The following is a 57671-nucleotide window of genomic DNA, read 5'->3' on the forward strand; positions in this document are numbered from 1 at the left end:
GCACGAAACACCTCTGTGTTCCGCTCGAGGAGGGCCAGACGGGTCTCACCCGGCTTCTGGCTGACCCCGGCCGCGAGGATGACGATGTCAGCACCTTCCAGCGCATCATAGCTACCGGCTGTGACCTTGGTCGCCGAATGGAACGGGGTCGCGTGCGCGATATCCTCTGCCTGCGCCAACGCAAGTACACGGTTCTGATCGACGAAGACGATTTCGCTGGCGGTCCCGGCAAGAGCAAGAGCAAAACCCGCAGCACTGCCCACCATTCCCGCACCCACTATACCAACCTTCATGCCCCACCTCTCAACGCTGACACGGAGGATAGGTACACGAACGGTGGCGGATGACAACCAGAGGATGGATGGTGCTTTCGTCCTCTTCATCCGGCGCGGAACTCAACGGATAATCAAACGTAGCTCTAACGGCGACTCTCAATAAAGCGAATTCGTCAAAATGGAAAAGGCGGCCCAACGGACCGCCTTGACAACAATCAAATCTATTCCGCACTTCAACCAGGAATGATCGAATGGTTAAGATGCGTGAGTTCGGCCAGCATGTGCTCGAGCTTCGTGCGATGCTCATCCGTAGGCGCATCCGAGATATCGGCGCGCAGAGCTTCGATCCGCTGCTGGAAGAGATCGCGATTTGCGTCCTCTTGGGCAACAGCTGACTCCGCCAGCACGGTGCAGCCCGAAGGCAGAATATCCGCGAAACCGCCGAACACGACGTACTTCTTGACCTGGCCAGAAACCAGCTTGACGGTCAGCACGCCTGGCTTGATCGTCGTCATCGTCGGCGCATGCTTCGCCAACACGGTCATCTCACCGAGAGTTGCCGGAACGATGACTTCCGTCACCTTTTCCGAAACCAGCAGGCGCTCGGGAGACACCAATTCAAAATCAAAAGAGTCGGCCATGACGGTCCACTTCTCCGGGCGTTATGCAGGATGGAGAGGCGCACCCAATCAGAGCGCGCCTTCCGTCGATGACATTAGGCAGCAGCTGCCAGCTTCTTCGCCTTCTCGATGGCTTCCTCAATGGAACCAACCATGTAGAAAGCAGCTTCCGGCAGGTGGTCGTACTCGCCGTTGACGAGACCCTTGAAGCCCTTAATCGTATCTTCCAGAGCAACGAGCTTGCCCGGAGAGCCGGTAAAGACTTCAGCAACAAAGAACGGCTGCGACAGGAAGCGCTCGATCTTGCGGGCGCGGGCAACCGTCATCTTGTCCTCTTCGGACAGTTCGTCCATGCCGAGGATGGCGATGATGTCCTGAAGCGACTTATAGCGCTGCAGTGTCGTCTGAACCTTACGGGCGACTTCGTAGTGCTCTTCACCGACAACCATCGGGTCAAGCATACGCGACGTGGAGTCCAGCGGATCCACGGCCGGGTAGATGCCCTTTTCAGCGATCGAACGCGACAGAACGGTCGTTGCGTCCAAGTGGGCGAAGGACGTGGCCGGAGCCGGGTCGGTCAAGTCGTCGGCAGGAACGTAGATGGCCTGAACCGAGGTGATCGAGCCCTTCGTCGTGGTCGTGATGCGCTCCTGCATCTGACCCATGTCGGTCGCCAGCGTCGGCTGATAACCAACGGCCGAAGGAATACGGCCCAGAAGAGCCGACACTTCGGAACCAGCCTGCGTGAAGCGGAAGATGTTGTCGACGAAGAACAGAACGTCCTGGCCCTTGTCACGGAAGTCTTCAGCGATCGTCAGACCCGTCAGAGCAACACGCGCACGGGCACCCGGCGGTTCATTCATCTGACCGTAAACGAGAGCAGCCTTGGAACCTTCGCCGCCACCGTGCTTGTTAACGCCAGACTCGATCATTTCGTGGTAAAGGTCGTTGCCTTCGCGGGTACGCTCACCCACGCCGGCGAATACCGAGTAACCACCGTGCGCCTTGGCGACGTTGTTGATCAGTTCCATGATGAGAACCGTCTTGCCAACGCCGGCACCACCGAAGAGACCGATCTTACCGCCCTTTGCGTACGGAGCAAGAAGGTCAACAACCTTGATGCCCGTGACAAGGATCTGGCCTTCCGTCGACTGCTCGACGTAGGAAGGAGCTTCCTGGTGGATGGCGCGGAGCGTCGTACGGTCCAGCGGACCTGCCTCGTCCACCGGCTCGCCGATGACGTTCATGATACGGCCGAGCGTCTGGTCACCAACCGGAACCGAGATCGGAGCGCCCGTGTCCGTGACCGGCTGACCGCGAACCAGACCTTCGGTCGAGTCCATAGCGATGGTGCGGACAGAGTTTTCGCCGAGGTGCTGCGCGACTTCGAGAACAAGGCGGTTGCCGTTGTTATCTGTTTCAAGCGCATTCAGGATCGGCGGCAGGTCGCCATCAAATGCGACGTCAACGACGGCGCCGATAACCTGCGTCACCTTGCCGAGGGACGAGCCCGTTGCGATAGCCATGATTCTTACCCTCTTTGTTCCTTAGAGCGCTTCCGCGCCCGAAATGATTTCGATGAGTTCCTTCGTAATCTGCGCCTGACGCTGACGGTTGTAAGACAAGGTCAGCTTGTTGATCATGTCGCCAGCATTACGTGTCGCGTTGTCCATGGCGGACATCTGCGCACCGTAGAAGGAAGCGTTGTTTTCCAGCAGGGCACGGAAAATCTGCACCGCGATGTTGCGCGGCAGCAGTTCTTCCAGGATCTCCTGTTCGCCCGGCTCGTACTCATAAAGTGCAGCAGTCGCTGGCACTTCCGCCTGATCGAACTTGGCCGGAATGATTTGCTGCGCCGTCGCCACCTGTGAAATGACGGAAGCGAAGCGGGCATAGAACAGCGTTGCGACGTCGAACTCGCCGGCGTTGAAGAGGGCCAAAACCTTCTGGGCCACTTCATTCGCCTGTACAAAGCCAAGCTGCTTGACTTCGCGGAACGTAACGTAGTCGACAATGTTCTCACGGAAGCTGCGGCGCAGGATATCATTACCCTTGCGGCCGACAGTCAGGATCTTGACGGTCTTGCCTTCCGAAAGAAGCTTCAGCGCATGGTCACGAGCCAGACGGATGATGGAGGAGTTGAAGCCTCCAGCCAGTCCGCGCTCACCCGTGGCAACGATCAGCAGGTGGGTCTGGTTCTTGCCGGTACCGGTCAGCAGCAGCGGTGCCTCTGCGCTATTGGCAGAGGCGGCGCTGAGGCCGGCAAGAACGCGGTTCATCCGTTCCGCATAGGGGCGGGCCGCTTCGGCCGCCTCTTGCGCACGGCGCAGCTTCGCCGCGGCGACCATTTTCATCGCCTTGGTGATTTTCTGCGTCGCCTTGACGGAGGCGATCCGGTTTTTCAGATCCTTAAGTGAAGGCATCCGTTATCGGTCCTTGAGCTTGTCCGTTCAGGCGAAAGTCTTGGCGAAGGTATCCAGCGCCGACTTCAGCTTTGCACGGGTGTCGTCAGACAGCTGCTTTTCCGTACGGATGGAGTCGAGGATCGACTTGCCATCGTTGCGGAGGTAAGCGAGCAGGCCCTGTTCGAACTTGCCAACCTGGTTGACAGGCAGCTTGTCGAGGTAGCCGTTGACGCCAGCGAAGATCACTGCAACCTGCTCTTCCGTCTTCAACGGCGAGAACTGCGGCTGCTTGAGAAGTTCCGTCAGGCGCGCACCGCGGTTTAGCAATCGCTGCGTGGATGCGTCGAGGTCGGAACCGAACTGAGCAAAGGCCGCCATTTCGCGGTACTGAGCCAGTTCACCCTTGATGGAGCCGGCAACCTGCTTCATCGCCTTGATCTGCGCGGCAGAACCAACGCGGGAAACCGACAGACCGACGTTAACGGCCGGACGAATGCCCTGGTAGAACAGGTCGGTTTCAAGGAAGATCTGACCGTCTGTGATCGAGATCACGTTCGTCGGAATGAACGCCGAAACGTCGTTACCCTGCGTTTCGATGACCGGCAGGGCCGTCAGCGAACCAGCGCCACGCTCGTCGGAGAGCTTGGCGGCGCGCTCGAGAAGACGCGAGTGCAGATAGAAAACGTCGCCCGGATAAGCTTCGCGGCCCGGAGGACGGCGCAGCAGAAGCGACATCTGACGGTAGGCGACAGCCTGCTTGGACAAGTCGTCGTAAGCGATGAGAGCGTGCTGGCCGTTGTCACGGAAGTACTCGCCCATTGCGCAACCTGCGAACGGCGCAAGATACTGCATCGGAGCCGGGTCAGAGGCAGTCGCTGCAACAACGATCGAGTACTGCAGAGCGCCACGCTCTTCCAGAACCTTCACGAACTGTGCAACGGTCGAACGCTTCTGGCCGATAGCCACGTAAACGCAGAACAGCTTGTCGTTCTCAGGACCATTGTCGTGGATTGCCTTCTGGTTGAGGAAGGCGTCGAGAATGATCGCGGTCTTGCCGGTCTGACGGTCGCCGATGACCAGCTCGCGCTGACCACGTCCAACCGGGATCAGGGCGTCGATAGCCTTGAGGCCCGTCGACATCGGCTCATGAACCGACTTGCGCGGAATGATGCCCGGAGCCTTCACGTCAACGCGCGAGCGGCGCGAAGCATTGATCGGGCCCTTGCCGTCGATCGGGTTACCAAGAGCGTCAACGACGCGACCCAGCAGCTCAGGACCAACAGGAACGTCCACGATGGCGCCCGTACGCTTGACGGTGTCGCCTTCCTTGATGTCACGGTCGGAACCGAAGATAACCACACCGACGTTATCGGCTTCAAGGTTGAGCGCCATGCCGCGGATGCCGCCGGGGAACTCGACCATTTCACCGGCCTGAACATTGTCCAGACCATAAACACGGGCAATACCGTCACCTACGGAAAGAACCTGGCCGACTTCGGAAACCTCAGCCTCCTGGCCGAAGTTCTTGATTTGATCTTTGAGAATTGCGGAAATTTCCGCGGCGCGGATATCCATCAGCCAACCTCTTTCAGTGCAAGCTTAAGCGTGGAAAGTTTGGTGCGGAGAGACGTATCGATCTGACGCGAACCGACCTTGACGATCAGCCCGCCCAGGATCGACGGATCAACGGATACGTCGAGAGTGACATCCTTGCCCGTTACGCCCTTCAGCGTCGATTTCAGTTCATCTTCCTGCGCCGAAGAAAGCGCATGGGCCGAGACAACCTCGGCAGTCACTTCGCCCTTATGCTGGGCGACGAAGTCGCGATAAGCGCGGATCATGCCCGGCAGGGCAAACAGGCGGCGGTTGCCCGCGACTACCTTGACGAAGTTTGCAACAAGACCGGAAATTCCAGCCTTTTCGCAGAGGGCCGCGATTGCGCGCGCCTGATCTTCCGAAGAGAAGACCGGGCTGGCAATCAAACGCTTGAGATCATCGCTCTCGTCGATCATTGCCTGAAAACGGTCAAGATCGGCGCGCACTGAATCGATGGAACTCGACTGCAGCGCAAGCTCGAAGAGCGAAGAAGCGTAGCGTTCCGCTACGCCGGAAGTCCGATGGGATGTGTCAGCCACGGGCACGAATTCCCTGATTTCTATTCAAATAACAAGCCAGTTTTCGGAATGCAGGCAAGCATCTGAATTTGCTTCTTTTTCTCAACACGGCCAGAGGCCCCCCTCCGCCGTTCTCCGAAATTCGCGGTTCGTCTAGCATAGGAGTTCAACAGGCGCAACACGCCGAAGGGCGCAAATCGCCTGAGAGGCAAGGCGTTAAAACGATTTTCTCGCTTTTCACAGCGTACGGTTCCTCTACAGGTCGATACCTCTCAGATGCCTTACTTAGAAATAACCGAAGACATAGCCCAGCGGCAGGGCGGCCGTTACAATCTGGAAGAGAACATAAGCAATATTTCGCGCAGTCACGCCACGATCAAAGATCAGTGAAACAAGACGGCCAAGCACCGAAACAGCCGCGGCGACACCCAGCGCCAGGTAGGTCCAGTCCTGAGCCAGGAAAAGCGCTGTCAGACCCAGGCCCAGTTGCAGGCCGCCATTTGATCGAATGGTCGCGAAACCCTCCGGTGTCACTTCTCCGACGCTAAATCCGAAAAGTTTGAGTGCCGTCGAAGGCAGGGCGAACTGAAGGAGGCCGTGCAGTGCGAGAAGGCAGGCGCCGAGATAGGCGAGCCGTTCCGGGAGTTCTGTTGGAAAATAAAGCTCCATGTCGTGCTGTCACTTTCTGCGAATCGCTCTCCTGCGGAATATCAGGCAGAGCTTGGATTTTCAAAGGAAGCTTTGCGGATCCACATCAAGCTGCACCTGAATGGTGCCGCGCGCCTTTGGTCCGTTCGCCAGCATGGTGCGCAAGAAACCCTGCATATCGCTGTTGCGGCGACCATGCACCAGGAGACGGAAACGGTGGCGCCCCCGTACAATGGCAAGGGGCGCTTCGGCCGGACCCAGAACAGTGACACCTGAAACCTTGGGCGCTGCATTGCGCAAGCCCCTGGCGTGCGTTTCGGCATCGACCCGCGTATCTGCGGAAACGATGATGGACGCGAGCCTACCAAAAGGCGGCAGAAGCGCCCTCTCCCGCTCACCGATTTCCCGCTCGTAGAAGGCGGAGGCATCACCGGACGCTATAGCCTGCATGACGGGGTGCTGTGGCTGATAGGTCTGCAGAAGCCCATAGCTCTTCAAACCGGTTCTCCCGGCGCGACCGGTCACCTGGCTCAAGAGTTGAAAAGTGCGTTCCGCCGCGCGTGGATCACCGTTAGCCAGCCCGAGATCCGCATCCACGATGCCAACAAGCGTCATCAGCGGAAAATTATGGCCCTTGGCAACAAGCTGTGTGCCGATCACGATGTCCACTTCACCCTTGGCAATCGCCTCCAGTTCCAGCCGCATGCGCTTCACTCCACCCAGGAGATCGGACGACATGACAATGGTTCGGGAATCTGGGAAATGACGCTCCACCTCCTCGGCAATCCGCTCGACGCCCGGACCGCAGGCAACAAGATGATCGAAGGTGCCGCATTCTGGACACGCCTCGGGCGTCTTTTCCGCATAGCCGCATTGGTGGCACTGGATCTGATTGCGGAATCGATGCTCAACCAGCCAGCTCGAACATTGCGGGCATTGAAAGCGATGCCCGCACACACGACAGAGCGTCAGCGGTGCGTAACCACGGCGATTGAGAAAGAGAAGCGCCTGCTCCCTCTTCTCGATAGTCTTTCCAATTGCCCGCAACATGACAGGCGAGAGAAAGCCGCCCTTGGCAGGTGGATGCCGCCGCATATCGACGAGATGCAGGTCCGGCATGGCCGCATCGCCAAATCGGGTTGGCAGATGGACCACATGATACCGGCCGCTCTGACCGTTGACCTGGCTTTCAACGGACGGCGTAGCCGACACAAGGACGATGGGGAATTGGCCAATGCGTGCCCGCACCACTGCCATGTCGCGCGCATTATAAAAGATACGGTCTTCCTGTTTGTAGGCGGGATCGTGCTCTTCATCGACAACGATAAGACCAAGCTCCTCGAAGGGAAGAAAGAGAGCGGATCGCGCTCCGGCCACGACACGCACCTCGCCGGTCACGACACCGCGCCACACTTTCTCACGCATGCGAGGCGCGAGATCTGAATGCCACTCGGCAGGCTTTGCCCCGAAGCGATCCTGAAAGCGTTCGAGAAAGCTGGAAGTCAGCGCAATTTCCGGCAACAGGATCAGCACCTGCTTCCCCAGACGCAACGCTTCGGCAATCGCTTCGAAATAGACTTCCGTTTTGCCGGAACCGGTCACGCCATCGATCAGAGAGGCCGAGAAGCCAGCCGTCTGAACCGCTTCCACCAGTTCGGAGGCGGCCTGCTTCTGTGGTCCATCGATGCGCGGCGCGACATAGTTTGGATCAGGAACGGCAACGACCGGCGGCGGCGGGAGAAAGACGGTCTCGAACAATCCCTGTTTCACCAGACCATCCACCACGCTGAGCGAAACACCGGCGGCATGCGCAAGACCACTGCGCGTCCAGGGAATGTCTTCCTCAAGCGTTTGCAAAACACGCTGACGTGCCGGGGTCATGCGATCAGGTTCACCGCCTGCGAAACGCAGTGCTTCGATCATCGGCTCCGGCTCCAATGCCGCAGGGGCACGAATTGCCATGCGCGCCACAAGACCGGGCGGTGACAGAGTATAGGCAGAAACCCATTCAATGAATTCCCGCATTTCTTTCGTCAGGGGTGGGCAGTCGAACACCTGTTCGATCGGCCTCAGTTTCTTCGGATCAACTGGGCTGATTTCCTCCGGATTCCCCGTTTCATCCCAGACGACGCCGATGTGCTGACGCGGACCAACCGGCACCTGAACGACCGAACCTGCCTCGATGGCCACGCCTTCCGGCACAGCATAGCTATAGGCTTCCGGCACCGGCAGCGGCACCAGAACCGGCACAACGCGTTTCGGCACCGGTTTGTCGAACAGCGCACCGAAAAGGCTTTGCGAATCTTGCGTCATTGCGCCGGACCATGCCTTGAAGCAGAACAAAAGGGAACCGCCATCAAAGCGGTTTTGCTCCAGAATATGGGGATTGATGGGCTAACCGCGCTGTCAGGGCTCCATGCTTAATGGAATCGTAATGCTCAAGCTAGACTCTGTTGCGCGATATTCGAACGCCCAACGGAGCGACGATGAACGAGATCCTCATTCTGGCGACGCCCGAACTTTTGGACTATCGACGTCAGTGGCTGGAGAGCCTCGCCAACGAAAAGCGTTTCGCGGACAATACCTTGACGGCTTACGAGCGCGACACCCGCCAGTTCCTGCAATTCCTGACCATGCATCTTGGCAACCCACCGGGCCTTACTGACGTTCATACCCTGCGCACAGCAGACCTGCGTGCCTTCCTGGCGCAGCGCCGTCGCGATGGATCCGGCTCCCGCTCGCTCGGACGTCATCTGGCAGGCCTGCGCTCCTTTCTGCGCTATCTGGAGCGCAAGGGCCTGATCAATGCAGCCGCGGCAGGCGCAATCCGTGCCCCTCGCCAACCAAAATCCCTGCCCAAACCACTGACAGACCGTCAGGCTCTGGAGGTGGTGAGCACCCAGGCGCAATTGCAGGAGGAGGGTTGGATCGCCGCTCGCGATTCAGCGATCCTGACGCTTCTCTATGGCTGCGGTCTGCGCATCTCCGAGGCGCTTTCGCTGACGCCTGCCGACCTGCCTGCAGCAGCGACATCCATCCGGATTACCGGCAAGGGCGGGAAGACCAGGCTCGTCCCGCTTCTCGCAATCGTTCTGGATGCTGTTGCTCGCTACAAGGCGCTGTGCCCGTTCGAGTTGGTCACCGACAAACCGCTTTTTCGCGGTGCGCGCGGCGGCCCGCTTCAACCGGCGATCATCCAGCGCGAAATGCAAAAGCTGCGTGGCGCTCTGGGCCTGCCGGATAGCGCCACGCCCCACGCGTTACGCCACTCGTTTGCGACGCATCTTCTGGCGGGTGGGGGTGATTTGCGCACAATTCAGGAACTTCTGGGTCACGCCAGCCTTTCCACCACGCAAGTTTATACCGGTGTGGACGCCAATCGTTTGCTGGAAGTCTATGATCGGGCACACCCGCGCGCATGATGGACCCTTTGCCTGCCAGATATGTGGACGGACAGCAGCCATTAACCATGTTTCTTAAGACTACGGCTAGAACCGAAATCTAGGGTGAACATCATGAACACGCGCGCACCCCATTTCGTCTCTCTCCGTAGCCTATTGTCCCGCAGTCTCGTTTCCCGAACCGGCAGCGAGCTTGCTTTGGGCATGATAGCCCTGCTGCATCTTTTGGCGCTCCTGTCTTTCTTCTTTGTGCTGGGTCTCGCAAGCGAGGCGAAATCGGCAGAGGAAGCATGCCGGGGCAGCAATCTGCTGGTCGAAATGGAAAAGAGCGACCCTGCCCGCTATCGCACCATACAGGCAGAAAGCGAGAAGGTTGCCAACGGCAAGGGCACGTTCTGGAAGATTGAAAAGCCGGGCGTAGCGCCCTCATGGTTGCTGGGCACCATGCATGTTACGGATCCGGGCGTGCTGAAGATGCCGACAGGCGCCCCTTATGCGCTCTCCAAGTCCAAAGTCGTCATCATCGAGTCCGATGAAATCCTGGATGAAAAGAAGGCCGCAGCCGCAATGCTGGCAAGGCCGGAACTCACCATGATGATGAATGGCAAGTCCATTCAGGACTATCTGAGCCCTGAGGACAAGGCAAAACTGGAGGCAGGACTGAAGGAGCGCGGCATCCCGCTGGCAGCTGTTTCACGCATGCAGCCCTGGATGCTTTCCAGCTTTCTGGCAATGCCCGCCTGCGAACTGAACCGCAAGGCAAAAGGGGCCGCCTTCCTCGACAAAAAAATCGCCGACGACGCGATGAAGGCCGGTATTCCTGTAAAGGGACTCGAGACCATGCAGGAGCAGCTCTCGGCCATGGCTTCCATCTCGACGGAGTTCCACATCAAATCACTGATTGAAATGATCAGCCTTGGCGCGAAGATGGATGACGTGACCGCGACAATGCGGGACCTCTACATTTCGGGAGAGATTGGCCTGACCATGCCGATGCTGAAGTCACTTTCCCCGGACGGCAGTGACGGCGAAGGTTATGCCGAATTTGAAGAGCGCATCGTTCGCCAGCGCAACCATACCATGGCAGAGCGGGCCCTGCCGATGTTGAACGGTGGCGGCGCCTTCATGGCCGTTGGCGCTCTGCATCTCGTGGGAGACGAAGGCCTCGTCTCCCTGCTGCGTACTCAAGGATTTACGGTTACCCGCGCCGAGTGATGTTATACGCCCCGGGTCATACGGGCCATAACGTCGGTCTTCCAGTAGAACTGATGAAGAAGCGCCCCCCCCAAATGTGCGGCCAGAAGAAGCCAGAGAACGGCCTTCAGGACATCGGCATGCAGATCCCCGGCTGAGCCGATATTGAAATAGTAGGCAGCAGCACCACTGACCGGCATTGCGAAGAGCAGAACATACAGCAATCCGTGAGTGAGCTTCGCAGCCATTCGCAACAGTGCCGGCTCAGCCGACGGCGGCTGCGGAGCGCCCTGAACCAAGCGAAGCCCGATACGAACGACCGCGAGAAGCAGGATGGCAAAACCGACATAGGCATGAATGTTGGCACTCGCCAGATCATCCGGTGTGACTGGCTGACCTCGCTTTACCAGATGATGCCAATGTTCCATTCCGTCGGCGAAGATCAAATTGAAAAAAATCAACAAAGCCATTCCCCAATGAAGAATGCGCTGCGGAATTGAATAGGAAACCGGTTGCATGAATCACCTTTGATGAACTGGGGTTGGATGCCTTATTGCCGAAGACCCTGCAACTAAACTGAACGCACAATAAAACACCCCGCCTGCCGGGCAAGCGGGGTGCTAGAAATGTTAGACGCCGATAAGGATCGATTACATATGCAGCGGCTTGAGGAAAGTGGCCAAGGCCGCTTCCTTCACGGCTTCGGACATGGTCGGGTGCGCGTGGCAGGTGCGACCCAGATCTTCGGACGAACCGCCGAACTCCATCAGCACGGCTGCTTCGTGGATCATTTCACCAGCACCGAAGCCGATGATGTGAACGCCGAGAACGCGGTCCGTTTCCTTGTCGGCCAGAACCTTGACGAAACCATCGGTCGCCTGCATGGCGCGCGCACGGCCATTGGCCGTGAACGGGAACTTGCCGACCTTGTAAGAGGCGCCTGCCGCCTTCAGCTCTTCTTCCGTTTTGCCGACAGAAGCCACTTCCGGCTGGGTGTAGACGACGCCCGGAATGACATCATAATTCACATGGCCATGCTGACCGGCGAGGATTTCGGCAAGAGCAACGCCCTCGTCTTCGGCCTTGTGCGCCAGCATCGGACCCTTCACGACATCACCGATGGCATAGATGCCGGCAACATTGGTGCGATAATGCGCATCGATCTCGACGCGGCCGCGATTATCGAGTGCAACGCCCGCCTCTTCAAGGCCAAGACCAGCCGTGTAGGGCTTGCGACCGGTGGCAACGAGAACGACATCCGCCTCGATCGTCTGAGCGTCACCGCCCTTGACCGGCTCGAACGTCACCTTGGCACCGGCTTCAGTCTTCTCAACGCCGGTGACCTTGGCACCGAGGTTGAAGGTCACACCCTGCTTGCCGAGAATCTTCTGGAACTGCTTGGACACTTCGCCATCCATGCCACCGAGGATCGTGTCGAGATATTCGACCACCGTAACCTTGGCGCCAAGACGCGACCAGACAGAACCGAGTTCCAGACCGATGACACCGCCGCCAACGACGACCATATGGCCTGGCACCTTTTCCAGCGCGATGCCGCCGGTGGAGGAAACAATCACCTTCTCATCGATCTCGACGGGCACGCCCGGAATACCAGCAACATCCGAACCCGTCGCAATGACGATGTTCTTAGTCTCGATCTCCTGAACCTGACCGTCAGCGCCGGTGACAGACACCTTGCCAGCAGAAACGATCTTGCCGGTGCCGATGAAGCTATCGATCTTGTTCTTCTTGAACAGGAAGGCCACGCCATCGACGTTCGCCTTTACGGTCGCGTCCTTGTGGCCCATCATCTTTTCGAGATTGAGGGTCGTGCCGGAGACCTCTACGCCAAGATCCGCCATGCCATGCGATGCATGTGCGAAGACTTCCGACGCATGCAACAGTGCCTTGGAGGGGATGCAGCCGACATTGAGGCAGGTTCCGCCAAAAGTGGTGCGCTTCTCGATAACGGCGACTTTCATACCAAGCTGCGCCGCCTTGATGGCGCAGACATAACCGCCGGGGCCCGTACCAATAACGACCAGATCATATGCCATTGATCAAATTCCTTTGCTTCCGGCGGTTTACCTGCCGCCACTCACGTTCATGATTGTGCCAGTGACATAGGACGCCTGCGGCGAGAGGAGATAGAGAACCGCCTCAGCCACTTCATCCGCCGTTCCGGCGCGTTGCATCGGCACGCTCGGTGCCAAATCTTTCGCACGATCCGGCAGGCCGCCGGATGCATGAATATCGGTATCAATGATGCCCGGGCGCACCGCGTTTACCCGCACGCCTTCGGCCGCCACTTCGCGTGCAAGACCGATGGTGAACGTGTCGACCGCGCCCTTGGCTGCGGCATAATCCACATACTGTCCGGCGCTACCGAGAACTGCGGCCATGGACGAGATGTTGACGATTGAACCGCCCTTGCCGCCGTGGCGGGTAGACATGCGCTTCACCGCTTCGGATGCGCAACGGATCTTGCCCACGACATTGATGGCAAACATCCGCTCCAGACGCTCGCGCGACATTTCATCGACACGCGCCACCTGATCCACGACACCAGCATTGTTGACAAGGCCGTCCAGGCACCCGAACTTCTCGTCAACAGCTGCGAAGATGGCGGCAATACCCTCTTCCGTGCCGGTATCGCCCTGAACGATTTCGGCAACTGCACCCAATGCGCGGATCTTCTCTGCAACAGCCTTTGCCGCTGCTTCGTTGGACACATAATTGATGAGAACATGCCAGCCCTGTTCGGCGGCCTTCATGGCAACGGCAGCACCGATACCGCGGCTGGCGCCGGTGACAAGAAGAACTGGCGACTTCGATGCGGCTCCGTCCGGGTTTGGTCGTTCCATCTTATCCTGCATCAGATCGCCTTTTCCGTTACTTGCCTGCCTTGTCATGAAGCCTCGGCAAGCCTCAGAGAAACAGCCCGACAATCATCATCAGCACGCCCACCAGCGACACCGTCCAGACCATGGACCGGATCTTTGGAATACCGAGAAGGTAGAGCGGGATGTAGGCAAGACGCGACAAGAACCAGACCCATCCGCCGATCAAACCGATGCCGCGCGCATCGCCATAAAAGGCAAGCGCCAGGATGAGTGCCGCGACGGCAGGATAGGTTTCGCGGTAATTCAGGGACGCTCGCTCGGCGCGGCCAGCGACCGGCGACTGGGGTTTCAGGCCCTCATCCCTCGGCCCGGCATTCCAGTTGGCGCCAAGCTCGCGCGTTGCAAGAAAGCCCTGCAGCATGATGTGAACAATGAGCAGCACGATGCTGCCAACGAGAAGCGCCATGTAAGGCGTTGCATGCGCAGCGATCGTATCCATTCTGTCCACCTCGGTTTTGTCGTTGAAACGACCCAGAAGCCGAAACAGGCTTCTTCGGTATCAGACATCGAATTGAGACAATGAGGAGACGCCCGCGAATGATTCGCGGGCGCCCCGTGTTTCATGATCAGAGATCGAGAACCAGACGCTCCGGATCTTCCAGGCTTTCCTTGACACGCACCAGGAAGGTGACGGCTTCCTTGCCGTCAACGATGCGGTGATCATAGGAGAGCGCGAGATACATCATCGGGCGGATGACGATCTGACCGCCAACGACAACCGGACGATCCTGGATCTTGTGCATGCCGAGGATACCCGACTGCGGTGCATTCAGGATCGGAGAGGACATCAGCGAACCGTAGACACCGCCATTGGTGATGGTGAAGGTGCCGCCCTGCATGTCGGCCATGCCGAGCGAACCATCCCGGGCTGCCTTGGCAAGGCGGCCGAGTTCCTTCTCGACGCCAGCAATCGACAGCTGGTCGGCATCGCGGATGACCGGAACGACCAGGCCCTTGTCGGTGCCGACAGCCATGCCGACGTGACAATAGTTTTTGTAGATGATGTCCGTGCCGTCGATTTCGGCATTAACGGCGGGCAGTTCCTTCAAAGCGTGCGTAACAGCCTTGGTGAAGAAACCCATGAAGCCAAGTTTTACGCCATGCTTCTTCTCGAACACGTCCTTGTACTTGTTGCGCAGGTCCATGACGGCCTTCATGTCCACCTCGTTATAGGTGGTCAGCATGGCCGCGGTGTTCTGGGCATCCTTCAGGCGCTTCGCAATCGTCTGGCGAAGGCGGGTCATCTTAACGCGCTCTTCACGAACGGCGTCTTCAGCAGCAGCAGGCGCCCGCGGAGCAGCCGGAACCGGAGCCGGTGCAGACGCTACCGGACCCTTGGCGATGGCAGCCAGCACATCACCCTTCAGAACCTGACCACGCTTGCCAGAGCCATCCACGTCAGCAGTGTTGATGTTGTTGTCGGCGGCGAGCTTGGCAGCTGCCGGAGCAGCCGGCATGGAGGAAGCTGCAGGAGCAGCAGCGGCGGCAGGCTGCGCAGCCGGAGCCGGGGCAGCGGCAGGAGCCGGGGCCGAAGCCGAACCGGCAGCACCTTCAGCAATCTGGCCGAGTAAAGCGCCAAGTCCAACCGTCTCGCCAGCCTGGGCGACAATTTCAGTCAGGACGCCGGAAGCCGGAGCCGGAACCTCGACGGTAACCTTGTCGGTTTCGAGTTCGACGATCGGCTCGTCAGCCTTGACGGTGTCGCCAACCTTTTTGAACCAGGTGCCGACTGTTGCCTCGCTGACGGATTCGCCAAGAGTAGGGACGCGAATTTCGGTGGCCATGATCTGTTTCCGTTTTAAATCCGATATCGTGTTTTAACGAGTGAAGAAGGGGCGGCTGAAAATCAGCCGCCAAGCGCGTCTTCGAGGAAAGCTTCAAGCTGTGCCAGATGCTTGGACATCAGGCCCGTTGCGGGCGATGCCGCTGCCGGACGACCCGTGTAACGCACGCGCTGATACTTGGCATCGATATGTGCCAATACCCACTCGAGATACGGATCGATGAACGCCCAGGCGCCCATGTTCTTCGGCTCTTCCTGGCACCAGACCATTTCCGCGTGGCGGAAGCGCGACAGCTCGTTGATGAGTGCCTTGGCCGGGAACGGATAAAGTTGCTCCAGACGCAGCAGGTAGATGTCATCGATGCCGCGCTTTTCGCGCTCTTCCAGAAGATCGTAGTAGACCTTGCCGGTGCACATCACGACGCGACGAATCTTGGCGTCCTTCTGGAGCTTGATCGGACCGTCCTTGATGACTTCCGCATCATCCCACAGCAGACGGTGGAACGAGCTTTCACCCGCCATTTCCGCCAGTGAGGAGGTGGCGCGCTTGTGGCGCAGCAGCGACTTCGGCGTCATCAGCACCAGCGGCTTGCGGAAGTCACGCTTCAACTGACGGCGCAGGATGTGGAAGTAGTTGGCCGGTGTCGTGCAGTTGGCAACCTGCATGTTGTCTTCGGCGCAGAGCTGGAGGAAACGCTCCAGACGAGCCGAAGAGTGTTCCGGACCCTGACCTTCGTAGCCATGCGGCAGAAGGCAGACAAGACCGGACATGCGCAGCCACTTGCGCTCACCCGACGAGATGAACTGGTCGAAAACCACCTGTGCACCGTTGGCGAAGTCACCGAACTGGGCTTCCCACAATGTCAGGGCATTCGGGCGGGCTAGCGAATAACCGTACTCGAAACCAAGCACCGCTTCTTCCGAAAGCATCGAGTTGATGACTTCGTAGCGGGCCTGGTTCGGAGCCAGATTTGCCAGCGGGATGTAACGCTCTTCGGTATCCTGATCATACAGAACCGAATGACGCTGCGAGAAGGTGCCGCGCTCGCAATCCTGACCAGACAGGCGAATCTTGTGACCTTCCGTCACCAGCGAACCGAAGGCCAGCGCTTCCGCCATCGCCCAATCAATGCCCTCACCCGTCTCGATCATCTGAGCGCGGTTTTCCATGAAGCGCTTGATCGTACGGTGCGCATTGAAACCTTCCGGAACCGTCGCAAGCTTGCGACCGATTTCCTTGAGGCTCTTCATCGGCACGGCGGTCTTGCCGCGGCGCTGCTCATCGGCATTGTCGGCAGAACGAAGACCGGACCACTGACCATCCAGCCAGTCGGCCTTGTTCGGCTTGTAGCTCTGGCCCGCTTCGAATTCCTGCTCCAGATGCGCGCGCCAGTCGGCCTTCATCTTCTGGAATTCGCCGTCCGTGATCAGACCTTCAGCGATGAGACGCTCTGCATAGAGCTCGGTGACCGTCTTGTGCTGACGGATGACCTTGTACATCTTCGGCTGCGTGAACGCTGGCTCATCGCCTTCGTTGTGGCCGAAGCGGCGGTAACAGAACATGTCGACCACGACCGGCTTGTGGAACTTCATGCGGTATTCGGTTGCGATCTTGGCAGCGTAGGTCACTGCTTCCGGATCATCCCCGTTGACGTGGAAGATCGGCGCTTCGATCATCTTCGCGACGTCCGACGGATACGGCGACGAGCGCGAGAAGGCCGGATTGGTGGTGAAGCCGATCTGGTTGTTGATGATGAAGTGCATGGTGCCAGCCACGCGATGACCGCGCAGACCGGACAGGCCGAGGATTTCGGCGACGACGCCCTGACCAGCGAAAGCCGCATCACCATGGATAAGCAGCGGCAGAACCTTTGCGCGCTCCTTGAGCGGAATGATGTCGCCATCCCAGCTCTTGGTCAGCATGTCCTGCTTGGCACGGGCCTTACCCATGACAACCGGGTTGACGATTTCCAGGTGCGACGGGTTTGCCGTCAGCGACAGGTGCACCTTGTTGTTGTCGAATTCACGATCGGACGAAGCACCGAGGTGATACTTCACGTCGCCGGAGCCTTCGACTTCATCCGGCTTGAAGGAGCCGCCCTTGAACTCGTGGAACACGGCGCGGTGCGGCTTGTGCATGACGTTTGTCAGAACGTTCAGGCGGCCACGGTGTGCCATGCCGAGAACAACTTCCTCCAGGCCGTCCTGACCGCCGCGCTTGATGATCTGCTCAAGCGCCGGGATGAGCGCTTCACCACCGTCGAGACCGAAGCGCTTTGTGCCCTTGTACTTGACGTCGATGAACTGCTCGAAGCCTTCCGCCTCAACCAGCTTTGAAAGGATCGCCTTCTTGCCGTTGGCGGTAAATTCGACACCCTTGTTCGGGCCTTCGATACGCTCCTGAATCCAGGCCTTCTCCTCCGGATTGGAGATGTGCATGAATTCAACGCCGAGCGTGGAGCAATAGGTGCGCTGCAGGATCTCCAGCATTTCGCGAATCGTCGCGTACTCAAGACCCAGAACGTTATCGATGAAAATCTTGCGGTCGTAATCCGCTTCCGTAAAGCCATAGGCCGTCGGCGAAAGCTCGTTATAATCTTCAACCGGAGCTGCAAGACCCAGCGGGTCGAGCTTGGCATGCAGGTGGCCGCGCATGCGGTAAGCGCGGATCATCATGATGGCGCGAACGCTGTCGCGCGTTGCCTGAAGAACCTCTGCGGCATCCACAGGCTTGCCCGCAGCAGCAGCGGTTGCCTCGGCCTTGGCCTGAACCTTCTTCTCGATGGCCTTCTCGACCACCGGCCAGTTGCCATCAAGCGCAGAAATCAGCTCGCCATTGGCCGGGATCGGCCAATTCTTGCGCTGCCAGGATGCGCCCTTGGCGGCTTTTTTCACGTCATCCGGATTATCGGCAAGCGCCTTGAAAAAGGATTGCCATTCCGGACCGACCGAATTCGGATCGTCTTCATACTTCGCGTAGAGCTGCTCGATGTAAGCAGCATTCGCGCCGTCGAGGAACGAAGTGATAAGGAACTGCTCGTTGGCTTCTTGCCGTGCCATGGTGCTTTTGCGGGCGCAACGCCCGCCTCCTGACGTCATCTGAAACCGGATTTTCAAGCGCCGGTTATCGCTTTTATTCCTGGTGCCGCGGGCATAACTGCGGAACAGGCCCATTTTGCGGCTGAGGCAGGCGAACCATTCACTGATTCGCCTGCCTAAAGCTTAATGCTCGCAACTTATTTGGCGTTAGCCCTTCAGGACTTCAACCAGCGTCTTGCCAAGACGTGCCGGGGATGGCGAAACCTTGATGCCAGCCGCTTCCATGGCGGAGATCTTGGATTCCGCATCACCCTTGCCGCCGGAAACGACAGCACCGGCATGGCCCATGGTCCGACCCTTCGGAGCTGTACGGCCAGCGATGAAGCCAGCCATCGGCTTCTTGCGACCCTTCTTGGCTTCGTCGATCAGGAACTGCGCTGCATCTTCTTCAGCCGAACCGCCGATTTCGCCGATCATGATGATCGAGGTCGTCGCTTCGTCGGCAAGGAACATTTCCAGCACGTCGATGAACTCGGTGCCCTTGACCGGATCGCCGCCGATACCGACAGCCGTCGTCTGGCCAAGACCTTCGTTGGAGGTCTGGAACACAGCTTCGTAGGTCAGCGTGCCGGAGCGCGAAACGATACCGACAGAACCCTTGCGGAAGATGGAGCCCGGCATGATGCCGATCTTGCACTCTTCCGGCGTCAGGATGCCCGGGCAGTTCGGTCCGAGCAGGCGAGACTTCGACTTGTCAAGCTTGGCCTTGACGCGCACCATGTCCGCAACCGGAATACCTTCGGTGATGCAGGTGATGAAGGGGATTTCAGCCTCGATCGCTTCAATGATCGCGTCTGCGGCACCTGCCGGCGGAACGTAGATTACGGTCGCATCCGCACCGGTCTTTTCCTTGCCCTCGGCAACGGAGGCGAAGATCGGCAGGGTTTCGCCCTTCGAGCCGGTCCAGTTGCTGCCGCCCTTGGAGGGGTGGATACCGCCGACCATCTGTGTTCCGTAATACGCCAGCGCCTGTTCGGTGTGGAAGGTGCCGGTCTTGCCGGTCAGGCCCTGAACGAGGACCTTGGTGTTCTTGTTTACAAGAATGGACATCGAATAGGTTCCTCAGATTAGCCGTTGATCGCCGCGACGATCTTCTTGGCCGCATCGTCCAAGTCGTCAGCTGCGGTGATGGCAAGGCCGGATTCGTTCAGCAGCTTCTTGCCGAGTTCGACGTTCGTGCCTTCCAGGCGAACGACGAGCGGAACCTTCAAGCCCACTTCCTTCACGGCGGCGATAACGCCTTCCGCGATGACGTCGCACTTCATGATGCCGCCGAAGATGTTGACGAGGATGCCCTCGACCTTCGGGTCAGCCGTGATGATCTTGAAGGCAGCCGCAACCTTCTCCTTGCCAGCACCACCGCCGACGTCGCAGAAGTTTGCCGGCTCTTTGCCATACAGCTTGATGATGTCCATGGTTGCCATGGCAAGGCCAGCGCCGTTGACCATGCAGCCGATGTTGCCATCGAGAGCAACGTAGGCGAGATCCCACTTCGAAGCTTCAATTTCCTTGGCGTCTTCTTCGGTCTCATCGCGAAGCGCACGAACATCTTCGTGGCGGAACAGCGCGTTGCCGTCGAAGGAAACCTTGGCGTCGAGAACGCGCAGGTTGCCGTTGGTCATGACGATAAGCGGGTTGATTTCGAGAAGAGCCATGTCCTTCTCGACGAAGGCCTTGTAGAGCGCCGGGAAAAGCGACTTCGCATCTTCAGCAGCAGCGCCGTCGAGGGCGAGAGCCGCAGAAATCTTTGCCACATCGTCAGCCGTTACACCGGTTTCCGGGTCGATGGCAATGGTATGGATCTTCTCGGGCGTATCGTGAGCAACCGCTTCGATATCCATGCCGCCTTCCGTCGAAACGACGAAGGCAACGCGGCCGACCGAACGGTCGACCAGCAGCGAGCAGTAAAGTTCGCGAGCAATGTCCGCACCGTCTTCGATGTAGAGACGGTTGACCTGCTTGCCAGCTTCGCCGGTCTGCGCCGTCACCAGCGTATTGCCCAGCATGTCCTTGGCGTGAGCCACGACTTCGTCGATCGACTTAGCAAGGCGAACGCCACCCTTGGCATCCGGACCCAGTTCCTTGAACTTGCCCTTGCCGCGACCGCCAGCATGGATCTGGCTCTTCACGACGTAGAGGGGGCCCGGAAGCTGCTTGGCAGCAGCCGCAGCCTCATCGGCGGAATGGATCGCAACGCCTTGCGCGACCGGCGCGCCAAAGCCCTTCAGAAGAGCCTTGGCCTGATATTCATGAATATTCATCGTCTGGTCCTTAAATCCTGGTCCGTGAACGGATTACTTCAGAGAAGGAGCAATGTTGGTGCAGGCTTCGCAGAGGCCGGCAACAGCGCCAACGGACTTTTCGAAGGCTTCCTTCTCGTCCTTGTTCAGGTCGATTTCGATGATGCGCTCAACGCCGCCGGCACCGATGATGGTCGGAACGCCGACATACATGTCGTTTACGCCGTACTGGCCGGAAAGATGTGCCGCGCATGGCAGAACACGCTTCTTGTCCTTGAGGAAGGACTCAGCCATCTCGATGGCCGATGCAGCAGGTGCGTAATAGGCAGAGCCAGTCTTCAGCAGGCCGACGATTTCTGCACCGCCATCGCGTGTGCGCTGGATGATCTGCTCCAGACGCTCCGCCGTGACCCAACCCATCTTGACGAGGTCGGTCAGCGGGATACCAGCGATCGTGGAGTAGCGAGCAAGCGGCACCATGGTGTCGCCGTGACCACCCAGAACGAAGGCCGTCACATCTTCAACGGAAACATTGAACTCTTCAGAGAGGAAGAGGCGGAAGCGCGCAGAGTCGAGAACGCCGGCCATGCCGACGACCATGTTCTTCGGAAGACCGGAGAACTTCTGGAGAGCCCAGACCATCGCGTCAAGCGGGTTGGTGATGCAGATCACGAAAGCGTTCGGGGCGTATTTCTTGATGCCTGCGCCGACCTGCTCCATGACTTTCAGGTTGATGCCGAGAAGGTCATCGCGGCTCATGCCCGGCTTGCGGGCCACACCGGCAGTCACGATGCAGACATCTGCGCCTTCAATTGCAGCATAGTCACTGGCGCCGGAAAGCTTAGCATTGAAGCCTTCCACCGGGCCGGACTGAGCGATGTCGAGGCCTTTGCCCTGCGGAATGCCGTCTGCGATGTCGAAGAGGACGATATCGCCCAACTCCTTCAGGCTGGCCAAATGTGCCAGCGTGCCACCGATCATGCCGGAACCAATAAGTGCAATCTTCTTGCGAGCCATTGAGATGCTTCCTCTCTATTCGAAGGCACGGCCGGCATGAGACCTGTCGACCGATCTGGGCATCCGCATAGCTCTAATACTTCAAATTGGCAATCGATTATTTTCGGCTCAACATTTTCAATCGGTTAAAGCTATAAATTCTTACGTAAACGTAAGAATATCCGTCATCATTCTGTCAGATTTGCCTCTCTCTTTTCCTGATGCAGTGACAGATATTCGGGGCTCCGCATCTCGTAGAGGCGCGACACGGTGCGATCAAACTCGAAGCCCTCGATACCGTGCTTCTCGATCAGCAACTGCTCGGCAGGCGCTTCTGCAGTGATGAACAGCCGAACAGAGCGGTCGTAGAATGTATCGATGAGGTTAATGAACCGTTTTGTTTCATTGCGCTTATTGAGACCGAGGCGCGGCACCCGCTCAACGAAAACAATATCGAAGCGGTTGGCAATCTCCAGATAGTCCGCGGCGCCAAGCGGTTTCTCACATAAATCAGCAAAGTTGAAACGGGCGACGCGGCCAACCGCGCAAGGCACCGGAATAACACGACCCTTGCGCGGGATCTCAGTCGCCTCGATCTTCTTTCCGTCGGTGATCTGATGCCAGGCTGCCTCCATTGCCGCCTCGGAACGTCCGTCAAGCGGAGACAGATAAACTGGCAGGCTTGCCGTCTTCTCCATCCGGTAGTCGGTGGGAGAATCGAGTGTCACCACATCGACATGCTGTTTCAGTAAATCGAGGAACGGCAGGAACAGCGAACGGTTCAAACCGTCGCGATAGAGATTATCAGGCGCAACATTGGACGTGGTGACCAGAATGCAGCCAAGGCGGAACAACTCCGTGAACAGGCGCCCAAGGATCATCGCGTCGGCAATGTCGGTAACCGAAAACTCGTCGAAGCAAAGAAGCTCGGCTTCAGTAAAAATACTGGCAGCGACCGGCGGAACAGGATCCGTTTCCTTCGTTTCCCCGTTCTTCAGTTTCTGCCGGTGCGCATGGATTCGCCCATGCACATCCGCCATAAACTCGTGAAAATGACTGCGCCGCTTGGCAGCGACGGGGGCCTTGGCGAAGAACATATCCATGAGCATGGTCTTGCCACGACCAACAGAGCCGTGCACATACAGCCCACGAATGCCCGCTTCTGCCCGCTTGTTCTTCTTAGCAAACAGCCAACCAAGTGCGCTCGTCTTTTTCGCCGGGACGCGACTGCGCAGCTGCGAAAGCACCCGGTCCAGATGTCCGGCAACAGCGAGCTGAGCCTTGTCCATCTGGAGGGAACCGGCGGCAGTCAAGCTCGCCAGTTCATCAGTCACGCTATTGTTGTAATCAGGCAGTTTGGCCATGCATATTGCTCATTGCGCCGACCAAACCAGCAATCTCAAACTTCATCGGACAAACACAGATCGTCGGATTCCCAATGAGACGGCAAGCGGCGCCGTTTGTCCGGTTTGTTCAGATTTGCCTAGCGGCTCAGGCTGATCGCTTGGCCGGAATTCGTTGTGCCGTCAAAACGTGTATCGGCGCTCTTATAAACACGGCCGATCACGTCGCCATTGCGGTTCTTGAACAAGACATTCTTGCCCGACACTTCCCAGGAGCCCATGGTCGTCAGCTCACCGGCACAGCCGCGGGTACCGCCACGGGAGCCACTGCCCAGATTGGTGAGCGTGAGGAACATATCGCAGCTGGTACCGCCGCTGCTGACGCGCCAGTTGCCGACCATAGACTCCTTGGTCACGTCAAGCGCAGTCGCCGGAGCCTGTCCGCCGCCCGGCGGCAGCGAGGCAACAGCCGTGCCCGCAGCTGCACCATTATTCGGGGCGGCAGGGAATTGAGACGGGTCTGAAGCACCCGGAGGCGGCAGTTGGTTTGCCTGAACAGATGGAACCGGCTGGGCCTGCAAGGGTGCAGGACCGGGCAGGTTGCTATAGGGGCTTGAAGAGGTTCTCTGGCAGCCGGCCAAGGACACTGCGACCAAAACGCCGGTCACCACATATCTGAACTGCATCATAAAGCTCCCGAATCTCCGCTTCGCTCAACCGCCACCTGTGCGGTGCACACCGATTATCGCTGATGATTGTCTCAAATCAAGTCATTGCGCATGAATGACCTGATCATGCCCGTTGTTACCTCGCCCAAATGGTACATTTCAGGGCGAGGTCAACCGTCGAGGATCAGACTAGATACGGCGCTCGACCATCATCTTCTTGATTTCGGCAATAGCCTTGGCAGGGTTCAGACCCTTCGGACAGGTCTGGGCACAGTTCATGATGGTGTGGCAGCGATAGAGACGGAAGGGATCTTCCAGGTTATCCAGACGCTCGCCCTTTGCTTCGTCGCGGCTGTCAATCAGCCAGCGGTAAGCCTGCAAGAGAACGGCTGGACCGAGGTAACGGTCGCCATTCCACCAGTAGGACGGACAGGAGGTAGAGCAGCAGGCGCAGAGAATGCACTCATAGAGACCGTCCAGCTTCTGGCGATCCTCATGGCTCTGCTTCCACTCCTTGGCAGGCGTGGGAGATACGGTCTTCAGCCAGGGCTCGATTGAACGGTGCTGTGCGTAGAAATTCGTCAGATCCGGGACCAGATCCTTCACCACCGGCATATGCGGCAGCGGATAGATCTTTACCGTGCCGTTGATGTCATCCATGCCCTTGGTGCAGGCGAGCGTGTTGGAGCCATCAATGTTCATGGCGCAGGAGCCGCAAATGCCTTCGCGGCACGAACGGCGCAAAGTCAGCGTCGGGTCAACCTTGTTCTTGATGTAGAGCAGGGCGTCCAGAACCATCGGACCACAGTCGTCGATATCGACAAAATAGGTATCGATGCGCGGGTTCTGGCCGTCATCAGGGTTCCAGCGATAGATACGGAATTCCCGGACATTGGTGGCACCGGTCGGCTTCGGCCAGACCTTGCCCTCGGTCATCTGGGAGTTCTTCGGAAGAGCGAGTTCAACCATTTTTGGACCTTCGATCCTCGGCGGTAACCGCCTGACTGTTTATCTTAGTATAATCATCCGGCGCCCATTGCGCCAATGCTGCATTTGCCATCTTCCAAGGCTTGCCCTCGGTGGCCGCCCAGAGAAGGAGAAGTCTCTCCAGACCGCGGCGCACCGCCATCCAGATCTTTCGTCCCGGTGGCGGCACGCGATCCGCCTTTTTCGCTGCCCGATCGGTTGCTATGACGCTGGCAGCACCGGACTGCATCACGACCCAAGGCGCGAGATCTGCGAGCTTCAACCCGTGATAGGACGGTGCCCAGAGGAAATCGTCCGTGGGGATGAGCTTTGTACCAATCCGCTGGAGCAGGCGGGTCGCCGCCTTGCGGGTCAGCAGATAAGCCGCAGCACCCGAACAGGGTCGAAGCGAACGAACCAGCTGACGATCGCCCGCCTCAGCAAGCCTGAAGGCCTTACGACCGCCAGGACGGTAAATCCCCTCGAGCTTCACGATATCCCCGTCAAAACCCTGCCGAAGCAACGCCTCGATGGCCGCCTCGAACCCCTGCTGCGGTACGGCATCGTCTTCGAGAATGATGGCATGATCGAAATCCGATGCCAGGAACTCCCGCCATGCCAGAATATGGCCCGCAAGGCAGGCCTCCTCCGTCAGCATGAAAAGGCGATTGCGATGCGCATTCCATCCCAATGCATGAGGTGGAACCCGCAACTGCGTACCCCGAACCGATAGAACCGCCGCCGGATCAAGCCGCGCATCGATCCCCGCAATCCGCTGCAAGGGCCATGGCAGGCTGCCGAAGCCAGCCTCGATTTGCTGCCAGCGATCCGGCGAGCGATCAAGATTGATTGCGAACAGGCCGAGTGGCCTCCCACCAGAAGCGCTATTCACTGTTCCGGGAAAGGAGACCACCGTGCTCATCGATCAGTACACTCGCGCCTTTGGCGCAATCTTGGCATCTTCGATACCATCTGCGATCAGTTCCGTGTGTACCGGACGGTAATCCAGCTTCACGTCACCATTGTCGCTAACCCAGGCGAGCGTGTGTTTGCGCCAGTTCTCGTCATCGCGACCACCCATAGGACCATCCTTGTAGTCCTCGCGGGCATGCGCGCCACGGCTTTCCTTGCGGGCTTCCGCGCCGAAAACCGTGGTTATGGCATTGGCCATCAGATTCTGCAGTTCCAGTGTTTCCACCAGATCGGAATTCCAGATCATCGAACGGTCGGTGACCTTCAGATCCTTCATCTCGCCCCAGATTGACGAAAGGCGCTTGCAACCGCTTTCCAGCGACTCCTGTGTACGGAACACGGCTGCATCTTCCTGCATGGCGCGCTGCATCTTGTCACGCAGCACAGCCGTCGGAGTGGCGCCGGAGGCATGACGCAGGCCGTCGAAGCGGTCCATGATCCTGTCGCAGGCTGCAACGTTGAGCGCCGGGATCGGCTCATCACGATTGACGACCTGCGCCGCACGTATGGCCGCCGCTCGCCCGAAGACCACGAGATCGATCAGTGAATTGGAGCCAAGGCGGTTTGCGCCGTGAACCGACGCACAGCCCGCTTCGCCCACAGCCATCAGACCCGGCAGAATGCGGTCCGGATTATTGGAATCCGCATTCAGCACTTCGCCCCAGTAGTTGGTCGGAATGCCACCCATGTTGTAGTGAACCGTCGGCAGAACCGGGATTGGCTCACGCGTCACGTCAACACCGGCGAAGATCTTCGCGCTTTCGGAGATACCCGGCAGACGTTCGTGCAGAACGGCAGGATCCAGATGGTCGAGATGCAGGAAGATGTGGTCCTTGTTCTTGCCAACGCCACGGCCTTCGCGAATTTCCAGGGTCATGCAGCGGGACACGACGTCACGCGATGCCAGATCCTTCGCCGATGGCGCATAGCGCTCCATGAAGCGCTCGCCTTCGGAGTTGACGAGATAACCGCCCTCGCCGCGCGCACCCTCCGTAATCAGGCAGCCCGAACCATAGATGCCGGTCGGGTGGAACTGAACGAATTCCATGTCCTGAAGCGGGAAGCCGGCGCGTGCCACCATGCCGCCGCCATCGCCCGTGCAGGTATGGGCAGAGGTTGCGGAGAAATAGGCACGGCCATAACCACCCGTCGCCAGTACGACCATCTTCGCCGCAAAGCGGTGGATCGTGCCGTCATCGAGGTTCCAGGCGACGACCCCTGTGCAACGGCCATCGTCGGACATGATCAGATCAAGCGCGAAATATTCGATGAAGAATTCCGCGTTGTGCTTGAGCGACTGGCCGTAGAGCGTGTGCAGGATGGCGTGACCCGTACGGTCTGCCGCAGCGCAGGTGCGCTGAACCGGAGGACCTGCGCCAAAGTTCTGCATGTGACCGCCGAACGGACGCTGATAGATTTTGCCTTCCTCGTTACGCGAGAACGGCACGCCGTAGTGCTCCAGCTCATAGACCGCCTTCGGCGCTTCCATGACCATATACTGCATGGCATCGACGTCGCCCAGCCAGTCGGAACCCTTGACCGTATCGTAAAGGTGCCACTGCCAGCTGTCCGGTGTCATGTTCTGCAGTGACGCCGCAATACCGCCCTGCGCCGCAACCGTGTGGGAACGCGTCGGGAACACCTTTGTAATACAGGCCGTCTTGAAGCCCTGCTCGGCCATGCCAAGCGTCGCGCGCAGGCCAGCACCGCCAGCACCCACGACGATCACGTCATAGGAGTGATCGACGTAAGTGTAGGCCTTGCCGTTTTGCGCAATAGGAGTGATCGAAGCCATGGGATGTTATCCTGCGAATGCGATCTTCAGGGCAGCGAAAAGACAGAGACCGCCGGCCAGAAGCGAAAAGAAGGAATTGAGGATCAGAAGCGCAAACTTCGTCGCCTCGGTGTGGATGTAATCCTGAATGATTTCTTCCATGCCGAGTTTCATGTGTACGATCGAAGCAATGATCGTCAGCGCATTGATCGTCGCGATGAACGGATTGGAAAGAGCAGATACGACATCTGCATAGGGCTTTCCAGCATAGGCAATCAGGAAGCCGACGTAAAACAGCAGAAGCGGAACCAGCGCGATCGACGTCGTCCGCACCTTCCAGAAATGTTCCGTGCCGCTCTTGGCTGAACCCAGCCCGCGAACCTTACCGAGGGGAGTACGCATATCCATAAGGTTTTTCCTTACCGTACAATCAGGACAACGATCCACACGAGGACCGTAAGCGCGATCGAAGCAACCAGATTGGCCTTGGCGAGCTTGGTCGAGAATTCCTTCTCGAAGCCATAGCCCAGATCCCACATGATGTGGCGAAGGCCACCCAGAAGATGATGCAGCATGGCCCAGGTGTAACCGAACAGAATAACCTGTCCTACGAAAGAACCGAAGAACCAGTTCACCTGATTGAAGGCGTGCTCACCGGAGGCGGCAGCAACGAGCCAGGCAGCCACCAGAACCGTGCCGAAATACAAAGCGCCACCGGTAATACGGTGAACGATGGACATGGCCATGGTGGGAATAAAACGATAGACCTGAAGGTGCGGCGACAAGGGCCGCTTGTTTGTTACATTCGCCATCATAATCCTCGCGGCGTTCGAAGCGTGATTGTAACGGGCACGGTCCCGGCGCAGCATACTCACCATAGAGTATGTGCAATGCATCATCGGCTGATTTACCCATCGAATTGGCATATCACAAGCCGGTTTTAGAAGGTTTTTGAATTTAATCGATTGTGGAGACAGCACATTCTGTCGCAAGCATCATGCTTCCTATCGACTCGTTCTACGATCAAACGAGATGACGGGTTGATCAATGCAACTTTCTGCCAATACTATGGTTAACTTACTCTTAAATTCGAGAGGAAAAGCCATGATGGCTAGACTGATGAAGCATGCGCTTATTGTCGCAATCTGCCTGACAGCGCCGCTGGCGAGTGCGGGGGCAGACACGGTCTGGGGATCTTCACCCAACTCTATCGCGAAACAGTCTGGTTCGTCTGATCGTCACGGAAGCTGGAAGAACCATCGTTTACCGCGAAACGAATATCGCTTCAGCAGTCAGAAAACCTATCATTATCAATCCGGCCATCAGCGGCGTGACGTCGTCGCCGGCAACGGTCTGCCCTCCTATGTCCGAGGCATCGGCACCTTCGCAGGCGGTTTGAGCGCCGTTCGCTTCCGCGGAAACGGCATCTACTTCTTTGCAGATGGCATCGGGAATGGGAGCGCCGCCACTGTTGGTCCCGGCGCCAAGATCATCACCGTTTCCCCGACAGGCAAGACAAATGGGAAATCGGCCTGCGCCATGGAACATGGTGTCTGCGTGGTGCGCGGCTCGCCGTGATCATTCGGAAAGCAGAAATCGCCAGACCGTCGTCCGCTTGATCTCGCTGTCTTCCAGCGCACGCGTAACCGGCACCTCATAGGTGCCTAGAGCTTCCAACCGCCGTTTCGGGAGATAATAGCGACCTGGATCGCCGACGATGATATCCTTTCCCTGCGCCAGCAACTGGTCGAACCAGACAGTTATGCGTGCAGCAAATTCGCGATCATAGAAAACGTCTCCCGCAAGCACGACCTCCTGATCGATCGAGAGTCCCACCAGATCTTCAGCGGAAAAATCAACTGCAACGCCATTGGCCTCGGCGTTCAGCTTGATCGCACTTCTCGCCCAGGGATCGATATCGACAGCGAGTACGGATCTTGCTCCAGCCAGGGTAGCCGCTATTCCGACGAGTCCCGAACCCGACGCAAAATCGAGAACAGACTTGCCCGACACACAGTCCGGATGATTGAGCACATGCCGCGCAAGCCCCTGCCCTCCCGCCCAGGCAAATGCCCAGAACGGCGGCTGCAGACCAATCTGCTGCAGCTCGTCCTCGGTTTTTATCCATAGATCATGAGCTTCATCGGCAAGATGCAGCTGTATCTCCGGCACATGCGGGGGCGCCGTCAGGTTGGTATTGGCAAGGATGAATTCAACCGGATCAGTCTTCAGGCGTCACCTATTCATAAGGGGAAAGCGGCGGATTATCCAGTCCGCCCATCCGGCAAACCTCGAACCATTCTTCTTCCGTCACAGGCTGCACGGAGAGCCGCATGGACGTGACGAGAGACATCTTGGCAAGCTTCGGGTTTGCCTTGATATCCTTGAGCGAGACGGGCTTCGGCATGTCGCAGACGGCGCGGATATCCACACAGTCCCAACGCAGATCGCCTTCGGCGGTCGAATCCGGATGAGAAAGAGCACACACTTCGGTAATGCCGACAACTTCCAGCCCTTCATTCGAGTGATAGAAGAAGCCTTTGTCACCAATCTTCATGGCCCGCATATTGTTGCGCGCCAGATAGTTGCGAACGCCGGTCCATTCTTCGCCTTCTGCGCCCTTGGCCTTCTGCATCTCCCAGGACCACTTGAACGGTTCGGACTTGTATAACCAGTAAGCCATGCCGCTTACGCTCCCGGCTTGTTGAAGACCCAGTTGTAGGGCTTCACCTCAACAGAAGCGAAAAGTCCTGCCTTGGCATAGGGGTCGGCCTCTGCCAGCGCCTGCGCTTCCTCGATCGTATCGGTCTCGACAATGATCAGGCTGCCATTTGGCTTGCCATCTGCATCGAGAAACGGACCGGCAATCTTCAAAATACCCTTCTCGTTGAGCGCGTTGAGATGGTCGAGATGTGCAGGACGCGTCTCCATGCGCACATTCAGATGGCCGGGCTTATCCGTGCAGAGAAAGGCGAAAAGCGCCATGGTGAAACGTCTCCTGTCGCAAAATCATTCAGTTGTGATGGGGCGGCTCATCAACCGTTCGAGGGCGGTGGTCACATCCAGCCTGCCTTCTATGATGGCTGCAACCGCATCGGTAATCGGAAGCTCCACATGGTGACGCACGGCTAGATCCGAAGCAATCGCCGCCGTAAACGCGCCTTCCACCAGCGCACCGCCAGACATATCCGCAGGATGCCCCTGCCCCAGCGAAATGCCGAAGCGCAGGTTTCTTGATTGATGACTCGTTCCGGTCAGCACAAGATCGCCCAGACCGGAAAGGCCGCGGATCGTATCTCCCCGACCGCCAAGCGCCTCAGCCAGTCGGGACATTTCCGCAAGCCCGCGCGAGATGAGCGCGGCACGGGCTGATTCGCCCAGCCCCGCTCCCTCTGCAATGCCGCAGGCAATCGCCAGCACATTCTTGAGCGCTCCGCCCAGTTGAACACCAATCGGATCGGCTGACGCATAAAGACGGAAGGTGCGGCCGGAGATCACCCGCGCCAGTCGCTCCGCAAGCGAAAGATCGGCAGCGGCCACGGCCATAGCAGTCGGCAGACCACGGGCAATATCCGCCGCGAAGCCCGGACCCGAAAGAACAGCAGCAGAATGATGCGGAAGTTCATGGCCGAGCACTTCCGTCAGCAAACGCCCGGAAGAACGCTCGATGCCCTTGGCACAGGACACGATCACGGTTTCACCCCGGATATAGGGGCCATAATGTCGCGCTGCATCAGCATGGGCTTGGGACGGCATGGCAAACAGCACCATACTGGCCTCTTCCAGAGCGTCCGGTTCAGCCGAGAAAGACAGATTGTCCGGCAAAGGCACACCCGGAAGGGCAGCGTCATGCACCCTGTCATTGCGCAAATCGGCCATCAGGGAGGGATCTCGCCCGATCAGGGTGACCGGCACGCGTCCCTCAAGCGACACCACCGTTGCCAGAGCCGTCCCGAAGCTTCCTGCCCCGATGACGACGATTTTTTCCCGTTCGCTCATGCCTTTGCTCCCCGCTTGCCGGACCCGATCAGGGCGGCCGCTTCATTGTCGAGTGGCCAGCGCGAGCGCGGAGCAACAGAAATCGGATCGGCGGGCAGGCCCGCCGCCATACGTTCCAACCCCGCCCAGGCAATCATGGCGGCGTTATCGGTACAAAGGTTCAATGGCGGGGCGATGAAGGTGAAGCGGTGCTCGTTGCAAAGATCCTGCAAGGTCGAGCGAATGACCTGATTGGCAGCAACACCACCGGCCACCACCAGTGCCGGCTGGCCGAGCTGCGGATAGCGTTCGCGAAACCGGGCGAGCCCCCGCCCGATACGGTCCTTCAAGGTGCGGGAAATAGCGCGCTGGAAGGAGGCGCAGATATCGGCAATATCCTGCTCGGTCAGCGGCTGGATTGCGGTGGCAGCCTGACGAACGGCTGTCTTCAATCCTGAAAAGGAAAAATCGAGGCGCGCCTCACCGACCAGCGGACGCGGAAAGTCGAAACGCGTGGCGTCGCCGTTGCGCGCTACCTTTTCAACCGCGGGACCGCCGGGATAGGGAAGACCGAGAAGCTTGGCCGTCTTGTCGAAGGCTTCGCCCAGCGCGTCATCGATCGTCGTACCCCAGCGCTCGTAGTCGCCAACACCCTTCACCAGCACCAGCTGGGTGTGACCACCGGAGACGAGCAGCATCAGATAGGGAAAATTGAGACCATCGGTCAAACGTGCCGTCAACGCATGACCTTCCAGATGGTTGACCGCATAGAGCGGCTTGTTGGCGGACATGGCAATGGCCTTAGCCGTCATCAGCCCAACCAGAAGCCCGCCGATGAGGCCCGGACCGGCGGTCGCTGCAACTGCATCCACATCTGCCAGTTTGATATCCGCGCGGGCGAGAGCTTCCTCGATCAGGCCATCAAGAGCTTCGACATGGGCGCGGGCAGCGATTTCTGGCACGACACCACCAAACGCGCTGTGCTCTTCCAGCTGCGACAAAACGACATCTGACACAATCTCGCCCCGTCCGTCCTCATGGCGAAGAACCACGGATGCGGCGGTTTCATCGCAGCTTGTTTCGATACCGAGAATGCGAAGCGGGCGGGTCATAAAGCTCAGACGTCGTTGGATGAATTGCGATGCGGGTGAAACCCGTTTACGAAGCTATCGCGTAACAATGGATGACAACAGATGCAAACAAAACCTTTCCGCATCGGCACTCGCGGCAGCCCGCTGGCGCTGGCCCAGGCTTCGGAAACCCGCGCCCGCCTGATGGCAGCGCACGATCTGCCGGAAGAAATGTTTGAGATCGTCGTTCTTTCCACCAAAGGTGACCGCATCACCGACAGACCATTGGCGGAGGTGGGCGGCAAGGGCCTGTTTACGGAAGAGCTTGAAGCGCAGTTGCTGACCGGCGAACTGGATTTCGCTGTTCACTCGTCAAAGGACATGCCGACGCTTCTGCCCGCCGGGCTGGAAATCTCTGCCTATCTGCCACGGGAAGATTTTCGCGATGCCTTCGTCGGGCGCACGGCACCCACCCTGATGGCGTTACCGCATGGCGCAACCATCGGCTCTTCATCGCTTCGTCGTCAGGCACTTATCCGCCGCCGCAGACCGGATATTACGATCATCACCTTCCGAGGTCTTGTGGAAACGCGGCTGCGCAAGCTGCAGGACGGCGAGGTCGATGCCACGCTTCTGGCACTCGCGGGCCTCAATCGACTATCCATGCCAAATGTCGCAACGGAACTGATGGACCCCGCAGATTTTCCGCCTGCGCCGGCGCAGGGTGCGATCTGCATCGAAAGCCGCATCGGGGACCGGCGCGTGCTCGATCTTCTCGATGCCATCAATCACCGTCCGACCTGGGATGCGGTGTCCTGCGAGCGTGGCTTTCTGGCGGCACTGGACGGCTCCTGTCGCACGCCCATTGCCGGTTATGCCGTCTGCGAGGGCGACAAGCTGAAGTTTTCCGGCCTGATCCTGACGCCCGATGGCACTCACGAGCATGCCGTGGAGCTTGAAGGCGACCGTATCGATGCAGGCACGATTGGCGTGAAGGCCGGTACGATTGTCCGGGAGGCCGCGGGAACAGGCTTCTTCGAAAGCTGGAGCTAGCGTGACATGCGGGTGCTGATAACCCGGCCACGGCACAGCGCGGAGCGCACGGCGCAGACGCTTCTTCGCCTTGGTCATCAGCCCCTCATTCTACCGCTGAGCAGTCCGCACCATTTGACCGAAGCCGCAAAGGCTGCGCTTGAACGCAGCCAAGGGGCCATAGCCATCACCAGTGCAGAAGCGGTTCGAGCCCTGTCCGGCCTCGATCTCTCCCATCATCTGGATCGACTGGTCTATGCCGTTGGCGCTGCCACTGCGGATGAAGTCAGGCGGGCCGGGTTCCGGCACATGCGAATCGCTGACGGAACGGGAGAAAGTCTCGCCCGGTTACTGACCTCAGAAGGGCCGCCCGACGTCCTCTACCTGGCGGGTCAGCCCCGTTCACCCGATTTTGAACGGGGCCTGACGGACGCCAGCCAGCCATATTCGACCACGGTCTGCTACGAAATGCAGCCGGTCATCTGGAATGAGGCACAGCTTCGATTACTGGATCCTCCGCCGCAGGCAGTGCTTCTTTACTCAAGCGAAGCCGCCAGACGGTTCTGCAATCAACCTTTGGTTAAGCGTAACCTTCGATTCTGGCAGGACTGTCACTTCCTCTGCCTCAGCGAAAAGGTCGCACGCAGCCTTTCAGATGCGGCAAACCGGCGTGTTTCAATTGCCGATCAGCCGACGGAAGAGGCCTTACTTCTACTCCTTTCGTAAGTGTCGGGAACCAAAATCCCTTCTGCCTCTTTCCATCATCCATCTTGCTGACTAGGTTTGAGCTGGAACAATTCTAGAAGAGGTTGCCATGGTTTCGGATAAACCGCCCCGCCGTTCACGTTCGGGAAAGACGCCGGTCACGATCGATCTGGCAGCCGAGGACAAGAACGTCGAAGAAAAGGGCGTCATCGCGGAACCTGTGCGTGCCGACGATACAGACGCAGCGACGCCAGCGATTTCGAACGAGGCGTCGGGGGATCACGCACCGGCCAAAGCAGCAGCCGCAGAAGGCCTGTTGACGGACAGCAAACCCGCTCAAAGCGCTCCCGCTTCTGGTGAGGCTACGGATGCGGAGCCGGCGAAGATCGGGGAGGAAGCGCAAGCCACCTCCATCGAGACAAAGGCGGCAGCGGAGCTTCCGCCAAAGCCTGACCATGCGCAGGAATCGTCCGCCTCGCCTTTTGGACAGGAGACAGCCGAAAAGCCCGTGCAACCGGCAACCCCGGTCGTTGAAGAGAACCTAGCCTCAGGCAAAACAGAACCGCGGGCCAAACAATCGCCCTCCACATCTGCCATGATCGCCGCTGGTATTGCGGGCGGGCTCGTCGCATTGCTGCTGGCGGGCAGTATGCAATATGCGGGCATTATTCCGGGTCTCGGTCCACAAGGGCGTGGCGACACGGCCGCCATCGACCAATTGCGCCAACAGGTCGCGGCGTTGCAAAACGCCAAACCACCGGCAGATCTTTCCGCGCGCATTGCAGCATTGGAGAAGAATGGCGGCGGCAATACACAATTGGTCCAGCAGGTTGAAACCTTGCAGCGGGATCTGGCCGCTGCAAAATCTGCCAATGCCGCAATGGGCGATAACAGCGCCAAGCTTGGCCAGCGCATGCAGGCGCTCGAGCAGAGGATCAACCAGCCGGGTCGCGAACAGGCAATAGCGCGCGCATTGGCGGCAGCTGGCCTCAAAGCCGCAACGGATAGAGGTGGCTCGTTCAAGGCGGAACTTGACACATTCGCGAGCGTAGCGGCGGATGATCCGGCAGCCTCGAAACTGCAAGCCTATGCGGACAAGGGTGTGCCCACGCGGGCGGATCTGGTCCGCCGCTTTCCTGCCGCTGCAAATGCCATGATCGATGCCATTCACCAGCCCGCCGCTGAAGAGGGCATAGCAGCGCGCCTGATGTCCAGCGCCATGCGCGTGGTGAAAGTTCGTCCGGTTGGCGATGTCGACGGCGATACGCCGGAAGCGCGCGTGGCCCGCATGGAGGAGCGCATCAAAAATGGCGACTTGAAGGCCGCAGCAGCGGAGTTTATCGGCCTGCCGGATGCAGCAAAGCAGGCAGCCTCAGCCTACAAACAGGCACTCGATGCACGCATAGACGTGGATGAGTTGGCTGCCGGTACGCTGACACGTGCCATGGCTGCCAGTGGTTCGAACGGTTGAGGAGCATCTGAATGATCCGTCTGTTTATCTTCGCGATCGTTACTCTTGCCCTTGGCTGGGGTTTTTCCTGGCTGGCGGATCGCCCAGGCCTGATTGCCATCACCTGGCAGGACCAGTTGATCGAGACCAGCATCATGGTTGCCGCCACGGCGCTGGTTGCGCTGATCGGCGTAGTCATGTTCGTCTGGTGGTTGATCCAGACGATTTGGACCTCTCCGCACTCGGTACGCCGCTTCTTCCGCGCCCGCAAACGGGATCGTGGCTATCAGGCGCTCTCGACCGGCCTTATTGCTGCCGGAGCTGGTAACGCTCTCTTGGCGCGCAAGATGACTGCACGCGCTCGTGGCCTATTGCGGGCAGATCAGGAACCGCTCATTCACCTGCTCGAAGCACAGACGGCGCTGATCGAGGGCAGACACGAGGAAGCCCGTGAGAAGTTCGAACGAATGGCCGATGATCCCGAGACGCGGGAACTGGGTCTGCGTGGCCTCTACATGGAGGCTCGCCGGTTGGGTGCCAACGAGGCGGCACGGCAATATGCGGAAGCGGCCGTCGAGAATGCCCCCTATTTGCCCTGGGCTGCGGAGGCGACCCTCGAATACCGCTCGCAGTCTGCCCGATGGGAGGAGGCCATTCGCCTGCTCGACCAACAGAAGGTGGCGAATGTCATTGAGCGAAAGCGCGCAGACCGACTGAAGGCCGTGCTTCTGACCGCACGAGCGACAGAGCGTCTTGAAGGGGATCCGAAAGGCGCGAAGGACGACGCAAACGCCGCCTTGAAGTTGGCAAAGGACCTTGTTCCGGCGGGCATTATCGCCGCCAAGGCTTATCTTCGGGAAGACAATTTGCGCAAGGCGGCAAATATTCTTGAGGGTCTGTGGAAACATCAACCCCACCCGGATGTGGGCATGCTCTATCTCCGCGCCCGTCCCGGCGACAGTGCGGCGGATCGCATGTTGCGCGCCGAACGGCTGGAAAAGCTCAAACCCAATAATCCGGAATCGCTTCTGATCATGGCGCAAGCCGCGCTGGACAAACAGGATTTCAAACTTGCGCGAGAAAAGGCGCAAGCAGCACTTCGCATGGATCCGAGAGAAGGCATCTATCTGCTTCTGGCCGATATCGAGGATGCAGAAACCGGTGATCAGGGCCGCATTCGCCACTGGATGGCGCAGGCGGTTCGCGCCCCGCGCGACCCAGCCTGGGTTGCAGATGGCTTTTTATCGGACCACTGGCTGCCGGTCTCGCCCGTAACCGGACGGCTCGATGCGTTCGAATGGAAGCGACCGTTCGGACAGCTCGAAGGTCCGGTGGAGGAAGGTACGGTCACAGCCGAAACGGCCATCGCAAGCCTTCCTCCGATCATTGCTGATACGAATACCGGGGACCAGACTTATGCACCCGAACCTTCGACAGCATCTTCAGCAATCAAACAGGCACCACAGAAACCGGTCAAGCTGGAGGTCATCCAACCTTCCGCCGCAAGCCCCGCACATTCAAAACCCTCGACCCCACCTTTGGAAGAGATGAAAGCGCCGGATCCGTTCAACGGTCGCCCGCCAGATGACCCCGGCGTCAAGGATGAGACTGCTCCTACCTCAAGCGCAACCAGACTGCGGCTGTTTTGACCATGCTGATGTTCGAGCGAATTCAGGAATTTTTTCAGGAACTCGGTGTTGGGCGCCCGGGTGATGCCTATTCTCCGGACGATCCGCGTGTTGCCTTCGCAGCCCTCTGCTTTCAGGTGATGGAGGCCGATGGCTCCATTTCAGCTAAGGAGAAACTGCGCCTGGAAGATATGCTGCGCGAACGCTACCAGCTGGACAAGTCGCATCTCGATAGCCTGATGGAAGCAGGGCGCTCCGCAGGGTCGGAGGCGGTTGACTATTATCGTTTTACCTCCGATCTTAAGCGACATCTAAATCCCGACGAATGCGTCGCCCTGATTGGAGCCCTCTGGGATCTGGTCTATGCCGATGGGGAGCGCAGCGAGATGGAGGACCATGTGATCTGGCGAATTGCCGATCTTCTAGGGGTCTCGGCGCGGGATCGGGTAACGGAACGGCAGAAAGTTGCCGCAAGAACTGTTGGGAAAGACGCGGGAGGAGATTGAGGATTATTGATCAATGCTGATGGTTCCGAACCGTCGAACTGAAAAACAACCCATTCTCGTCGTTCTGCATCAGGAACGCTCTTCTCCCGGTCGCGTGGGCCAGATGCTAACGGAAAAGGGGTACCCGCTCGACATTCGTCGACCGGTGCTTGGCGATCCGCTGCCTGATAGCCTGACCGCTCATGCAGGCGCGGTCATCTTCGGCGGCCCGATGAGTGCCAACGATCCAGAACCCTTTGTGAAAACAGAGATCGACTGGATCTCGGTTCCCCTGAAAGAAAACAAACCCTATCTCGGCATCTGTCTCGGCGCGCAGATGATGGTGAAAAGCCTGGGCGGAAATATTGGCCCTGACCGCGATGGCATGACCGAAATCGGCTGGTATCCCATCCGTCCCACAGCGCATGGCCGCCTGCTGATGGACTGGCCATCCATGGTATACCATTTTCATCGCGAAGGTTTTGATGTCCCGCGCGGGGTCAAACTTCTGGCGGAGGGCGATGCCTATCCGCATCAGGCCATCCGCTATGGCGAAAATGCCTGGGGCGTGCAGTTCCATGCCGAACTGACACGGGCCATGATGCACAGCTGGGTCGTTCGCGGCGCATCCCGCTTCAGCATGCCCAATGCCCAGCAAGGCCGGGAACACCTGGAAGGCCGGATGATCTTTGATGCGCCGTTGCGCGCATGGCTCTGGAATTTTCTCGATCTCGTCTTCGACAAGCCAGCTTTCGAGGCGGCGCGGCCCGTCAAGCCAAAGCTCAAGAGTGTCTAACCTCTACCTTTCGCCGGGCGCATCCAGATTGTCGATCCAGCGCAATTTCGGGAAGCCGATCGCCCATATAACGGCAACGGCGAGAGTTCCGAAACCGCCGATCACGACCGCCGGAACAGCGCCGATCAAATGTGCCATTGTGCCCGCGCGGAATTCGCCCAACTCGTTCGAAGCACCGACAAAAACCATGTTCACGGCGTTCACGCGACCGCGCACCTCATCCGGCGTCCACAACATGATGAGGCTTTCACGCACATAGACCGAAATCATGTCGGATGCGCCCATCAACATCAGCGCCGCGATCGAGAGCCAGGCAACTTGCGACAGGCCGAAGACAATCGTACCGATCCCGAAGAGGCCAACGCCTACAAACATGAAAAGACCGGCATGATGGCGGATCGGATAAGCCGCCAGAAGCACGGCAACGACAAGCGCACCGATACCGGGAGCGGCGCGCAGCAAGCCGAGACCCCATGGTCCGAGCGCCAGAATATCCCGGGCGAAGACCGGCATCAGAGCGACAGCGCCGCCCAGCAGTACGGCAAAGAGGTCAAGCGAGATCGCGCCCAGAACCACCTTTTCGCTGAAGATGAAGCGGAAACCCGCAAGGATCGTGTTCCAGCTTACCGCCTTCGAAGCCGTTCTCTGGTTCGGCTTCGGGATGCTGATGATCAGCACCATTCCCGCCGCCATGAAGAAGAGAGCGACGCTGTAGGCGGCAACCGGACTGACACCGTAAAGCAGGCCGCCGGCAACAGGCCCGAGGATCGAGGCCGTCTGCCAGGAAGAAGAGTTCCAGGCAACGGCGTTGGGCAGGTCCGCCTCCGGCACCAGGTTCGGCGCAAGCGACTGTACTGCAGGCCCCATGAAAGCACGTTCTATGCCGAAAACCACAAGGATCCCGAAAACAGGCCAGGGCGAAAAGCTGTGCGTCAGGGTCAAGCCCAGCAAGGCCGCCGTGCATAATCCACCTATGCCCAGGCAGATCGCGACGATGGCGCGTCTGTTGTAGCGATCTGCCACGGCGCCCGTCACAAGGATCAGCAAAAGCGACGGCAAGAACTGGAAAAGGCCGATGAGCCCGAGATAAAGAGCATTGCCCGTCACATCATACATCTGCCAGCCGACGGATACGCTGACGATCTGGATCGCAAAGGCAGCCAGGAAACGCGAAAAGAAGAAGCGCGCATAGGCGGAATGCCGGAATGCGGCAAAGCGATCTGCTGAGGCGGTAATGGACATGGATGCTTGGCTTTCGCAACGCTCCCGACAGAAACGGAACGCCGTTCACTATGATTCGCAATGGGCCGAGGGTCAGCCCTTGTGGCTTAAGTCGTCAATAGCTAAATGTCTGTCAACCGAGAAATGGAGATATGAATGCTCGCGCTGTTTCAGACCATCGATCTGGCTTTGAACCTCTATACCTGGGTCCTGATCCTCAGTGCCATCTTCTCGTGGCTGTTTGCGTTCAACGTCATCAATTCGAGCAATCAGGTCGTCAATACCATCGGAACGATGCTGTATAACCTGACCGAGCCGGCCCTGCGCCCCATTCGTCGCTTCATGCCAAACCTCGGCGGTATTGACATCTCGCCGGTGATCCTGCTGCTCATCATCTTCTTCCTGCGCTCGCTGCTTTGGACCTCGATTGCACCGATCTTCATCCGGTGAGTGAGGCGGGACAGCCGATCAGCGCTTTCGCGGATCATATAAGGTTGAGCGTTCGGCTAACACCGAATGCATCGCGCGATCAGGTGGAAGGTACAGAAATTGCCGACGATGGCGAGTGCTGGCTGCGCGCTCGCGTAACTTCGGTGCCGGAAGACGGCAAAGCCAACAAGGCCCTGATACGGCTTATCGCCAAATGGCTGCGTGTTCCGAAATCCTCGATCTCTTTCATTTCCGGCGAAACATCGCGTAAAAAAATCCTCCGGATCGAAGGCGAGCCGGAGGATCTAAAGGCCAAATTCAGTGCGCTCCTGCGCGACTGATCACTTCTGTGCGTTGTAACGCTCGATCGCCTCGACGATCAATTTCTTGGCAACATTTACATCCTGCCAGCCGCCGATCTTCACCCACTTGCCGGGCTCCAGATCCTTATAGTGTTCGAAGAAGTGCTCGATCTGCTTGAGGGTGATCTCCGGCAGATCGGTATAGTTCTCGATCTTGTCGTAGCGGCGCGTCAGCTTCGGCACCGGCACGGCAAGGATCTTCTCATCCTTGCCGCCATCGTCTTCCATCACCATGACGCCGATCGGGCGAACATTGATGACGCAGCCCGGAACGAGCGGACGCGTGTTGCAGATGAGAACATCCACCGGATCGCCATCTTCAGACAGCGTATGCGGCACAAAGCCGTAATTGCCCGGATAGGTCATCGGTGTGTAGAGGAAGCGGTCAACGACGAGAGCGCCCGCATCCTTGTCCATCTCATACTTGATGGGATGGCCACCGACTGGCACTTCCACGATAACATTCACGTCGTCCGGCGGGTTCTTGCCGATCTTGATCGCATCGATACGCATGGTTCTCCCCGAGTGCGTTAAATTGTGTCGCCTCGATACTGGGAAAATCGCCGCATTGCAACACGACCATATGCGCAGAAGCGGCTTTGAGCCGCCTTCATCTCAAGACCAGACGAAACCGATCTTGCGCAGCTTCTTCTCGCCGAAATCTTCCATACCCTCGACGAGATCCTGTCCGCCATGCCGACGGAAGAAACGCACGGCATGTTCACTATCTTCCAGGCACCAGACGACAAGGCCCTTGCAGCCGAGCGAACGGAGAAGACGGCAGGATTCGCCAAACAGCTTACGTCCCATGCCAATCCCCTGGAATTCGGGGCGGAGATAGATTTCGTAGATCTCACCGTCCTGAGGAAGCGCCCGCGCGCGGTTCAGGCCAACGGTGGCATAGCCTGCGATCGTGCCAGCGACGTCCAGCACCAGCAGCGTCGCCGGTCCTCGTGTAGCCCGACGCCACCAAGCTTCACCACGGCGCTCCAGCATTTCCGTCAGTTGCTTGTGCGGAATGAGCCCCGCATAGGCTTGGGCCCAAGCCTCGCGATGAACCTCTGAAACCGCTGCGGCATCGTTGGGCTCTGCGCGTCGGACGTCAATGGTTAGTGTCTTCATGACCTTGCTCACTCATGTCTGACGCAACTAACACTGCGTCGCACGTCTCATTCATGCGCTGTGAAGTTAACGCATTCTTAACCATCACGACAAGACGGGACCGAGCACTGCCCACGAAAAAGGGCTCCGGTTGCGACGACCGGAGCCCTTCCACATTTCAGACCTGTTTAAACTGATCAGGCGATCTTCTGCTTCTCGAAACGCTTGCGATCGTTCGGGTCGAGGTACATTTTACGCAGACGGATGGACTTTGGCGTCACTTCCATCAGCTCGTCGTCCTGAATCCAGGACAGCGCACGGTCCAGCGTCATGCGGATCGGCGGGGTCAGCTTCACGGCTTCGTCCTTGCCGGCAGCGCGGATGTTCGTCAGTTGCTTGCCCTTCAGCACGTTCACTTCAAGATCGTTGTCGCGGGAGTGAATGCCGATGATCATTCCCTGATACACCTTTTCACCCGGCTCGATGATCATCGGGCCGCGATCTTCCAGGTTGAACATGGCGTAGGCCACGGCTTCTCCGGAACCGTTCGACAGAAGAACACCGTTGTTGCGGCCAGCAATGGCGCCCTTGAACGGCTGGTAGCTGTGGAACAGACGGTTCATGATCGCGGTACCGCGCGTATCCGTCAGCAGTTCCGACTGGTAACCGATAAGACCACGGGTCGGTGCCAGGAACTTCAGGCGGATACGATTGCCGCCGGAGGGACGCAGTTCCGTCATTTCAGCCTTGCGCTCGGACATCTTCTGCACGACCACGCCGGAATGCTCTTCGTCGACATCGATCACAACTTCTTCGATCGGCTCCATGGTTTCACCGGTCGCCTCGTCCTTGTGCATCACGACACGCGGACGCGACACAGCCAGTTCGAAGCCTTCGCGACGCATGGTTTCGATGAGAACGGCGAGCTGCAATTCGCCGCGGCCGGACACGAAGAAGGAATCCTTGCCTTCGGCCTCTTCGATTTTCAGGGCGACGTTGCCTTCGGCTTCCTTCAAAAGACGGTCGCGGATAACACGGCTCGTCACCTTGTCGCCTTCCGTGCCAGCAAGCGGGCTGTCATTGACGATAAAGGACATGGTGACCGTCGGCGGATCGATCGGCTGTGCCGTCATGGCTTCCGTGACGGACGGATCGCAGAACGTGTCGGCAACAGTTCCCTTGGAAAGACCGGCGATGGCCACGATATCTCCCGCATGGGCTTCGTCGATTGCCGTGCGCTCGATACCGCGGAATGCAAGGATCTTGGAGATACGACCGGTTTCGATCGTCTTGCCATCCTGCCCCAGAACCTTCACCGACTGGTTTGGCTTGATGGAACCCGACGCGATGCGGCCGGTGATGATACGGCCAAGGAAGTTGTTGGCTTCCAGAATCGTACCGATCATGCGGAACGGACCTTCTTCAACCGTCGGCTCCGGCACGTGCTTCAGCACCAAATCGAGAAGGGGTGCGAGACCCTCATCCTTCGGGCCTTCCGGATTGAAGTTCATCCAGCCATCGCGGCCCGAACCGTAGAGAATCGGGAAGTCGAGCTGCTCGTCCGTCGCGTCGAGGTTGGCGAACAGGTCGAACACTTCGTTGATGACTTCCTCATGGCGGCCATCCGGACGGTCGATCTTGTTGATCGCCACGATCGGACGAAGACCAACCTTCAGAGCCTTGGAGACAACGAACTTCGTCTGCGGCATCGGGCCTTCGGAGCTGTCGACCAGCACGATCGCGCCGTCCACCATCGAGAGGATACGCTCGACTTCACCACCAAAGTCGGCGTGGCCGGGGGTGTCGACGATGTTGATGCGAACACCCTTCCACTCGACGGAGGTCGCCTTGGCAAGAATCGTGATACCGCGCTCTTTTTCCAGGTCGTTGCTGTCCATCACGCGTTCTGCAACGCGCTGGTTTTCACGGAAGGAGCCCGACTGTTTCAGGAGTTCGTCGACGAGGGTCGTTTTCCCATGGTCAACGTGCGCGATGATCGCGATGTTGCGTAGTGCCATATCAAAAATCTCTGAAGCTGCGGCGCTTGAACCATCAATAATGAGAACGCGCCAATTTTCGTTGGCGCGCTCATAGCCTGTTTTTCGCAAACGCGAAAGGGGGCGGGACCGGAACAGTTAATTCCGCCCCGTCAGCCCGGTAAAATCATGCCCTGCGAACCGGATCGAGCGTCACCTTGTAAAGCTCCACGTCGTCGCGATCCATCAGTCGCACAGTCAATTGCTCGGTCTGACCGTCCACGTCCACGAGGCCGAAAAACTGGAGACCGGCGGACGGCGGCAGGTTCTGCCCCTGCTCGGCCGTCGGTGCCTTGATGAACTTCAGCTCAGGGCCAAACGTCATGTCGAGGTCGTTCGGGCCGAATGTTCCCGCATGTAGCGGACCGGAGATGAATTCCCAGAAGGGGTCGAAATCCTGGAACTTGGCCTTGTCGGGGTTGTAATAATGGGCAGCCGTATAGTGCACATCCGCCGTCAGCCACACGGTGTTGGAAATGCCCGCCGTCTTGATGAAGCGAAGCAGATCGGCAATCTCCAGTTCGCGGCCCTTCGGCGCCCCATTGTCACCCTGGGCAACCGCTTCCGTACCCTTCCGGTTGGCAAAATCATCCCAGACGATGACACCGAGTGGCATGTCCGCAGCTATGATCTTCCACGTGGCCTTGGAGGCAGCCAGCTCCTGCTTCAGCCAGGCCACCTGCTGCTCGCCCAGAATGCGCGATTCCGGCGTCTGCTCCGTCTCCATGCCGTCGTGGTTCGAACCGCGATAACTGCGCATGTCGAGGAAGAAGACATCGACCAGCGGACCATAGGCGATCTTGCGATAGACCCTGCCCGGTTCGGCGGGCGTATAGCGGATGGGCGACATTTCATGGAAAGCACGGGCAGCGCGCGCCGTGAGCAGGGAAACGGATTTTTCCTTGTAGCGATCATCCGCCATCAGGTTCTTGCCGGATGACCAGTTGTTGACGACTTCATGATCGTCCCACTGGTAGAAAGTCGGACAGACGGCGGAAAGCTCTCGCACATGACGGTCCATCATGTTGTATTTCCACTGGGCGCGGTATTCGTCCAGCGTCTCGGCCACTTTGCGTTTTTCGTCGATCAGCACCATGTTCTTCCATTTGGTGCCATCCTTGAACGCGACCTCATCCTTCATCGGCCCATCAGCATAGATGGTATCGCCGGAATGAATGAAGAAATCAGGCTGATGACGTGCCATCGTCGCATAGGTCTTCATGCCGGTTTCATCGATCCCCCACCCCTGACCCGCCGTATCGCCGGACCAGGCGAAGCGCACGGAACGGCGCGACGTCGGGGCCGTGCGGAAACGCCCAGTGATCGGTTCCGAGACAGCGTTGATGTGAGCAAGGTCGGCTGCGACGAAGCGATAGAAAATGTCCTGATCGGACGGCAGGTCTGCAAGCAGGCGTTTCACGGCGAAATCCGTCTCGGCCAGCGCATCCATCGGCGCAAGTCGCACCGAACTCTTGAAGCTTTCGGTCGTGGAATATTCCATCATGATGCGCGACGGACGATCGACACGGGTCCAGATCATGCCGGATGACGTGTCGACATCGCCCGACTGAACGCCATGGGTGAAGGATGGCCGGTCAGCACCACGGGCGTAAAACGGCACAGCGAGACCGGAACCCGCGACGAGGCCGGTTGCAGCTGTGGAAACGAGGAAGGAACGGCGTGACACCTGTCCGAGTGTGTTGCGCATGAAACTCTCCTGGAGTTCGATGGATGGAAGCGGTCGGTACGAAAACTCGCTGACCGGAACCCATCATGCGCACGTGTCAGATTCATCATGCCTAAATGAAGTTTTATTGATGTTTCCGTGACGGAGATAGAACTCCGCCCCGGAAACGCTATTGCAACGCCTCAGGCGTCGCTGCCGGAAAGCTCTCCCACCATGGCAAGACCCTTCTTCTTCAGCATGGCCTCGGGATCTGGAAGCTTGCCGCGGAATGCCTTGTAAGCCTCTTCCGGATCGATGGAGCCACCGACGGAATAGATGTTGTTCTTCAGCTTGCGGGCCATGACGGGATCAAACGCATTGCCCGTCTCCTCAAAGGCCGCAAAGGCATCGGCATCCAGCACTTCCGACCACATGTAGGAATAGTAGCCTGCCGAATAGCCGTCTCCAGAAAAGACATGCTGGAAGTGCGGTGTGGCATGACGCATGACGATGGAGGACGGCATGCCGATGTCCGAGAGAACCTCTGCCTGCACCTTCATCGGATCCTCCACCGCACCCCGCGTGTGGAAAGCCATGTCCACCAGCGCCGAAGAGGTGAATTCGACCGTATTGAATCCGGCATTGAAGGTGCGGGCCGCCAGAACCTTGTCCAGCAACGCCTTAGGCATGGGTTCGCCCGTCTCGTAATGAACGGCATAGCGCGTCAGGATTTCCGGCACCGTCAGCCAGTGTTCGTAGAGCTGCGATGGGAGTTCCACGAAATCGCGGGAAACACCCGTGCCCGAAACAGAAGGATAGGTTACATCCGACAGCATGCCATGCAGACCGTGACCGAATTCGTGGAACAGAGTGCGGGCGTCATCCAGCGAAAGAAGCGCGGGCTTGCCGGGCGCGGGTTTCGCGAAATTGCAGACATTGTAGATGATCGGCAATTCGCCCCTGGCACCGTTCTTCAAGGGTAGCTTGTGCTGGCTCTGGAACGAGCTCATCCACGCGCCTGACCGCTTGGACGAACGGGCAAAATAGTCACCCAGGAACATTGCCTTTAGTGTGCCATCACCATCGCGAACCTCGAAGACCCGCACATCTGGGTGATAGGCGGTGATACCCTTCCTTTCGGTGATGGTGATACCGAACAGGCGATGCGCAACGTCAAAGCAGGCTTCGATGATCTTTTCGAGCTGCAGATAGGGCTTCAATTCCGACTCGGAAAAGTCGAACATCCGTTCGCGCAGCTTCTCCGCATAATAGCGCCAGTCCCAGGGCTGAACCTTTCCAGTGATGCCGTCCTCCGCCATCAGACCCTGCAGCGATGCCTCTTCTTCGGAAGCCTTGGAGCGCGCCTTGGCCCACACCTTCATAAGCAGATTGTTAACATTGGCGGGCGTCTTCGCCATCGTATCATCCAGCTTGTAGGCAGCGAAATTCTCGTAGCCCAGCAGCTTGGCCTTTTCGAGACGCAGCGCCAGCACCTGCCGGACGATAGCGACGTTATCCCGCTCGCCACCATTCTCCCCACGCTTCACCCACGCATGAAACGCCTTTTCGCGAAGGTCGCGGCGGCTGGAGAACGTCAGGAATGGCTCGATGATCGAACGCGACAGCGTCACCGCATAGGCGCCTTCAGGCGCGCTCCGCTCGCGGGCGGCAGCCGACATCGCATCCTTCAGGAAACCCGGAAGACCGGCAAGATCCTGCTCATCCGTCAGAACCAGCGACCAATCCTTCTCGTCGCCCAGAACATTCTGGCCGAACTGCGCACCAAGCCCCGCCAACGTCTCGTTGATGGAAGCCAGGCGCTCCTGCTGCTCGCGCGAAAGCTTGGCACCGGCGCGCACGAAACCTTTCCAGTGGCGTTCCAGAACACGTACTTCCTCGATGGTCAGGCCGAGTTGCGTACGCTTTTCCCAAAGGCTGTCCACACGGCGGAACAAGGTCTCGTTCATGGCGATGCGCGAATAATGCCGGGACATCTTCGGCGCGATCTCCCGCTCCAGAGCCTGGACCACGTCATTGGTATGAGCGCCTGCGCGGTTCCAGAACAGCGCCGACACACGGGACAACTCGTCGCCCGCAATTTCAAGCGCCGTGATCGTATTCGAGAAACTCGCAGCTTCTGTATTGTTTGCGATCGAATCGATTTCGGCATCATGCAGTTTCAACGCAGCATCGAAGGCCTGTCCAAAGTCTTCGTCCCGAACATTCTCAAAACGTGGCAGACCGTTCGGACCGCTCCATTCGACAAGAGCCGGGTTGATTTGCGAGGCCATAGTCATCGATCGATTTCCTTCTTGTGAAGCATGCCATCATCCTCGCCAAAATGGCGATTCTGGGAAGCGGAACAACAAGCAATAGAAGAAATGTTAACTAATTATTAACAGTTGACCGATTCGCAACTGGCGCTAGTGTGCGGCATGCTATCCAAATGATGATGGATATGGCCAACGTGGAAATTACTTCCCTCCACTGGTCGAGCGGTTTGTTTCATCGCGATCAAACCCGTGACGCCAGGGCAGAAAAACCGCAGTTCTCCGTTCCCTCGGAAGCAACACCTGCTTTCGAGGTGCCTGCTGTTGACGAGAAGGCACTGGATTATTCCGCCATAGCACCGCGTCTGCTTCGCGAAGTTGCGCTTCAGCGCTACGTATCCGGTGAGATAGACCAAGATACCTACATCGCGCTTGCGCAAGAACTTCCCATGCAGATCTCCGATACTTCCGGGAACGTTCTCGACCTCTCTTCCGTAACCGACGATACGGAGTTCGACTTCGCGGCCTATTATACGGATCAACGCGAGCTCGCCATCTCGCTGGGCGATGATGAGAAGGCAGCGACGCTGACTTCCGTCCTTAGATTTCTGAATTCCTGAACTTCTTTAAGCCAACGGCTGTCATGTAATCCGTATTGGTGATATTAAGCCATGCTTATTATCGCAGGTCAGGGCATGACAGACAACATCGACATTCGCGGTTTAGGCTTCCTGTTGATCGACAGCGCACGCTGGCTGAGGCTGGCGTTCGAGCGGCGCATCTCTGAAGCTGGCTTGGGTATTACAGCTGGCGAAGCAAGGACGATCCTGAACCTGCATGCCATGCAGGCCTGTCGCCAGATGGATCTGGCACAGCGCATGGGCGTAGAACCCATGACCGTCTGCTCGTTTCTTGATCGTTTGCAGAACCTCGGCTTCATCGAACGGCAGACAGACCCGACGGACCGGCGCGCCAAGCGCGTTACGCTGACCGAGCGCTCGCAGCCTCTCATCGTCGCTTTGGAAGAAGAGCTCGATCATCTGCTGACCCAGGCAACACAGGGATTGGATGCTCAGGAAACATCGGCCCTGAAGCGCGCGCTTCAAATGGTGATCACCAACTTGCAGGGCGAACTTGCCAATTCGCTGGAAGAGGCGAAATCAGCCTGACATGCAGGATATCACAAGGCCCACTGCCGTGATGAGCGAACGGCGCGTGACATTCGTCGGCGCGCTTCTGACCACGCTCGGGCCGATTTCCATGGCTATCTATACGCCCGCCATGCCGCAACTCGTGCAGGCTTTCGGCACGACGGAAGCCGCGATCAAACTCAGCCTGTCGCTCTTCTTTGGCGGCTTTGCCGTCGCACAACTCGTGGCGGGCCCGCTGTCGGATGCGCTTGGCCGTCGAACGGCAACGCTGATCTTTCTTGTAATTTATCTCATTGGCTCTGCGCTCGCCTTCGTCGCGCCAACGGTGGAGGCGATCCTCGTTGCGCGGCTTGTGCAAGGAATTGGCGCTTCGGTCGGCGTCGTGATTGGTCGGGCTATTGTCCGCGATCTCTATACGGGCGCAAATGCGGCACGGATTCTCAACATGATCGGCATCTTCCTGGCCATCGGACCTGCCCTTGGCCCCACCCTCGGAGGCATTGCGCTCGCCGCCTTCGATTGGCATGCCGTTTTTGTGCTGATGATCACCTTTGGCGTCGTTGCGACAGCCTGCACGTTTTTCCTTCTTAAGGAAACGGTCGTCCCAGACCCTTCGCGGCTGGAACCGAAGCAGTTGATCGGGAACTATGCACAAGTGGTTCGAAAGCCGATTTTCCTTGCGACCTCTCTCGTTCTGAGCGGCACCATCGGTGCGCTTTATGCACAAGCGACCATGCTCGCCTTCATCCTCATCAACCGCGTAGGCCTGACGCCAACCGAGTTCGGAATAGGGATGTTGATGCAGTCCGGCTTCTTCCTCATCGGCTCCGTAGCGTTGAGGGTGCTTTCTGCGCGGCTTGGAACCCTCACCTGTGCACGCATCGGCATTACACTCTGTGGAATCGGGGGCGTGGTCATGGCACTATCGGTCGCTCTGATGGAGCCGTCGTTCCTGTCGATCATGGGTCCTGTCGCCATGTGCTCGTTCGGACTGGCCATGGTTTCACCCTATGTCGTCACCGTCAGCATGGCGCCTTTCCCGCATATTGCCGGCTCCGCCTCCGCCCTCACCGGCTTCCTGCAAATGTCCGGCGGCTTTGTTGGAGGCTTTCTGGCTGCAACTCTGGGCGATCCCTTGCGGGCTTTCGGCATCATCATTCCCGCCATGGAACTGATAGCCTGTGCCGCCTTCCTGTGGCTGGCTTGTCTCATGCGTCGGAAACCAGCGTGAAAAACCCGCCTCCGTCACCGGAAGCGGGTTTATCTCTGTCAGTGCAATCGCATTATTTGCCGAGATTACGCTTGGCCAGCGTGCGCAGACGCAGCGCGTTCAGCTTGATGAAGCCGGCTGCATCCTTCTGGTCATAGGCGCCCTGGTCATCCTCAAAGGTTACCAGCGTATCGGAGTAGAGCGACTTGTCACTCTCGCGGCCAATGACCATGACATTGCCCTTGTAGAGCTTCAGCGTCACTTCACCTTCAACATGCTCCTGGCTCTTGTCGATGAGAGCCTGCAGCATTTCGCGCTCCGGCGAGAACCAGAAGCCATAGTAGATGAGTTCCGCATAACGCGGCATCAGTTCGTCCTTCAGGTGAGCAGCGCCGCGATCCAGCGTGATCGACTCGATGGCACGGTGCGCGGTGAGAAGGATCGTACCGCCGGGTGTCTCGTAAACACCGCGGCTCTTCATGCCAACAAAGCGGTTCTCGACCAGATCGAGGCGACCGATACCGTTGTCACGCCCATAATTGTTCAGTTCGGCGAGCAGCGTTGCCGGGCTCATCTCGACGCCATTGATCGAGCAGGCATCACCCTTGCGGAAACCGATCTTGATAACGGTTGCCTTGTCCGGTGCCGCTTCCGGCGAAATCGTGCGCATATGCACATATTCTGGGGCTTCCTGAGCCGGATCTTCCAGAACCTTGCCTTCGGAGGAAGAGTGCAACAGGTTGGCATCGACAGAGAAAGGCGCCTCGCCCTTCTTGTCCTTCGCAACCGGGATCTGGTGCTGCTCAGCAAAGTTCAGGAGGTCGGTACGGCTCTTGAACGACCAGTCGCGCCAGGGAGCAATGATCTTGATATCTGGGTTCAGCGCATAGGCGGAAAGTTCGAAACGAACCTGGTCGTTGCCCTTGCCAGTCGCACCGTGAGCAATCGCGTCAGCGCCGGTCTTCCTGGCGATATCAATCAGATGCTTGGAGATCAGCGGACGCGCAATCGAGGTGCCGAGAAGATAAACGCCCTCGTAAACGGCATTGGCGCGGAACATCGGGAACACGAAATCGCGGACGAATTCTTCGCGCACATCTTCGATGAAGATTTCCTTGATGCCCAGCATCTCGGCTTTCTTGCGTGCAGGCTCAAGCTCTTCGCCCTGACCGAGATCAGCCGTGAAAGTCACGACTTCGGCGCCAAGCTCCGTCTGAAGCCACTTCAGGATGATCGAGGTGTCGAGACCGCCGGAATAGGCAAGAACGACTTTCTTCACGTCTTTCGGGAGTGCCATATCGAAAAGTTCCGTCTGGAAGGGGCGGTTTGACCGGCAAATCCGCCTTCAGGTTTGAATGGCGGCACTTTTAGCGAGTTTGTGCTGCGGTTCAAGAGCAGGCGAGACTATGGTGAGAACTTCGTCGGTTCCGTTGAAAGATGCGATACGGGCCCCATATGCCTCTGCCGACCCTATCGTTCGAAGAGGATCATCATGAGTATTCAACATCCTGCATTTGCGAAGGGCCATGTGGCCGTCATCACAGGCGCGGCTTCCGGCATCGGCCTTGCCGCAGCCAAGGAATTCGCCCGTAATGGCCTGTGCGTTGTCCTGGCTGATCTGGAAGGCGACAAACTTGCTGCAGCCTGCGAAGAGGTCAGAGCGCTTGCTGAAGGCGGTGAAGCCGATGTCGTTGCCATCGCCACGGATGTTTCGAAGCCAGATCAGATTGAATCTCTTGAGCGTGCGGTGATCCAGAGATTTGGACGTGTCCATGTTCTGATGAACAATGCGGGCATCCAGCCGGGCAGCGCCATGTTTGGTCCGCAGGCGAACTGGGATAGCGTGCTCGCCGTCAACCTGATGGGCGTCATCCATGGAACCCGAATTTTCGCCAATGACATGATGGCGCACAATGACCCGGCAGTGATTATCAATACCGGTTCGAAACAGGGCATCACAACACCGCCCGGCGATCCCGCCTACAATATCTCCAAGGCCGGCGTAAAGGCGTTTACCGAAGCGCTCCAACATCAGCTGCGCAATACGGAAGGATGCCATGTCGAGGCACACCTGCTGATCCCCGGTTTTGTCTACACCGGCCTCACCGCCAATGGCCGGACCGAAAAGCCGGCAGGTGCCTGGACGCCGGAACAGACGGTCGAGTTCATGTTCAGAAGCATCGAGCGCGGCGATTTCTATATCCTCTGCCCAGACAATGATGTGGATCGTCCCACGGATGAACGCCGGATTGCCTGGGCCGCGGGCGATATCATCGAAAACCGCCCGCCACTATCGCGTTGGCACAGGGATTACGCGGACGCCGCAAGTACCTTCATCGCCAGGCGCTGATTGGCAAATTAGGCAATACGGGATAAAGCTTCGGAACACCCTATGTCCGAGGCTTTATCGATGGATTTCCTGCCCAGCGCCGCGACCCTGATCACATTCACCGGCATGTGCCTGCTGCTGGCCATCACGCCAGGGCCGGATATGACGCTCTCCATCAGTCGTGCGCTTTCGCAAGGCAGCAAGCGCGCGCTCTACGTGGTGCTCGGTACGACCATCGGCATCATGATCCACACCCTGCTCGTAGCCTTTGGCGTGTCTGCCCTCATCACCGCCTCGCCCACCGCCTTCTTCCTGCTGAAGACCGGCGGTGCGGCCTACCTGCTCTGGCTCGCCATTCAGGCCGTTCGTTACGGCTCAAACCTGAAGGTTGAGGCGATCGAAGGTGAAAAGACATCCATATGGGCCAATATCTCCACTGGCCTTTGGGTGAACCTGTTGAATCCCAAGGTCATCATTTTCTTCATGACCTTTCTGCCGCAATTCGTCACGGCAGGCGATCCGGCGGTGACGCAGAAGCTGATCTTCCTAGGCTTCTTCTTCATCTTCGTCGGCAGCCCGATCAACGTCTTGGTGATTTTCGCCGCCGACCGGCTGGCAAAGTGGCTGCAAGCCAATCCGAAGATCTTGCGTGGTATTGATTACACCTTCGCCGGTGTCTTCTCCATGTTCGCCATCAAGATCTTCATGACGCAGGCGCGTTGATTGAATACTGGAGGCTGAAACGCCCCCAGCTTTATCCGATCAGCAATTCGTCATCGTCCAGCTTCTGGCCGCGAATCTTGCGGAACATCTCTATCAGGTCTTCCACCTGCAGATCCTTGCGGCTGTCTCCGGATACATCGAGAACAATCTCGCCTCCATGCAGCATGATGGTGCGGTCACCATAGTCCAGCGCCTGCCGCATGGAGTGCGTTACCATGAGTGTCGTGAGCTTGCGCTCCGACACCACCTGATGGGTCAATTGCATCACGAATTCCGCCATACCCGGATCGAGCGCCGCAGTGTGCTCATCAAGCAGCAGAACGTCGGAACCGGCAAGCGTTGCCATCACCAGAGACACCGCCTGCCGCTGACCGCCAGACAACAGGTCCATGCGATCCTTCAGCCGGTTCTCAAGCCCGAGATTCAAGGAGGCGATGCGCTCCTGGAAGAAGGCGCGACGTTTGGAGCCAAGTGCTGGCAGAAGCCCCCGCACTGTGCCGCGTGCTGCGGCCAACGCCAGATTTTCCTCGATTGTCAGCGCCCCGCAGCTTCCGGCGAGCGGATCCTGAAAAACGCGCGCCACTTGCCCGGCGCGAGCAGCAGTCGGCTTGCGGCTGACTTCGGCATTCCCGATCATCACCCGTCCCGCCGTTGGCAGAACATCGCCTGCCAGCACACCCAGAAGGGTCGATTTGCCAGCTCCGTTCGAACCAATGACGGTGACGAAGGAACCGGTCTTGATGGTCAGGTCGATCTTCTTCAATGCCTGCTTCTGAAGCGGTGTACCGCGACCAAAAACGACCTGAATATCACTGAGCGAAATCATGCGGCACCTCCCGAACGACGCAAGCGCGGCAGAATGAGCGCGATAGCAACCAGAACAGCCGTCACAAAATTCAGGTCAGACGCCTTGAGACCCAAAGCATCACTGGACAGAGCAAGCTGGATCGCCAGACGATAGGCAATCGAACCCAATACGCAGCCGATCAGCGCCAGCAAAATGCCGCGGGCACCCAGAAGCGTTTCACCGATGATGACGGCGGCAAGTCCGACCACAATGGTGCCGACACCGGACGTCACGTCGGCAAAGCCGTTCGTCTGCGCAAACAACGCGCCGCCCAGTGCCACTAGAGCATTGGAAAGCGCCATGCCCAGATAGATCTGGCCGCCCGTGTTCACGCCCTGGGCACGCGCCATGCGCGGATTTGCGCCTGTTGCCCGCATGGCAAGACCCGCATCGCTCTCCAGAAACCGCCAGACAAGGATGATCGCCACAATGACGAGCAGGCCAACAAACACAGGCCGCACGAGATATTCCGGCACGCCTTGGCCGAAGAAGGGTGAAAGCATTGTATCCTGATTGAGCAGCGCCACGTTCGGCTTGCCCATGACGCGCAGGTTCACGGAGAAGAGCGCAATCATCGTCAGGATCGAGGCGAGCAGGTTCAGGATCTTGAAGCGCACATTCAATGTGGCTGTCACGAGACCGGCCGCGGCACCGGCCACCATGGCAACGGCAGTCGAAAGCCACGGGTCGAGACCGCTGATGATCAACACAGCGGCAACAGCGGCACCAAGCGGAAAGGATCCGTCCACGGTAAGATCCGGAAAATCGAGAATGCGGAAGGCGAGATAAACCCCAATCGCGACGAACGCGAAAACGAGGCCCAGTTCGACAGCGCCCCAGAAAGCAATTTGGCTCACGATCAAGTCCTTGATGGGCAAGAGGAAGAGGCTTCGGTGTCCCGAAGCCTCCTCTAAAGTCAATTATTCGATGATCTTCGTTGCGCGCTTGGTGGCGCTTTCCGGCAAGGTGAGGCCCACAGCAGCGGCAGCCTTCTTGTTCAGCACAAGATCGGTACCGACAGCAACCTTGGCCGGAATGTCGCCGGGCTTTTCACCCTTCAGAACTCGAACGACGATCTGGCCGGTCTGCTTGCCCACGTCGAAATAGTTGAAGCCCAGAGCTGCAATCGCGCCACGAGCTACGGAATCCGTATCAGCTGCATAAAGCGGCAGCTTTGCCTCTGCAGCAACGCCTGCAGCAGCCTCAAAGGCGGAAACGATTGTGTTGTCGGTGGGAACGTAGATCACGTCGGCCTTGCCGACCAGTGCGCGGGTTGCACCCTGCACTTCAGCAGATTTGGTCGCTACCGATTCCACCACCTTCAAGCCCGCCTTGTGAGCGGCAGCCTTGAGCGCAGCAAGCGTAGACACTGAATTGGCCTCGGCGGAATTGTAGATGTAGCCGATCGTCTTGGCATTCGGCGTGATCTCCTTGATCAGCGCCAGATGATCCGCGACCGGCAGCATGTCGGAAAGCCCAGTCACGTTGCGACCCGGCTTTTCCATGTCCTTGATCAGTTGCGCGCCAACCGGATCCGATACGGCTGTGAAGACGATCGGAATGTCGCGCGTTGCCCCGACGATAGCCTGAGCGGACGGTGTGGAAATCGGCACGATGACATTGGGAGCGTCACCTACGAACTGACGCGCGATCTGCGCAGCCGTACCCGGATTGCCCTGTGCCGACTGATAGACGAATTTCAGGTTCTCGCCTTCCTTGTAGCCGGCCTCGGCCAGAGCCTGCTTCACGCCGTCGCGCGCGGCATCAAGAGCCGGATGTTCAACAATAGCGGTGACGGCCACAGTCACATTTTCGGCATGGGCGGGAAGAATGAAGGCAGTCGCGGCTGCGAAAGCCAGGATCAGGCGGCGCATGGTTTCCTCCGGTGTCATTATCATTGTGGCTGTCTTTTAGGCCGCAAGACAACCGGAGGAAAGCTACTTCACCTCACCTTTACGCGATATCTGCACAAAAACAGCGCAGAAAGCCTCAAGATGAGGCATATAAGAGTATTCTACAGCAATTAGATCCAATCAATCGTCATCTTCGCCGTGGCCAGCAATCATCATGGCCTCGAAAGCCAGACGCTCGGTCTTGCGCATCCGCTCTGATTCGGATTTCAGCTGACCGCAGGCGGCCAGAATATCACGTCCGCGTGGCGTGCGAATCGGTGAGGCATAACCTGCCTGGTTGATGAAATCGGCGAACTTCTCGATCGTCGCCCAATCCGAGCATTGGTAGTTGGTGCCCGGCCAAGGGTTGAACGGAATGAGGTTGATCTTTGCCGGAACGCCCTTGAGCAGCTTGATGAGCGCCTTGGCATCTTCAAGACTGTCATTGACGTCCTTCAGCATCACATATTCGAAGGTGATGCGGCGGGCATTCGAAAGACCCGGATAGTCGCGGCAGGCCTCGATCAGTTCCTTGAGCGGATATTTCTTGTTGATCGGCACCAGCATGTCACGCAGCTCATCGCGCACCGCATGCAGCGAGATCGCCAGCATCACGCCAATCTCATCGCCCGTGCGATAGATTTCCGGCACGACGCCGGAGGTGGAAAGCGTAATCCGACGCTTGGACAGCGAAAGACCATCGCCATCAGAGGCGATCAGCAGCGCGTTCTTCACATGCTCGAAATTGTAAAGCGGTTCACCCATGCCCATCATGACGATATTGGTGACCTTGCGATCACCCGTCGGCACGAAGGCACCGGGCGGCGTATCGGCACCGGGAAAATCCCCCAGGCGATCACGCGCCAGAAGAAGCTGCGACAGAATCTCTTCCGATGTCAGGTTGCGCACAAGCCGCTGCGTTCCGGTGTGACAGAACGAGCAGGTCAGCGAACAGCCCACCTGGCTGGAAATGCAAAGCGTGCCACGCCCTTCTTCAGGAATATAGACGGTTTCCACTTCGACTGGACGTCCAGCACCGCGCGGTGGAAAGCGCAGCAACCACTTGCGCGTGCCATCGTTAGAAACCTGTTCTTCCACGACTTCCGGACGCGCAATGGTAAAATGCTGCTTCAGCATTTCACGCATGTCCTTGGCAACGTTCGTCATGGCATCGAAATCCGAAACGCCACGAATGTAGAGCCAGTGCCAAAGCTGGCTCACACGCATACGCACCTGCTTTTCGGGAACGCCCTTTTCCTTCAGGGCCTGCGCCAGTTGCTCGCGCGTTAGGCCAACCAAAGACGGTTTGCCGGACAAAAGATCCGGATTCGCCACAAGCGGCGCCTTCACCAGATCTGCAACTGCCATGACGTTGGAAGCGGTCATTCCAAAATATCCTATCCGAGCGGGTAAAGGAATTACCCGATTCCGGCCAGCGTGTCCGATTGCCTGTGCGTGAAATGCGAACGAGTTGCGCTCCACACAAGGGTATCCGTTAAGAAACCCGGAGGATCGTCTCGCAGGGCCGCGCTTTAGCACTGTTTTTGCCATTCGTCACCCCCAACGCAAAAAGGCCGGAGCGACCGGCCTTGAAGCACAGAATGGGAATGGAGGCTTACTTGCAGGTCTCGATCTGCTTCAGCGCCTGCGAGAGGCCCGCCAGCGAATACGAATAGCTGGTGCCCGTTCCACGCAGCGAGGTCGCCTTGACGGTCATGTTGGATCCGGTCTTCATGGCAGCCACGAGTGCGGGCTCTTCGGCAGCATTCTCCACCCAGGCAGCCTTGTCTTTCACGAACATCACGAAGTTCTTCTTGTCGATCGTGACATTCACCTTGGAGTCTGCCTTGAGGGGGTAACCCATCATGGCCTGCGGCTCGTAGGAAATG

Annotated in this window: 57 protein-coding genes (2 of these 57 cut by a window edge); 16 read left to right on the plus strand and 41 right to left on the minus strand. The window is 58.3% G+C overall.

The genetic code is table 11. From position 1 onward, the window contains the following. The 8 genes from E8M78_RS03755 to E8M78_RS03790 form a co-directional block, all read right to left on the minus strand. Positions 1-293, minus strand: the 5' end (the start) of a protein-coding gene (locus E8M78_RS03755) for an L-lactate dehydrogenase (RefSeq protein ID WP_137133777.1). 640 nt of this gene lie to the left of the window's left edge; the window shows 293 of its 933 coding nt (coding positions 1-293); the start codon lies at positions 291-293; its stop codon lies off the left edge, out of view. A gap of 215 nt (positions 294-508) precedes the next feature. Then, complete coding sequence (locus E8M78_RS03760) at positions 509-916, minus strand: F0F1 ATP synthase subunit epsilon (RefSeq protein ID WP_137133778.1); 408 nt, start codon at positions 914-916, stop codon at positions 509-511. Between the two features lie 74 nt (positions 917-990). Further along, entirely contained in the window at positions 991-2421 is a 1431-nt protein-coding gene (gene atpD, locus E8M78_RS03765; protein ID WP_137133779.1) for a F0F1 ATP synthase subunit beta, read from the minus strand. Between the two features lie 21 nt (positions 2422-2442). Next, positions 2443-3318 carry a F0F1 ATP synthase subunit gamma gene (locus E8M78_RS03770; protein WP_137133780.1) on the minus strand — a complete coding sequence of 292 codons (876 nt, stop codon included), beginning with the start codon at positions 3316-3318 and terminating at the stop codon, positions 2443-2445. Positions 3319-3345: 27 nt separating this feature from the next. Next, positions 3346-4875, minus strand: a complete 1530-nt coding sequence (gene atpA / locus E8M78_RS03775; RefSeq protein ID WP_137133781.1) for a F0F1 ATP synthase subunit alpha — start codon at positions 4873-4875, stop codon at positions 3346-3348. After that, positions 4875-5441, minus strand: a complete 567-nt coding sequence (locus E8M78_RS03780) for a F0F1 ATP synthase subunit delta (RefSeq protein WP_170973310.1) — start codon at positions 5439-5441, stop codon at positions 4875-4877. The genes atpA and E8M78_RS03780 overlap by 1 nt, the downstream gene beginning before the upstream one ends. A gap of 258 nt (positions 5442-5699) precedes the next feature. Then, the gene (locus E8M78_RS03785; RefSeq protein WP_137133783.1) at positions 5700-6083 is read right to left on the minus strand and encodes a DUF4345 domain-containing protein; all 384 of its coding nucleotides are present in this window, start codon (positions 6081-6083) and stop codon (positions 5700-5702) included. A 60-nt stretch (positions 6084-6143) separates the two neighbouring features. After that, positions 6144-8375 (minus strand): primosomal protein N', encoded by a 2232-nt coding sequence (locus E8M78_RS03790; protein ID WP_137133784.1) that lies wholly within the window; start codon positions 8373-8375, stop codon positions 6144-6146. Positions 8376-8548: 173 nt separating this feature from the next. Here E8M78_RS03790 and E8M78_RS03795 point away from each other — a divergent pair, with 173 nt between their 5' ends. Then, positions 8549-9484, plus strand: a complete 936-nt coding sequence (locus tag E8M78_RS03795) for a tyrosine recombinase XerC (protein WP_137133785.1) — start codon at positions 8549-8551, stop codon at positions 9482-9484. A 183-nt stretch (positions 9485-9667) separates the two neighbouring features. Next, positions 9668-10678: a TraB/GumN family protein gene (locus E8M78_RS03800; RefSeq protein WP_246658215.1), complete on the plus strand. Its 1011-nt coding sequence runs from the start codon at positions 9668-9670 to the stop codon at positions 10676-10678. Positions 10679-10680: 2 nt separating this feature from the next. On the opposite strand, the gene E8M78_RS03805 is transcribed toward E8M78_RS03800, so the two are convergent. From E8M78_RS03805 to sdhC, 16 genes are all read right to left on the minus strand, one after another. Continuing rightward, positions 10681-11175, minus strand: coding sequence for a cytochrome b/b6 domain-containing protein (locus E8M78_RS03805; protein WP_137133787.1), 495 nt, complete (start codon positions 11173-11175; stop codon positions 10681-10683). A gap of 132 nt (positions 11176-11307) precedes the next feature. Beyond that, positions 11308-12714 (minus strand): dihydrolipoyl dehydrogenase, encoded by a 1407-nt coding sequence (gene lpdA / locus E8M78_RS03810; protein WP_137133788.1) that lies wholly within the window; start codon positions 12712-12714, stop codon positions 11308-11310. Positions 12715-12741: 27 nt separating this feature from the next. Then, a complete protein-coding gene (locus tag E8M78_RS03815; RefSeq protein WP_246658211.1) occupies positions 12742-13533 on the minus strand; it encodes an SDR family oxidoreductase in 792 nt (263 codons plus the stop codon). A 52-nt stretch (positions 13534-13585) separates the two neighbouring features. Further along, positions 13586-13999, minus strand: a complete 414-nt coding sequence (locus E8M78_RS03820; RefSeq protein ID WP_137133789.1) for an MAPEG family protein — start codon at positions 13997-13999, stop codon at positions 13586-13588. A gap of 127 nt (positions 14000-14126) precedes the next feature. After that, positions 14127-15344, minus strand: a complete 1218-nt coding sequence (gene odhB / locus E8M78_RS03825) for a 2-oxoglutarate dehydrogenase complex dihydrolipoyllysine-residue succinyltransferase (RefSeq protein ID WP_137133790.1) — start codon at positions 15342-15344, stop codon at positions 14127-14129. Positions 15345-15406: 62 nt separating this feature from the next. After that, positions 15407-18403 (minus strand): 2-oxoglutarate dehydrogenase E1 component, encoded by a 2997-nt coding sequence (locus E8M78_RS03830; RefSeq protein WP_137133791.1) that lies wholly within the window; start codon positions 18401-18403, stop codon positions 15407-15409. Between the two features lie 186 nt (positions 18404-18589). Then, complete coding sequence (gene sucD, locus E8M78_RS03835) at positions 18590-19492, minus strand: succinate--CoA ligase subunit alpha (RefSeq protein ID WP_137133792.1); 903 nt, start codon at positions 19490-19492, stop codon at positions 18590-18592. A 17-nt stretch (positions 19493-19509) separates the two neighbouring features. After that, on the minus strand, positions 19510-20703 hold the full coding sequence (gene sucC, locus E8M78_RS03840; RefSeq protein WP_062556099.1) for an ADP-forming succinate--CoA ligase subunit beta: 1194 nt from the start codon (positions 20701-20703) through the stop codon (positions 19510-19512). A gap of 33 nt (positions 20704-20736) precedes the next feature. Continuing rightward, positions 20737-21699 (minus strand): malate dehydrogenase, encoded by a 963-nt coding sequence (gene mdh / locus E8M78_RS03845; RefSeq protein WP_137133793.1) that lies wholly within the window; start codon positions 21697-21699, stop codon positions 20737-20739. 167 nt (positions 21700-21866) lie between these two features. Next, the gene (gene zapE / locus E8M78_RS03850; protein ID WP_137133794.1) at positions 21867-23042 is read right to left on the minus strand and encodes a cell division protein ZapE; all 1176 of its coding nucleotides are present in this window, start codon (positions 23040-23042) and stop codon (positions 21867-21869) included. 119 nt (positions 23043-23161) lie between these two features. Further along, the gene (locus E8M78_RS03855) at positions 23162-23707 is read right to left on the minus strand and encodes a protease inhibitor Inh/omp19 family protein (protein ID WP_137133795.1); all 546 of its coding nucleotides are present in this window, start codon (positions 23705-23707) and stop codon (positions 23162-23164) included. 171 nt (positions 23708-23878) lie between these two features. Beyond that, positions 23879-24658 carry a succinate dehydrogenase iron-sulfur subunit gene (locus E8M78_RS03860; RefSeq protein WP_062556102.1) on the minus strand — a complete coding sequence of 260 codons (780 nt, stop codon included), beginning with the start codon at positions 24656-24658 and terminating at the stop codon, positions 23879-23881. Beyond that, positions 24651-25577 carry a glycosyltransferase family 25 protein gene (locus E8M78_RS03865; RefSeq protein ID WP_137133796.1) on the minus strand — a complete coding sequence of 309 codons (927 nt, stop codon included), beginning with the start codon at positions 25575-25577 and terminating at the stop codon, positions 24651-24653. The genes E8M78_RS03860 and E8M78_RS03865 overlap by 8 nt, the downstream gene beginning before the upstream one ends. 3 nt (positions 25578-25580) lie before the next feature. Next, positions 25581-27422 (minus strand): succinate dehydrogenase flavoprotein subunit, encoded by a 1842-nt coding sequence (gene sdhA, locus E8M78_RS03870; protein ID WP_137133797.1) that lies wholly within the window; start codon positions 27420-27422, stop codon positions 25581-25583. A gap of 6 nt (positions 27423-27428) precedes the next feature. Next, on the minus strand, positions 27429-27809 hold the full coding sequence (gene sdhD, locus E8M78_RS03875) for a succinate dehydrogenase, hydrophobic membrane anchor protein (protein ID WP_137133798.1): 381 nt from the start codon (positions 27807-27809) through the stop codon (positions 27429-27431). Positions 27810-27820: 11 nt separating this feature from the next. Further along, positions 27821-28213 (minus strand): succinate dehydrogenase, cytochrome b556 subunit, encoded by a 393-nt coding sequence (gene sdhC, locus E8M78_RS03880; protein ID WP_137133799.1) that lies wholly within the window; start codon positions 28211-28213, stop codon positions 27821-27823. Positions 28214-28505: 292 nt separating this feature from the next. Between sdhC and E8M78_RS03885 the strand changes: the two genes are divergently transcribed. Next, positions 28506-28979 (plus strand): hypothetical protein, encoded by a 474-nt coding sequence (locus E8M78_RS03885; protein WP_170973311.1) that lies wholly within the window; start codon positions 28506-28508, stop codon positions 28977-28979. Here E8M78_RS03885 and E8M78_RS03890 read toward each other — a convergent pair whose 3' ends face one another. From E8M78_RS03890 to tsaD, 5 genes are read right to left on the minus strand one after another with little or no spacing between them, the layout of a single operon-like run. Next, complete coding sequence (locus E8M78_RS03890; RefSeq protein ID WP_137133801.1) at positions 28980-29633, minus strand: methyltransferase; 654 nt, start codon at positions 29631-29633, stop codon at positions 28980-28982. A 7-nt stretch (positions 29634-29640) separates the two neighbouring features. Beyond that, positions 29641-30084, minus strand: a complete 444-nt coding sequence (locus E8M78_RS03895) for an EVE domain-containing protein (RefSeq protein WP_137133802.1) — start codon at positions 30082-30084, stop codon at positions 29641-29643. A 5-nt stretch (positions 30085-30089) separates the two neighbouring features. After that, positions 30090-30386 (minus strand): YciI-like protein, encoded by a 297-nt coding sequence (locus tag E8M78_RS03900; protein WP_137133803.1) that lies wholly within the window; start codon positions 30384-30386, stop codon positions 30090-30092. Between the two features lie 24 nt (positions 30387-30410). Next, on the minus strand, positions 30411-31400 hold the full coding sequence (locus E8M78_RS03905; protein WP_137133804.1) for an NAD(P)H-dependent glycerol-3-phosphate dehydrogenase: 990 nt from the start codon (positions 31398-31400) through the stop codon (positions 30411-30413). Further along, positions 31397-32491, minus strand: coding sequence for a tRNA (adenosine(37)-N6)-threonylcarbamoyltransferase complex transferase subunit TsaD (gene tsaD, locus E8M78_RS03910; protein WP_137133805.1), 1095 nt, complete (start codon positions 32489-32491; stop codon positions 31397-31399). The genes E8M78_RS03905 and tsaD overlap by 4 nt, the downstream gene beginning before the upstream one ends. Positions 32492-32572: 81 nt before the next feature. Between tsaD and hemC the strand changes: the two genes are divergently transcribed. The 6 genes from hemC (at position 32573) to E8M78_RS03940 (ending at position 38545) form a co-directional block, all read left to right on the plus strand. After that, positions 32573-33502, plus strand: coding sequence for a hydroxymethylbilane synthase (gene hemC, locus E8M78_RS03915; RefSeq protein ID WP_137133806.1), 930 nt, complete (start codon positions 32573-32575; stop codon positions 33500-33502). Positions 33503-33508: 6 nt separating this feature from the next. Further along, positions 33509-34207, plus strand: a complete 699-nt coding sequence (locus E8M78_RS03920) for a uroporphyrinogen-III synthase (RefSeq protein ID WP_137133807.1) — start codon at positions 33509-33511, stop codon at positions 34205-34207. A gap of 88 nt (positions 34208-34295) precedes the next feature. Next, positions 34296-35657: a hypothetical protein gene (locus E8M78_RS03925; protein ID WP_137133808.1), complete on the plus strand. Its 1362-nt coding sequence runs from the start codon at positions 34296-34298 to the stop codon at positions 35655-35657. An 11-nt stretch (positions 35658-35668) separates the two neighbouring features. Further along, positions 35669-37285 carry a heme biosynthesis protein HemY gene (locus tag E8M78_RS03930; protein WP_137133809.1) on the plus strand — a complete coding sequence of 539 codons (1617 nt, stop codon included), beginning with the start codon at positions 35669-35671 and terminating at the stop codon, positions 37283-37285. A gap of 8 nt (positions 37286-37293) precedes the next feature. Continuing rightward, positions 37294-37770, plus strand: coding sequence for a TerB family tellurite resistance protein (locus E8M78_RS03935; protein WP_137133847.1), 477 nt, complete (start codon positions 37294-37296; stop codon positions 37768-37770). Positions 37771-37783: 13 nt separating this feature from the next. Further along, positions 37784-38545 (plus strand): glutamine amidotransferase, encoded by a 762-nt coding sequence (locus E8M78_RS03940; RefSeq protein ID WP_137133810.1) that lies wholly within the window; start codon positions 37784-37786, stop codon positions 38543-38545. A 3-nt stretch (positions 38546-38548) separates the two neighbouring features. Here E8M78_RS03940 and E8M78_RS03945 read toward each other — a convergent pair whose 3' ends face one another. Further along, complete coding sequence (locus E8M78_RS03945) at positions 38549-39787, minus strand: MFS transporter (RefSeq protein ID WP_137133811.1); 1239 nt, start codon at positions 39785-39787, stop codon at positions 38549-38551. 135 nt (positions 39788-39922) lie between these two features. On the opposite strand from E8M78_RS03945, the gene E8M78_RS03950 reads away from it, so the two are divergent. Then, positions 39923-40216: a YggT family protein gene (locus E8M78_RS03950; protein ID WP_137133812.1), complete on the plus strand. Its 294-nt coding sequence runs from the start codon at positions 39923-39925 to the stop codon at positions 40214-40216. After that, on the plus strand, positions 40213-40536 hold the full coding sequence (locus E8M78_RS03955) for a DUF167 family protein (RefSeq protein ID WP_137133813.1): 324 nt from the start codon (positions 40213-40215) through the stop codon (positions 40534-40536). Before E8M78_RS03950 ends, E8M78_RS03955 begins: the two co-directional genes overlap by 4 nt. Here E8M78_RS03955 and ppa read toward each other — a convergent pair whose 3' ends face one another. From ppa to E8M78_RS03980, 5 genes are all read right to left on the minus strand, one after another. Further along, entirely contained in the window at positions 40537-41070 is a 534-nt protein-coding gene (gene ppa / locus E8M78_RS03960; RefSeq protein ID WP_137133814.1) for an inorganic diphosphatase, read from the minus strand. Positions 41071-41172: 102 nt separating this feature from the next. Continuing rightward, entirely contained in the window at positions 41173-41679 is a 507-nt protein-coding gene (locus E8M78_RS03965; protein WP_137133815.1) for a GNAT family N-acetyltransferase, read from the minus strand. Between the two features lie 176 nt (positions 41680-41855). Further along, positions 41856-43676: a translational GTPase TypA gene (gene typA / locus E8M78_RS03970; RefSeq protein WP_137133816.1), complete on the minus strand. Its 1821-nt coding sequence runs from the start codon at positions 43674-43676 to the stop codon at positions 41856-41858. Between the two features lie 145 nt (positions 43677-43821). Then, a complete protein-coding gene (locus E8M78_RS03975) occupies positions 43822-45402 on the minus strand; it encodes an alkaline phosphatase (protein ID WP_137133817.1) in 1581 nt (526 codons plus the stop codon). Positions 45403-45563: 161 nt separating this feature from the next. Next, positions 45564-47657 carry a M3 family metallopeptidase gene (locus E8M78_RS03980; protein ID WP_137133818.1) on the minus strand — a complete coding sequence of 698 codons (2094 nt, stop codon included), beginning with the start codon at positions 47655-47657 and terminating at the stop codon, positions 45564-45566. A gap of 170 nt (positions 47658-47827) precedes the next feature. Between E8M78_RS03980 and E8M78_RS03985 the strand changes: the two genes are divergently transcribed. Genes E8M78_RS03985 through E8M78_RS03995 form a run of 3 tightly spaced genes read left to right on the plus strand, consistent with a single transcriptional unit; the run spans position 47828 to position 50012 of the window. After that, positions 47828-48250, plus strand: coding sequence for a hypothetical protein (locus E8M78_RS03985; protein WP_137133819.1), 423 nt, complete (start codon positions 47828-47830; stop codon positions 48248-48250). A gap of 51 nt (positions 48251-48301) precedes the next feature. Then, positions 48302-48799 carry a MarR family transcriptional regulator gene (locus E8M78_RS03990; RefSeq protein ID WP_246658212.1) on the plus strand — a complete coding sequence of 166 codons (498 nt, stop codon included), beginning with the start codon at positions 48302-48304 and terminating at the stop codon, positions 48797-48799. 1 nt (position 48800) lies between these two features. After that, complete coding sequence (locus E8M78_RS03995) at positions 48801-50012, plus strand: multidrug effflux MFS transporter (protein ID WP_246658213.1); 1212 nt, start codon at positions 48801-48803, stop codon at positions 50010-50012. A 52-nt stretch (positions 50013-50064) separates the two neighbouring features. Here the strand turns inward: E8M78_RS03995 and E8M78_RS04000 are convergent, their stop codons facing one another. Further along, positions 50065-51288 carry an argininosuccinate synthase gene (locus E8M78_RS04000; protein ID WP_137133820.1) on the minus strand — a complete coding sequence of 408 codons (1224 nt, stop codon included), beginning with the start codon at positions 51286-51288 and terminating at the stop codon, positions 50065-50067. Positions 51289-51483: 195 nt separating this feature from the next. Here E8M78_RS04000 and E8M78_RS04005 point away from each other — a divergent pair, with 195 nt between their 5' ends. Together E8M78_RS04005 and E8M78_RS04010 are read left to right on the plus strand one after the other, a co-directional pair. Further along, the gene (locus E8M78_RS04005) at positions 51484-52341 is read left to right on the plus strand and encodes an SDR family NAD(P)-dependent oxidoreductase (RefSeq protein WP_137133821.1); all 858 of its coding nucleotides are present in this window, start codon (positions 51484-51486) and stop codon (positions 52339-52341) included. A 60-nt stretch (positions 52342-52401) separates the two neighbouring features. Next, entirely contained in the window at positions 52402-53043 is a 642-nt protein-coding gene (locus E8M78_RS04010) for a LysE family translocator (protein WP_137133850.1), read from the plus strand. 31 nt (positions 53044-53074) lie between these two features. On the opposite strand, the gene E8M78_RS04015 is transcribed toward E8M78_RS04010, so the two are convergent. The 5 genes from E8M78_RS04015 to E8M78_RS04035 form a co-directional block, all read right to left on the minus strand. After that, positions 53075-53869, minus strand: coding sequence for an ABC transporter ATP-binding protein (locus E8M78_RS04015; RefSeq protein WP_137133822.1), 795 nt, complete (start codon positions 53867-53869; stop codon positions 53075-53077). Further along, the gene (locus tag E8M78_RS04020) at positions 53866-54747 is read right to left on the minus strand and encodes an ABC transporter permease (RefSeq protein ID WP_137133823.1); all 882 of its coding nucleotides are present in this window, start codon (positions 54745-54747) and stop codon (positions 53866-53868) included. Before E8M78_RS04020 ends, E8M78_RS04015 begins: the two co-directional genes overlap by 4 nt. Before the next feature lie 63 nt (positions 54748-54810). After that, entirely contained in the window at positions 54811-55764 is a 954-nt protein-coding gene (locus E8M78_RS04025) for an ABC transporter substrate-binding protein (protein WP_137133824.1), read from the minus strand. 159 nt (positions 55765-55923) lie between these two features. Continuing rightward, on the minus strand, positions 55924-57168 hold the full coding sequence (gene rlmN / locus E8M78_RS04030) for a 23S rRNA (adenine(2503)-C(2))-methyltransferase RlmN (protein ID WP_137133825.1): 1245 nt from the start codon (positions 57166-57168) through the stop codon (positions 55924-55926). Between the two features lie 229 nt (positions 57169-57397). Continuing rightward, positions 57398-57671, minus strand: partial view of an invasion associated locus B family protein gene (locus E8M78_RS04035; protein ID WP_062556132.1) — the 3' portion only. The gene runs 236 nt beyond the window's last position; only the last 274 of its 510 coding nucleotides appear in the window; the start codon falls outside the window, past its right edge; the stop codon is at positions 57398-57400.

Source organism: Rhizobium sp. FKY42 (assembly GCF_005222835.1).
Classification (GTDB): Bacteria; Pseudomonadota; Alphaproteobacteria; order Rhizobiales; family Rhizobiaceae; genus Neorhizobium.

Bases quoted from the DNA above. Each gene is read 5' to 3' on its own strand.
- E8M78_RS03760 (WP_137133778.1), bottom strand. From the start codon at position 916: ATGGCCGACTCTTTTGATTTTGAATTGGTGTCTCCCGAGCGCCTGCTG.
- atpD (WP_137133779.1), bottom strand. From the start codon at position 2,421: ATGGCTATCGCAACGGGCTCGTCCCTCGGCAAGGTGACGCAGGTTATC.
- E8M78_RS03770 (WP_137133780.1), bottom strand. From the start codon at position 3,318: ATGCCTTCACTTAAGGATCTGAAAAACCGGATCGCCTCCGTCAAGGCG.
- atpA (WP_137133781.1), bottom strand. From the start codon at position 4,875: ATGGATATCCGCGCCGCGGAAATTTCCGCAATTCTCAAAGATCAAATC.
- E8M78_RS03785 (WP_137133783.1), bottom strand. From the start codon at position 6,083: ATGGAGCTTTATTTTCCAACAGAACTCCCGGAACGGCTCGCCTATCTC.
- E8M78_RS03790 (WP_137133784.1), bottom strand. From the start codon at position 8,375: ATGACGCAAGATTCGCAAAGCCTTTTCGGTGCGCTGTTCGACAAACCG.
- E8M78_RS03795 (WP_137133785.1), top strand. From the start codon at position 8,549: ATGAACGAGATCCTCATTCTGGCGACGCCCGAACTTTTGGACTATCGA.
- E8M78_RS03800 (WP_246658215.1), top strand. From the start codon at position 9,668: ATGATAGCCCTGCTGCATCTTTTGGCGCTCCTGTCTTTCTTCTTTGTG.
- E8M78_RS03805 (WP_137133787.1), bottom strand. From the start codon at position 11,175: ATGCAACCGGTTTCCTATTCAATTCCGCAGCGCATTCTTCATTGGGGA.
- lpdA (WP_137133788.1), bottom strand. From the start codon at position 12,714: ATGGCATATGATCTGGTCGTTATTGGTACGGGCCCCGGCGGTTATGTC.
- E8M78_RS03815 (WP_246658211.1), bottom strand. From the start codon at position 13,533: ATGCAGGATAAGATGGAACGACCAAACCCGGACGGAGCCGCATCGAAG.
- E8M78_RS03820 (WP_137133789.1), bottom strand. From the start codon at position 13,999: ATGGATACGATCGCTGCGCATGCAACGCCTTACATGGCGCTTCTCGTT.
- odhB (WP_137133790.1), bottom strand. From the start codon at position 15,344: ATGGCCACCGAAATTCGCGTCCCTACTCTTGGCGAATCCGTCAGCGAG.
- E8M78_RS03830 (WP_137133791.1), bottom strand. From the start codon at position 18,403: ATGGCACGGCAAGAAGCCAACGAGCAGTTCCTTATCACTTCGTTCCTC.
- sucD (WP_137133792.1), bottom strand. From the start codon at position 19,492: ATGTCCATTCTTGTAAACAAGAACACCAAGGTCCTCGTTCAGGGCCTG.
- sucC (WP_062556099.1), bottom strand. From the start codon at position 20,703: ATGAATATTCATGAATATCAGGCCAAGGCTCTTCTGAAGGGCTTTGGC.
- mdh (WP_137133793.1), bottom strand. From the start codon at position 21,699: ATGGCTCGCAAGAAGATTGCACTTATTGGTTCCGGCATGATCGGTGGC.
- zapE (WP_137133794.1), bottom strand. From the start codon at position 23,042: ATGGCCAAACTGCCTGATTACAACAATAGCGTGACTGATGAACTGGCG.
- E8M78_RS03855 (WP_137133795.1), bottom strand. From the start codon at position 23,707: ATGCAGTTCAGATATGTGGTGACCGGCGTTTTGGTCGCAGTGTCCTTG.
- E8M78_RS03860 (WP_062556102.1), bottom strand. From the start codon at position 24,658: ATGGTTGAACTCGCTCTTCCGAAGAACTCCCAGATGACCGAGGGCAAG.
- E8M78_RS03865 (WP_137133796.1), bottom strand. From the start codon at position 25,577: ATGAGCACGGTGGTCTCCTTTCCCGGAACAGTGAATAGCGCTTCTGGT.
- sdhA (WP_137133797.1), bottom strand. From the start codon at position 27,422: ATGGCTTCGATCACTCCTATTGCGCAAAACGGCAAGGCCTACACTTAC.
- sdhD (WP_137133798.1), bottom strand. From the start codon at position 27,809: ATGGATATGCGTACTCCCCTCGGTAAGGTTCGCGGGCTGGGTTCAGCC.
- sdhC (WP_137133799.1), bottom strand. From the start codon at position 28,213: ATGGCGAATGTAACAAACAAGCGGCCCTTGTCGCCGCACCTTCAGGTC.
- E8M78_RS03885 (WP_170973311.1), top strand. From the start codon at position 28,506: ATGATGGCTAGACTGATGAAGCATGCGCTTATTGTCGCAATCTGCCTG.
- E8M78_RS03895 (WP_137133802.1), bottom strand. From the start codon at position 30,084: ATGGCTTACTGGTTATACAAGTCCGAACCGTTCAAGTGGTCCTGGGAG.
- E8M78_RS03900 (WP_137133803.1), bottom strand. From the start codon at position 30,386: ATGGCGCTTTTCGCCTTTCTCTGCACGGATAAGCCCGGCCATCTGAAT.
- E8M78_RS03905 (WP_137133804.1), bottom strand. From the start codon at position 31,400: ATGAGCGAACGGGAAAAAATCGTCGTCATCGGGGCAGGAAGCTTCGGG.
- tsaD (WP_137133805.1), bottom strand. From the start codon at position 32,491: ATGACCCGCCCGCTTCGCATTCTCGGTATCGAAACAAGCTGCGATGAA.
- hemC (WP_137133806.1), top strand. From the start codon at position 32,573: ATGCAAACAAAACCTTTCCGCATCGGCACTCGCGGCAGCCCGCTGGCG.
- E8M78_RS03920 (WP_137133807.1), top strand. From the start codon at position 33,509: ATGCGGGTGCTGATAACCCGGCCACGGCACAGCGCGGAGCGCACGGCG.
- E8M78_RS03925 (WP_137133808.1), top strand. From the start codon at position 34,296: ATGGTTTCGGATAAACCGCCCCGCCGTTCACGTTCGGGAAAGACGCCG.
- E8M78_RS03930 (WP_137133809.1), top strand. From the start codon at position 35,669: ATGATCCGTCTGTTTATCTTCGCGATCGTTACTCTTGCCCTTGGCTGG.
- E8M78_RS03935 (WP_137133847.1), top strand. From the start codon at position 37,294: ATGTTCGAGCGAATTCAGGAATTTTTTCAGGAACTCGGTGTTGGGCGC.
- E8M78_RS03940 (WP_137133810.1), top strand. From the start codon at position 37,784: ATGCTGATGGTTCCGAACCGTCGAACTGAAAAACAACCCATTCTCGTC.
- E8M78_RS03945 (WP_137133811.1), bottom strand. From the start codon at position 39,787: ATGTCCATTACCGCCTCAGCAGATCGCTTTGCCGCATTCCGGCATTCC.
- E8M78_RS03950 (WP_137133812.1), top strand. From the start codon at position 39,923: ATGCTCGCGCTGTTTCAGACCATCGATCTGGCTTTGAACCTCTATACC.
- ppa (WP_137133814.1), bottom strand. From the start codon at position 41,070: ATGCGTATCGATGCGATCAAGATCGGCAAGAACCCGCCGGACGACGTG.
- E8M78_RS03965 (WP_137133815.1), bottom strand. From the start codon at position 41,679: ATGAAGACACTAACCATTGACGTCCGACGCGCAGAGCCCAACGATGCC.
- typA (WP_137133816.1), bottom strand. From the start codon at position 43,676: ATGGCACTACGCAACATCGCGATCATCGCGCACGTTGACCATGGGAAA.
- E8M78_RS03975 (WP_137133817.1), bottom strand. From the start codon at position 45,402: ATGCGCAACACACTCGGACAGGTGTCACGCCGTTCCTTCCTCGTTTCC.
- E8M78_RS03980 (WP_137133818.1), bottom strand. From the start codon at position 47,657: ATGACTATGGCCTCGCAAATCAACCCGGCTCTTGTCGAATGGAGCGGT.
- E8M78_RS03990 (WP_246658212.1), top strand. From the start codon at position 48,302: ATGCTTATTATCGCAGGTCAGGGCATGACAGACAACATCGACATTCGC.
- E8M78_RS03995 (WP_246658213.1), top strand. From the start codon at position 48,801: ATGCAGGATATCACAAGGCCCACTGCCGTGATGAGCGAACGGCGCGTG.
- E8M78_RS04000 (WP_137133820.1), bottom strand. From the start codon at position 51,288: ATGGCACTCCCGAAAGACGTGAAGAAAGTCGTTCTTGCCTATTCCGGC.
- E8M78_RS04005 (WP_137133821.1), top strand. From the start codon at position 51,484: ATGAGTATTCAACATCCTGCATTTGCGAAGGGCCATGTGGCCGTCATC.
- E8M78_RS04010 (WP_137133850.1), top strand. From the start codon at position 52,402: ATGGATTTCCTGCCCAGCGCCGCGACCCTGATCACATTCACCGGCATG.
- E8M78_RS04015 (WP_137133822.1), bottom strand. From the start codon at position 53,869: ATGATTTCGCTCAGTGATATTCAGGTCGTTTTTGGTCGCGGTACACCG.
- E8M78_RS04025 (WP_137133824.1), bottom strand. From the start codon at position 55,764: ATGCGCCGCCTGATCCTGGCTTTCGCAGCCGCGACTGCCTTCATTCTT.
- rlmN (WP_137133825.1), bottom strand. From the start codon at position 57,168: ATGACCGCTTCCAACGTCATGGCAGTTGCAGATCTGGTGAAGGCGCCG.